Annotated in this window: 47 protein-coding genes (1 of these 47 running past the window's edge); 26 read left to right on the top strand and 21 right to left on the bottom strand. The window is 43.9% G+C overall.

Annotation, left to right across the window (positions count from 1 at the left end; all coding sequences use genetic code 11):
* From AC6RV6_RS02975 to AC6RV6_RS02965, 3 genes are all read right to left on the bottom strand, one after another.
* On the bottom strand, window positions 1-1,519 hold the 5' portion of the coding sequence (locus AC6RV6_RS02975) for an SBBP repeat-containing protein (protein WP_500238826.1). The gene continues 5,570 nt to the left of window position 1, outside the view; only the first 1,519 of its 7,089 coding nucleotides appear in the window; its start codon is at window positions 1,517-1,519; its stop codon lies beyond the left edge, outside the window.
* Between the two features lie 129 nt (window positions 1,520-1,648).
* Window positions 1,649-1,795 (bottom strand): hypothetical protein, encoded by a 147-nt coding sequence (locus AC6RV6_RS02970; protein ID WP_500238825.1) that lies wholly within the window; start codon window positions 1,793-1,795, stop codon window positions 1,649-1,651.
* Complete coding sequence (locus tag AC6RV6_RS02965) at window positions 1,792-3,756, bottom strand: ATP-binding protein (protein ID WP_500238824.1); 1,965 nt, start codon at window positions 3,754-3,756, stop codon at window positions 1,792-1,794. The genes AC6RV6_RS02970 and AC6RV6_RS02965 overlap by 4 nt, the downstream gene beginning before the upstream one ends.
* Before the next feature lie 140 nt (window positions 3,757-3,896).
* On the opposite strand from AC6RV6_RS02965, the gene AC6RV6_RS02960 reads away from it, so the two are divergent.
* The 5 genes from AC6RV6_RS02960 to AC6RV6_RS02940 are packed head-to-tail and all read left to right on the top strand — an operon-like array spanning window position 3,897 to window position 10,013.
* Window positions 3,897-6,632: an eCIS core domain-containing protein gene (locus AC6RV6_RS02960; RefSeq protein WP_500238823.1), complete on the top strand. Its 2,736-nt coding sequence runs from the start codon at window positions 3,897-3,899 to the stop codon at window positions 6,630-6,632.
* Window positions 6,633-6,672: 40 nt separating this feature from the next.
* Window positions 6,673-7,227, top strand: coding sequence for a type III secretion system chaperone family protein (locus AC6RV6_RS02955; RefSeq protein WP_500238822.1), 555 nt, complete (start codon window positions 6,673-6,675; stop codon window positions 7,225-7,227).
* Between the two features lie 20 nt (window positions 7,228-7,247).
* A complete protein-coding gene (locus AC6RV6_RS02950) occupies window positions 7,248-8,567 on the top strand; it encodes a type III secretion system chaperone family protein (RefSeq protein ID WP_500238821.1) in 1,320 nt (439 codons plus the stop codon).
* 37 nt (window positions 8,568-8,604) lie between these two features.
* On the top strand, window positions 8,605-9,138 hold the full coding sequence (locus tag AC6RV6_RS02945) for a YbjN domain-containing protein (protein ID WP_500238820.1): 534 nt from the start codon (window positions 8,605-8,607) through the stop codon (window positions 9,136-9,138).
* Complete coding sequence (locus tag AC6RV6_RS02940) at window positions 9,135-10,013, top strand: SDR family oxidoreductase (RefSeq protein ID WP_500238819.1); 879 nt, start codon at window positions 9,135-9,137, stop codon at window positions 10,011-10,013. Before AC6RV6_RS02945 ends, AC6RV6_RS02940 begins: the two co-directional genes overlap by 4 nt.
* Before the next feature lie 48 nt (window positions 10,014-10,061).
* Here AC6RV6_RS02940 and AC6RV6_RS02935 read toward each other — a convergent pair whose 3' ends face one another.
* The 4 genes from AC6RV6_RS02935 to AC6RV6_RS02920 all read right to left on the bottom strand — a co-directional run bounded on the left by AC6RV6_RS02935 (window position 10,062) and on the right by AC6RV6_RS02920 (window position 14,790).
* Complete coding sequence (locus tag AC6RV6_RS02935; RefSeq protein ID WP_500238818.1) at window positions 10,062-11,045, bottom strand: putative GTPase; 984 nt, start codon at window positions 11,043-11,045, stop codon at window positions 10,062-10,064.
* Between the two features lie 430 nt (window positions 11,046-11,475).
* Window positions 11,476-14,370 (bottom strand): DNA polymerase I, encoded by a 2,895-nt coding sequence (gene polA, locus AC6RV6_RS02930; RefSeq protein WP_500238817.1) that lies wholly within the window; start codon window positions 14,368-14,370, stop codon window positions 11,476-11,478.
* 63 nt (window positions 14,371-14,433) lie between these two features.
* On the bottom strand, window positions 14,434-14,628 hold the full coding sequence (locus AC6RV6_RS02925; RefSeq protein ID WP_500238816.1) for a hypothetical protein: 195 nt from the start codon (window positions 14,626-14,628) through the stop codon (window positions 14,434-14,436).
* A 12-nt stretch (window positions 14,629-14,640) separates the two neighbouring features.
* Entirely contained in the window at window positions 14,641-14,790 is a 150-nt protein-coding gene (locus tag AC6RV6_RS02920; RefSeq protein ID WP_500238815.1) for a hypothetical protein, read from the bottom strand.
* Between AC6RV6_RS02920 and AC6RV6_RS02915 the strand changes: the two genes are divergently transcribed.
* Window positions 14,789-15,598, top strand: a complete 810-nt coding sequence (locus AC6RV6_RS02915; protein WP_500238814.1) for a DUF3153 domain-containing protein — start codon at window positions 14,789-14,791, stop codon at window positions 15,596-15,598. The two genes, AC6RV6_RS02920 and AC6RV6_RS02915, sit on opposite strands and share 2 nt — an antisense overlap.
* Here the strand turns inward: AC6RV6_RS02915 and AC6RV6_RS02910 are convergent.
* On the bottom strand, window positions 15,595-15,795 hold the full coding sequence (locus tag AC6RV6_RS02910; protein ID WP_500238813.1) for a hypothetical protein: 201 nt from the start codon (window positions 15,793-15,795) through the stop codon (window positions 15,595-15,597). The two genes, AC6RV6_RS02915 and AC6RV6_RS02910, sit on opposite strands and share 4 nt — an antisense overlap.
* Window positions 15,796-16,042: 247 nt before the next feature.
* Here AC6RV6_RS02910 and AC6RV6_RS02905 point away from each other — a divergent pair, with 247 nt between their 5' ends.
* On the top strand, window positions 16,043-16,579 hold the full coding sequence (locus tag AC6RV6_RS02905) for a 3'-5' exonuclease (protein ID WP_500238812.1): 537 nt from the start codon (window positions 16,043-16,045) through the stop codon (window positions 16,577-16,579).
* Here the strand turns inward: AC6RV6_RS02905 and pyrR are convergent.
* Window positions 16,576-17,121: a bifunctional pyr operon transcriptional regulator/uracil phosphoribosyltransferase PyrR gene (pyrR, locus tag AC6RV6_RS02900; RefSeq protein WP_500238811.1), complete on the bottom strand. Its 546-nt coding sequence runs from the start codon at window positions 17,119-17,121 to the stop codon at window positions 16,576-16,578. The two genes, AC6RV6_RS02905 and pyrR, sit on opposite strands and share 4 nt — an antisense overlap.
* A 112-nt stretch (window positions 17,122-17,233) precedes the next feature.
* On the opposite strand from pyrR, the gene AC6RV6_RS02895 reads away from it, so the two are divergent.
* From AC6RV6_RS02895 to AC6RV6_RS02870, 6 genes are all read left to right on the top strand, one after another.
* Window positions 17,234-20,392, top strand: coding sequence for a WGR domain-containing protein (locus tag AC6RV6_RS02895; RefSeq protein ID WP_500238810.1), 3,159 nt, complete (start codon window positions 17,234-17,236; stop codon window positions 20,390-20,392).
* Between the two features lie 123 nt (window positions 20,393-20,515).
* Entirely contained in the window at window positions 20,516-21,553 is a 1,038-nt protein-coding gene (gene dusB / locus AC6RV6_RS02890) for a tRNA dihydrouridine synthase DusB (RefSeq protein ID WP_500238809.1), read from the top strand.
* Between the two features lie 171 nt (window positions 21,554-21,724).
* Window positions 21,725-25,522: a PAS domain-containing protein gene (locus AC6RV6_RS02885; RefSeq protein ID WP_500238808.1), complete on the top strand. Its 3,798-nt coding sequence runs from the start codon at window positions 21,725-21,727 to the stop codon at window positions 25,520-25,522.
* A gap of 240 nt (window positions 25,523-25,762) precedes the next feature.
* Window positions 25,763-27,355: a sensor histidine kinase gene (locus AC6RV6_RS02880; protein ID WP_500238807.1), complete on the top strand. Its 1,593-nt coding sequence runs from the start codon at window positions 25,763-25,765 to the stop codon at window positions 27,353-27,355.
* Window positions 27,336-29,333: a response regulator gene (locus AC6RV6_RS02875; RefSeq protein ID WP_500238806.1), complete on the top strand. Its 1,998-nt coding sequence runs from the start codon at window positions 27,336-27,338 to the stop codon at window positions 29,331-29,333. Before AC6RV6_RS02880 ends, AC6RV6_RS02875 begins: the two co-directional genes overlap by 20 nt.
* Before the next feature lie 133 nt (window positions 29,334-29,466).
* On the top strand, window positions 29,467-30,213 hold the full coding sequence (locus AC6RV6_RS02870) for a MinD/ParA family ATP-binding protein (RefSeq protein ID WP_500238805.1): 747 nt from the start codon (window positions 29,467-29,469) through the stop codon (window positions 30,211-30,213).
* Between the two features lie 28 nt (window positions 30,214-30,241).
* On the opposite strand, the gene AC6RV6_RS02865 is transcribed toward AC6RV6_RS02870, so the two are convergent.
* Together AC6RV6_RS02865 and bicA are read right to left on the bottom strand one after the other, a co-directional pair.
* Window positions 30,242-32,311, bottom strand: coding sequence for a cation:proton antiporter domain-containing protein (locus AC6RV6_RS02865; RefSeq protein ID WP_500238804.1), 2,070 nt, complete (start codon window positions 32,309-32,311; stop codon window positions 30,242-30,244).
* An 83-nt stretch (window positions 32,312-32,394) separates the two neighbouring features.
* Window positions 32,395-34,149, bottom strand: a complete 1,755-nt coding sequence (bicA, locus tag AC6RV6_RS02860) for a bicarbonate transporter BicA (protein ID WP_500238803.1) — start codon at window positions 34,147-34,149, stop codon at window positions 32,395-32,397.
* Window positions 34,150-34,301: 152 nt separating this feature from the next.
* Between bicA and AC6RV6_RS02855 the strand changes: the two genes are divergently transcribed.
* Window positions 34,302-35,195 (top strand): LysR family transcriptional regulator, encoded by an 894-nt coding sequence (locus AC6RV6_RS02855; protein WP_500238802.1) that lies wholly within the window; start codon window positions 34,302-34,304, stop codon window positions 35,193-35,195.
* Between the two features lie 204 nt (window positions 35,196-35,399).
* Here AC6RV6_RS02855 and AC6RV6_RS02850 read toward each other — a convergent pair whose 3' ends face one another.
* Window positions 35,400-36,485, bottom strand: coding sequence for a sodium-dependent bicarbonate transport family permease (locus tag AC6RV6_RS02850; protein WP_500238801.1), 1,086 nt, complete (start codon window positions 36,483-36,485; stop codon window positions 35,400-35,402).
* A 433-nt stretch (window positions 36,486-36,918) separates the two neighbouring features.
* Between AC6RV6_RS02850 and AC6RV6_RS02845 the strand changes: the two genes are divergently transcribed.
* Entirely contained in the window at window positions 36,919-37,236 is a 318-nt protein-coding gene (locus AC6RV6_RS02845; protein ID WP_500238800.1) for a P-II family nitrogen regulator, read from the top strand.
* A 153-nt stretch (window positions 37,237-37,389) separates the two neighbouring features.
* Here the strand turns inward: AC6RV6_RS02845 and AC6RV6_RS02840 are convergent, their stop codons facing one another.
* The 5 genes from AC6RV6_RS02840 to pdxA all read right to left on the bottom strand — a co-directional run bounded on the left by AC6RV6_RS02840 (window position 37,390) and on the right by pdxA (window position 42,383).
* On the bottom strand, window positions 37,390-38,334 hold the full coding sequence (locus AC6RV6_RS02840) for a S66 peptidase family protein (protein ID WP_500238799.1): 945 nt from the start codon (window positions 38,332-38,334) through the stop codon (window positions 37,390-37,392).
* 33 nt (window positions 38,335-38,367) lie between these two features.
* Window positions 38,368-39,186 (bottom strand): DUF4114 domain-containing protein, encoded by an 819-nt coding sequence (locus tag AC6RV6_RS02835; protein WP_500238798.1) that lies wholly within the window; start codon window positions 39,184-39,186, stop codon window positions 38,368-38,370.
* 482 nt (window positions 39,187-39,668) lie between these two features.
* Window positions 39,669-40,478 (bottom strand): COP23 domain-containing protein, encoded by an 810-nt coding sequence (locus AC6RV6_RS02830; protein WP_500238797.1) that lies wholly within the window; start codon window positions 40,476-40,478, stop codon window positions 39,669-39,671.
* A 215-nt stretch (window positions 40,479-40,693) separates the two neighbouring features.
* On the bottom strand, window positions 40,694-41,260 hold the full coding sequence (gene lepB / locus AC6RV6_RS02825; RefSeq protein WP_500238973.1) for a signal peptidase I: 567 nt from the start codon (window positions 41,258-41,260) through the stop codon (window positions 40,694-40,696).
* A 91-nt stretch (window positions 41,261-41,351) separates the two neighbouring features.
* A complete protein-coding gene (gene pdxA / locus AC6RV6_RS02820) occupies window positions 41,352-42,383 on the bottom strand; it encodes a 4-hydroxythreonine-4-phosphate dehydrogenase PdxA (RefSeq protein ID WP_500238796.1) in 1,032 nt (343 codons plus the stop codon).
* Window positions 42,384-42,468: 85 nt separating this feature from the next.
* Here pdxA and petM point away from each other — a divergent pair, with 85 nt between their 5' ends.
* From petM to AC6RV6_RS02785, 7 genes are all read left to right on the top strand, one after another.
* Complete coding sequence (gene petM / locus AC6RV6_RS02815; protein ID WP_500238795.1) at window positions 42,469-42,576, top strand: cytochrome b6-f complex subunit PetM; 108 nt, start codon at window positions 42,469-42,471, stop codon at window positions 42,574-42,576.
* Window positions 42,577-42,694: 118 nt separating this feature from the next.
* Window positions 42,695-43,069 carry a photosystem II reaction center protein Psb28 gene (psb28, locus tag AC6RV6_RS02810; protein WP_500238794.1) on the top strand — a complete coding sequence of 125 codons (375 nt, stop codon included), beginning with the start codon at window positions 42,695-42,697 and terminating at the stop codon, window positions 43,067-43,069.
* Window positions 43,070-43,102: 33 nt separating this feature from the next.
* Window positions 43,103-44,023 (top strand): thylakoid membrane protein ThyD, encoded by a 921-nt coding sequence (gene thyD, locus AC6RV6_RS02805; RefSeq protein WP_500238793.1) that lies wholly within the window; start codon window positions 43,103-43,105, stop codon window positions 44,021-44,023.
* A gap of 111 nt (window positions 44,024-44,134) precedes the next feature.
* Window positions 44,135-44,341 carry a glycogen debranching protein gene (locus AC6RV6_RS02800; RefSeq protein WP_500238792.1) on the top strand — a complete coding sequence of 69 codons (207 nt, stop codon included), beginning with the start codon at window positions 44,135-44,137 and terminating at the stop codon, window positions 44,339-44,341.
* A gap of 163 nt (window positions 44,342-44,504) precedes the next feature.
* The gene (locus tag AC6RV6_RS02795) at window positions 44,505-46,679 is read left to right on the top strand and encodes an APC family permease (protein WP_500238791.1); all 2,175 of its coding nucleotides are present in this window, start codon (window positions 44,505-44,507) and stop codon (window positions 46,677-46,679) included.
* A 139-nt stretch (window positions 46,680-46,818) separates the two neighbouring features.
* On the top strand, window positions 46,819-48,264 hold the full coding sequence (locus AC6RV6_RS02790) for a phosphoglucomutase/phosphomannomutase family protein (RefSeq protein WP_500238972.1): 1,446 nt from the start codon (window positions 46,819-46,821) through the stop codon (window positions 48,262-48,264).
* Between the two features lie 75 nt (window positions 48,265-48,339).
* Complete coding sequence (locus AC6RV6_RS02785) at window positions 48,340-49,119, top strand: class I SAM-dependent methyltransferase (protein WP_500238790.1); 780 nt, start codon at window positions 48,340-48,342, stop codon at window positions 49,117-49,119.
* 49 nt (window positions 49,120-49,168) lie between these two features.
* Here AC6RV6_RS02785 and AC6RV6_RS02780 read toward each other — a convergent pair whose 3' ends face one another.
* The gene (locus AC6RV6_RS02780; protein ID WP_500238789.1) at window positions 49,169-49,780 is read right to left on the bottom strand and encodes a CP12 domain-containing protein; all 612 of its coding nucleotides are present in this window, start codon (window positions 49,778-49,780) and stop codon (window positions 49,169-49,171) included.
* 37 nt (window positions 49,781-49,817) lie between these two features.
* Complete coding sequence (cbiB, locus tag AC6RV6_RS02775) at window positions 49,818-50,807, bottom strand: adenosylcobinamide-phosphate synthase CbiB (RefSeq protein ID WP_500238788.1); 990 nt, start codon at window positions 50,805-50,807, stop codon at window positions 49,818-49,820.
* A gap of 237 nt (window positions 50,808-51,044) precedes the next feature.
* Here cbiB and AC6RV6_RS02770 point away from each other — a divergent pair, with 237 nt between their 5' ends.
* Window positions 51,045-52,412 (top strand): AAA family ATPase, encoded by a 1,368-nt coding sequence (locus tag AC6RV6_RS02770; RefSeq protein ID WP_500238787.1) that lies wholly within the window; start codon window positions 51,045-51,047, stop codon window positions 52,410-52,412.
* Window positions 52,409-53,296, top strand: a complete 888-nt coding sequence (locus AC6RV6_RS02765) for a DUF4435 domain-containing protein (protein WP_500238786.1) — start codon at window positions 52,409-52,411, stop codon at window positions 53,294-53,296. The genes AC6RV6_RS02770 and AC6RV6_RS02765 overlap by 4 nt, the downstream gene beginning before the upstream one ends.
* 49 nt (window positions 53,297-53,345) lie before the next feature.
* On the opposite strand, the gene AC6RV6_RS02760 is transcribed toward AC6RV6_RS02765, so the two are convergent.
* A complete protein-coding gene (locus tag AC6RV6_RS02760; RefSeq protein ID WP_500238785.1) occupies window positions 53,346-54,581 on the bottom strand; it encodes an LL-diaminopimelate aminotransferase in 1,236 nt (411 codons plus the stop codon).
* A gap of 58 nt (window positions 54,582-54,639) precedes the next feature.
* Here AC6RV6_RS02760 and yddG point away from each other — a divergent pair, with 58 nt between their 5' ends.
* The gene (yddG, locus tag AC6RV6_RS02755; protein ID WP_500238784.1) at window positions 54,640-55,515 is read left to right on the top strand and encodes an aromatic amino acid exporter YddG; all 876 of its coding nucleotides are present in this window, start codon (window positions 54,640-54,642) and stop codon (window positions 55,513-55,515) included.
* A gap of 14 nt (window positions 55,516-55,529) precedes the next feature.
* On the opposite strand, the gene AC6RV6_RS02750 is transcribed toward yddG, so the two are convergent.
* Entirely contained in the window at window positions 55,530-56,207 is a 678-nt protein-coding gene (locus AC6RV6_RS02750) for a response regulator transcription factor (RefSeq protein WP_500238783.1), read from the bottom strand.
* 226 nt (window positions 56,208-56,433) lie between these two features.
* Between AC6RV6_RS02750 and AC6RV6_RS02745 the strand changes: the two genes are divergently transcribed.
* On the top strand, window positions 56,434-57,618 hold the full coding sequence (locus AC6RV6_RS02745; protein ID WP_500238782.1) for an NAD(P)H-quinone oxidoreductase subunit H: 1,185 nt from the start codon (window positions 56,434-56,436) through the stop codon (window positions 57,616-57,618).
* Window positions 57,619-57,671: the final 53 nt, after the last annotated feature.

Below are 57,671 nucleotides of genomic sequence, written 5' to 3'. Positions count from 1 at the left end.
CCGCCACGACATCGATAATTGCTGCCCCAGTTTCCGAATTCCGCGCCGTCGCCGTTTGTTCGAGAATTTCAATAACTTGAGTGTGGGAAAGTTCCGGATTCACCGCCCAAACCTGCGAAAACTGTCCCGCCAACTCCGCCGCCTCAATGTCTGCATTCTCCACCGCACCCACCGTCACGATATTATCGTATTCCGCGATCGCCTCTTCCCAACCCGCGCCCCATTCTTCACCCGCTCCCCCAATGACCACTAACATGCCATTGTCCCGAGTGTAAGTCAGTGCGGCTTTTTCAGTTTCTCCCAATGTTTCCCCCAAAAGATTATCGAGGGAAAGATGAGCGATCGCGTTATCCCGTCCCGATCCCCGAGCTTCCTCCACAAATTCAACCAAAGATTCTCCCCAAGTTTCCCCATCGGCGCGTCCTACCCATAACGGGACAGTTTCATTCTCGATCGCCCCAATAATATCCGTTTCTGCTTCTTCTCCCGCACTCAACAAGGGATCGTCATCGCCATCAATGCGATCGCGCCCCAAATTCAAGCGTTCGCGTAGCGTCTCGGTCAGAGAATCGCCCTCCTCCGCCGAAAATTCTCCCTCATCGATAACCCCGATAAGGGGTTGCTGCCCTTCAGAAACGTCCGGTAAAACGGGTTCGTCAGCGATCGCGTCACGGGCATAGTTCACGATTGCCTCTCCCCTATCCGTCTCTCGCCAATCCTCTCCCACGTCCACTAGATCGTCCAAATATACCGCCTCCCCCGTCGCCCCCCGAACTTGAAAAATGAGGTCGTTGTAATCCCCGTCAAACCACTTGTGACCCGGCTGCACGTCCTCCATTGCAAAAGTATTTCCTTCTCCCGTCACGTCGGCAATTTGCGTAAGATGTAGGGTATCGTCAGGATTGGCAGTTGCTAGGGAAAATAAGGGTGCTTTGGAGCCGCCTATATTCGGATTTTCGTAAACATCCTCGATCGTTCCGTTGGGAACGAGCATAATTCCAAACTGCTTCCCCGCTTCCATTTTGAAGGTTTTCACCCCCAAATAATCCCCGGTATTCCAGTCTTTTCCTTCTCCCAAATCTCCATCAAATCTTGCTCCCTCGAGGCGATCGCTAATAACCGTATAGCCTTCTGTTGTATTAGTTAGGGCGCGTCGTGCCGCCTCTCGTATGAATTCCTCGCTACCGGGAGTTTCGTCCAAGTCCTCCAAACTAAAAATTGCTAATTCAAATTGATATTTGCCACTATCGAAGAGAAAATCGATACCCACCTCGCCTCCTTCTCCTACGGTAAAGTAACCCGACTCGAAAGCAACAGATTGGGAAGGTGCAAAGGGAATGTCTTCGAGGTCGTCTCCGAGTGACGAAAAAATATCGCCATCGGGTACATCGCCATCGAATAAATCCTCAACTTCGACGATCGCGCTCGGGGTGAGGATGGGTTCGAGAATCAAGGCCTGGAATTTAGGCGGGTTTTGGTTTGCGGAAGGAAAGATGAATTTAAACAGGCGATCGAACATGGTCGTATTCCGATTGTAAAAGCACGATTGATAGCGAATAACAAACCCTCGCTTGAAGGCTCTATTGCTTCTTTGGCGAGGATGGCAATTATTATGCAAGCAAAAAAATTAATGTAACATTCCGTTACATTAGAAACTCTCGATGCGAAGCGATCGCTCTTTTATCTTTCCACTATCGACCAGTTGACCGGAAGGTTTTATTCTGCGATCTTCTAATAAAGTCGCAACGAGATGATAAATTTTTGTTATCAAAAGTAATAACCATTGAATTTTCATTTCAACCAACCTTGGGTTTCCGTATTGACCATCACACGGCCTAATTTTATATATTCGCTCTGAGTCGCCTGAAAAATGTGTTGCATCTGTACCGATTGTTCCGCATCGGCTGCGAGGACGGCAGCATTGAGAGCAATACTGCGAATATTTCCCCCTGCTATATTTAGTTGACCTAAATGTTCATAGTTTAACTGCTCCGTCGGTGTTTGCGAAGGAAATACTCGCCGCCAAATTTCAGCGCGAGCCTCTTTCTTAGGAAAGGGAAAGTTTAAAACAAAAGGGATACGCCGTAAAAATGCTTGATCGATGGAATCTTTCAGATTTGTCGTTAAAATAGCTAAACCTTGATATGTCTCCATGCGTTGTAACAAGTAACTAACTTCCAAATTAGCAAAGCGATCGCGGCTATCTTTGACTTGAGTCCGCTTGCCAAAAAGGGCATCAGCTTCATCAAATAATAAAATCGTACCGCCGGTTTCCGCCGCATCAAAAATACGTTGCAAGTTCTTTTCTGTTTCGCCAATATATTTACTGGTTACAGCACTGAGATCAATGCGAAATAAATCCAGTCGCAGTTCTTGTGCCAGCACTTCTGCTGCCATTGTTTTCCCTGTTCCACTCGCTCCGGCAAACAAGGCACTTAATCCCAAACCTCGGCTATTTTTTGCACCAAAACCCCACTCTTCTTGGATCTTAACTTTTTGTCGTAAATGGGCGGTAATTTGCCATAAAATCTCTTGCAAATTATCAGGTAAAACTAAATCTTGCCAAGTGGCTTTCGGTTGGATGTATTGAGCCAAATCCTGCAAAGAAGGGCGAGCCTGAAGCCGACAAATATGCCATAATTGTTGGGACATAATATCGGGTTCAGTCTGTCGAGTCGAGAGAAGTTGCTGGCTGGCAGTCTGAATTAAACTGGCATTGATGCGAAATTGACCCGCAATGCGATCGAGTTGTCCGTTTAAGTGAGGAATCGCAGAGCCAAGGTGTTTCTCCCAGAGATGCTTTCGTTCTTGATAAGTTAAAGAGGGTACAGAATGCGTTGCGATCGCTTTTCTCTGACTGGAATAGCGTTCTTCACTACAGAGAATAAGCGGGGTTGTGACTGACTCGAGCCACTGTTGAATCGCTCTCTGACGTGGTAGATTTTCCCCTCGCAATTCATGGGTATCTAGTAATAAAATGCGACCTCCCAAGATGGCTTCTCGCTCCCAAATCAACCGGAGATTATTTAATTCCCTCGTATCTTGGGGTAAAGCATCGGCCACCAATACTTGCAAATCAAAACCCATCTGTTGCGCGATCGCATCGGCAATTTGGTACATGGTTTGCACATCTGTACCACAGAGTTGCAAAATCGGCCAATCTTGCGTTGCGCGATCGCTTTGCCAAGATTGAGTGAGTTTCTCAGCCAAAACAGCATGAGATTTGACCAACGGAACTTGTGAGTTAAAAGTGAGTCCCGATTTGACGAATCCTTGCAATACCGGATCGATCGCTCCTTCCCCAAGGAGATAACAAAGAACGCGATGGTTGAGCTTGAGGGGGGCCTCGGTTAAGATGGGATGCGGCTCTAAGGCAATGAGTTGCCAGCTTAGCAAAGGCTTCTGCGGTGAAAGTACATTGAATTCTGCTCCCGGTAGAGCCGCTAAACCCAACATCAAATTAGGGAAATTAAGGTTAGGATTGCCTCGAATTTGCCCGCAGAGTTTGCCAACAGTCGGATCGATCGCCCGAGCCACACACAAAAGTATTAAATCTAAGGCAAAATCAGAAAGTCCAAATTGTTTTTGTAGAGAAGCAAGACTGGAATTCGGCGGCCAGCTTTGAGGTTCTGGAGATAGCGATCGCTGGTTTTCGTGGAAATACTCTAGGGCGCGTTTAATGCGATCGATTCCCTCCATTAAAACCTGTTGGTTCTGCTCGTACCAGCTAAGATTTTGCGAAGAAGCATTGGTCATTATCTTTATCTAGCAGTGTTATGACTTGGGAGGCGATCGCTACTCAATCCCACAAGCAAAATTAAACTTCCGTCTAGATGACTGGAGGAAAGTATTAATTATATAATGAACCAATAACCACACGCTTAAAGAATAAAATCATGGTTGGTCGTCATACTCATGCTCTGAAGCGTCAATCAATTCAGCCGAGCCGAACAGCAAAAAAAAAGGTTGCTTCCTCCTCTCCACAAACGCAATTTAACCGCGCTCAATTGGATAATGATGCGAATGACGAGCAGAGTAAGTCGTCGCCAACAGAGTCTTCTTCCTTAGAACAAGGAGGCAGTCTTTTACACAAAATTCAACCCGCAATGGATACAGGGCAGCCTTCCCCCTCCGCCCTCATGCCGCAACTGGGCATACAAGCCAAAATGACCATTGGTGAATCTAACGATAAATACGAGCAAGAAGCCGATCGCGTCTCCCGAGAAGTCGTGCAACGCCTTCAGACTTCGGCGGTAGGTTCGACGGGGAACTCGGGAGATTCTTCGGGAGATAATGAGAATGACTCGATTCAGCGTAAACCCCTCATAGCAGGAATGAGAGGAAACTCGTCCTTACAGATGCCCCCACCCATTTCTCGCCTTCAAGCCAAACCCGCAGCCCTGCAACGCCGAGAAGCTGTGGAGGTCGGCGATGCTTCCCCAAAATTAGAAACGGCAATTAACCGAGCGCAAAGTGGCGGACAACCCCTAGATACTGGAACGCAAACCTCTATGGGACAGGCAATGGGGGCAAATTTTAGTGGCGTGCGAGTCCATACGGATACTCAGTCCGATCGCCTCAATCGATCAATTCAAGCCCGCGCCTTTACCACGGGTTCTCATATTTTCTTTAAACAAGGAGAGTATAACCCCGGCAATCGCGGAGGACAGGAGTTAATTGCCCACGAACTGACCCACGTAGTGCAGCAAAATGGCAGTGGCATAGAATCTAACATTAACCGAGCGCCACAAAAGATTATTCAGCGAAATCGTCTCAGGTTTGCTGATGAAGATGGTATCTTTGCCGAAATTGTCGATGTTGCGGACACAGCCGCAGCCCACATGGGGACAGGAAGTACTGGCCCAACAGTGGGGCCTGTATCCGAATTTCTCGGTGGGGGAACTGTTAGCGATGATGTTAGCTCCGATATTTTGATGGGAAGCGGTAGCGCCAAGATAGGTGGAGATGTCTCTGTGGCTCATGTTGGTGGCAGTTTAGGTGCAGCCACCAATATATTTAACACTTGTAGGGCAATCAAGGATTTAATCTCCAATGTTAAAAGTGCGAAGAAAGCGAGTGCTGAAATTAAAGCTGCCGAAGCCCAAATGCAAGGCGGTGAGGCAGGACTGAAAACTTCTGTTTCCATTTTAAAGAAGAATATCGGCACGGCTAAGTTTAATATTGGCGAGGAAAGTAGCAATATTGTCTCGGGTCTCAATGGAATTACGAACGGGATCACGACATTGTGGGCGGCGTTTTCATCAGCTCCTGGAGCAGTTGCTGCAGTGAGTGGAGCGACTTTCTTAGCTGGAGCGGCTTTGGGCAGTGTCTTGGGTACAATCTCCGCCGTTCGCTTATTTACACAAGCCAGGCGCAAAGCAATACAAATCAAAGAAATTGAGAAAACAATTGGGGTTTATGAGGCTCTATCGATTAAATGTGAGAAGCAAATCGCAGCCGATAGCGCTCAATTGCTTGCATGGCAGGAGGAAGTCAACCAAAATTACAACGATCGAGGGGCATTGATGAAAAAAATAGAAACGTTGAAGAATGAGCGCGATGAGAAGATAGAGGAATATGAAGAGGTTGAGGAAGAGCAAAGAGCAGCATTTCAAGGCGCTATCATGAGTCCTACAAAACCGGATAGTCCGACAACAGGCGATCGCTTCACAAAATTACAAGAAAAACTTGCTGCAAAAGCAAAGGAAATTGAAGCAATTATAATCCATATTAAAGCCATCGATAGTACTTTGGCCAATATTACAGATCCCGATCCTTTAGTCGTTCAAGCAACTCACGAGAATATCTCCGCTAAAGGTCAGCAGATTCCCTTGATTGCAGAAATGGTTGCGGCTCTAACCACTTCAGCCGCCCAACACGAAAGAAGCAAAAAGTCCAAAATGACTGAAGGGACGATGAGTGCAGTGGGTGCAGTGGGTGCAGGAGCCATCACTCTTGCTTCAGCAGTGGCTTCAACAGCAGCATTAGCTACGCCGATTGGTTGGGGGATCGTGGGTGCTGTGGCGATCGGAGCATTGATTTATGGAATTGGCAAACACGTTCACAAGAAGATCAGAACAAGTAATGTTAAACGGATGAATCAGGAGAGAGGCCTACTGGATCTATATATCAATAACGGTACGATTCAGAACCAGGGGCCTGTTTCAGGATTTACTGGGGACGGCACGCCACTTCCCGGTACTCCCGCACCGTCTCCCGGTGGCTTGGAAGAAAGAAAACTACATAAATGGCATCGAAAAAACTTCCCAACCGAAGAGCAAAAAGGCTGGTTTAATAAACTCATTAGTAAGAAAAAAAGTGGAAAGCGAACGATTCAACAACGTCTTGAAGAAATTGATGCTTATATGACCAAACACGCAGTTACGAAAGCAAAGAGCGATGTTGTTTACTATGGTATTGTTGAAGCCTTAACAACTGCTAAAGGGGATGAGGAGGTGACGCTAGATATCGATGGAGATGAGCAAACTATAACCCTCAAAGAGGCGATTACTCAACTGCTGGCCAGTAAGAGTATTAGCGCTAGCGATGTAGTGGACGATGTCGGAAGCGGTAATGAAGATGTCCTTAAGACGAAGATAAGCGAAGCCATGAAACTGAATGAGATGATTTAATTCATTATAGTCTTAGTAACTTTAGCGATTAGTGCAAATTATGTTTTGGAATAAATCATCGACTAATACAAACCAAACGGAACAGCTTGCACTCCGCCTACAAAAAGCGGGTTTTAATGCCCAATTTAAACCCGCTAGTCTGGATGATTCTATTGAATCAGTGATTGTCGGTCTCCCCAGTGATGAGCAAAAATTCGTTACGTTTATTAAATTATCTTTTGCCTCCACTGCTTATCAAGCAATGAAAAATATGGGAGATCCTGACTTGGAATCGAATCAAGATATTTTCGGTGAGTTCGATCATCTACAATTTTATGCTCCGCTCAATATTAAACTAGATTCTAGCCATCTTCAAGATGTTGCTCAAATGAATGAAAAACTCAATGGTAATTTACCTTTGATTGGCTTTAATTTAGGTCAGTTTGAAGATGTAACTCTGGCTTTTCGATATCTAATGTTAATCGAGCAAAATAAAGTCAATTTGAAATTAGTGCAACGAACAATTGATTTGATTTACTTTCTCATTAACGAGTATGCCCCTAAAATCGAAGCTGTTGCAACGGGTCAAAAAAAGCCAGACGATCTTGATTTTTGATATTTCGAGAAGTAGATTCTATGACATTTAAGATCGGCAAAAAAACACTTAAAACAGACCTGATTTTATCTGACTCTTCGGGAGAAGCGATCGCGATCGCAACTCCGACTTTAAGACTGAAAAAGAAAGGAGATTCATTAGTTTCTTGTTCTTTGGAGTTTTCCACAAATCTTAAAATTTATCAGGATATCGATCGCAAAGCACTTTTTAATCTCAATCCTGACCTAAGAGGAAAGTTTCTTGGTCAATCCTTCGTATCTAACCAGAAAATCAAGATTAACTTACAGCTTAACCCTTTTTTGCTCGCTCAATTAGAACCTCATGCCCATAACATCCGAAAAGCTGCTACTTATTTAGAAACGTTAGGATCGCAGTCAACACAAGATGTTTTAGTCTTAACAGAGAGTTGGTTTGCAATATCAGTACAACAACAGCAGAAACAAATCACAACAGGATATCATACTTTTTGGAAATTCGTACAGTTAGGAGAAGCAACGGAAGATTTTCGCGTGGAAGACTTTTTAAATGGGATGTTGGACTTCCTACAAGAGACAACAGATTTTGATTTTGCAGAAATAGAAGAAGATATTGCAGAAGGTTTGGAATTATATCAAAAATTTAGTCAAATTAAGGCTTCTCATCCCGACCAAGATTTCCATCCTTTTCTTGAAAAAATTACTAAAAAATTACGAGAAGAAACAAATCTTATCGAAGGACAAGAATTGTCTCAAACGGTAGGAAATATTGAGAATAATAACCCTTTAATTGATTGGTCATCCTTATTTGAGCCAGTTACAAAACAGAGCAAAAATTTAACTTCTAGTCCAAGCGAAGATTTACAATCTCTATTTGAGGAGTTTACCGATAAGCTATCAGACCCTAATAAAAATCCGTTATTGCAAATTGTTGAATCTTTTTTCGTTCGAGAAGATTGGCAAATTTATTATACTGATGATTCTCCTCGTTTTCATGTCCAAGCCAAAGGATCTCATGGCGAATGGACTTGTTTAGTCCAGATTAATGAACCCTACGAACAATTTTTGTTTTATTCTTATTGTCCCTTATTTATCCCAGAGGATCGCAGACCAGAAGTTGCGGAATTTTTAGCCAGAGCAAATATGGAGATAGTGATGGGAAATTTTGAGTTAAATTACGATCGCGGCGATATTCGCTATAAAACCAGTATTGACGTTGAAGGGAGTCATTTAGCGCCGTCAATGGTCAAACAACTCGTATATACTAATGTTGAGATGATGGATCGCTATTTACCGACTCTCAAACAAGTTATCGATCAAAAGATCGCCCCTCTTGAAGCAATTCATCAAGTGACCCCAAATTAGTAATTCTAGCTTGAGAAAAAATAGCTTGAGAAAAAATATGGACAAACAAGCGATCGCAGCAATTCTTAACTCAAAAAAACAAAGTCTATTCGATCCTCGGGCGATCGCAGCGAGTCCTTTAAACGGATCTATCATTGATGCGGTTATTCACTACTTCACCCTCAATGACTGGAGTTGCGATCGCGAAGAAGTGAACCTCCTTCATAGTACCTTTCAAATTGATAGCGATCGCTGGGATTGCTACATTCAATCTTTTGAAGAACAAGGTCGACTTCTCATGTATTCAATTTTACCCGTTATTGCCGATCGGGATACACTGTCCGCAATTTCAGAATTAACAGCTAGAATTAACTATGAGACTGCGATCGGGAGTTTTGATTTAGATTATGATACAGGTTGTATTGCTTATAAAACCTGTATTGATATTAAAAATAGCCATCTCGACTTGGCCTTAATTAGGAACTTATTACAAGCTAACACTGAAACATTAGTTTACTATTTATCTGCTTTTAGGGCTGTTATTGAAGGCAAAAGTTCACCCCTCGAAGTTATTACACATTATCAGAAATGAAAAAACTTCTTGTCACTGGATCTAGCGGTTTTCTCGGCTGGAATTTATGTCAAATTGCGACAAAACAAGATTGGCAAGTTTTCGGGACTTATCGCACTCATGAAATTAATATTCCCGAAGTATTATCTCAAAAAATCAATTTAACCAATTTTCAAGCCTTAAAAACACTTTTTTCAGAAATTAAACCCGATGCAGTCATTCATACTGCTGCAGCAGCAAAACCCAATTATTGCCAAACCCATCCTGAAGAATCTTATCGCATTAATGTCACGGCTTCCTGCTATATTGCCGATTTATGTGCCGAGTTAGATATTCCTTGTGCTTTTACCTCCACTGACCTTGTATTTGATGGCTTAAATCCACCCTATACGGAAAGCGATCGCGTTTGTCCGGTCAGTATTTATGGCGAACAAAAAGTATTAGCAGAACAAGAAATGTTAGCACGCTATCCTAAAACTGCTGTTTGTCGAATGCCTTTAATGTTTGGCATTGCTGCCCCTCATTCTCCCAGTTTCATTCAATCATTTATCGCTCAGCTTCGTCAAGAACAAGAATTAACTTTATTTGTTGATGAGTACCGAATGCCAGCCAGTGCAGAAACCGCAACAAAGGGATTATTTTTGGCTCTCGAAAAAGCAAAAGGGATTTTACATTTAGGCGGAAAAGAACGCCTCTCTCGCTACGAATTTGGTTGTTTAATGGCAGAAGTTTTAGAATTACCTAAAACGGGTCTAAAAGCCTGCTCGCAAAAAGATATTATTATGGCCGCACCTCGACCCGCAGATCTTGCAATGGATAGCTCAAAAGCCTTTAAATTGGGTTACAATCCCCCAACTGTACGCGAAGAATTAGCGGACTTAAAAGGAAAAATATGATTGTTGCTATTAGTGATGAGTTGTCAAGTAATCATCCATTACTCATTCTTACTTTTTCTTCTCTTTATATCTAACATCTGCATATTTCTTCAGAACGCGATTAAAAGTTTTAGCCACTCCCGTTCCTTTGGCCGCACTGACTAACGCCACAGAAAAATCGATATGATGTTCGGGTTTCGCAATTTTATCGCAAGCATCGCGAATATTGTACTCAATACGCTTGAATAAATTCCGCGCATACTCTTCTACATTAGCTAAACTAACCCCCGGAATACATCCCATCGCCACAATCTGCTCGAGCAAATCCATCTTATTAATGATTAAAGTCACGCATAAAAGATTTTTGCTATAGACCGTTGCAAAAACAATTTCTAAAATTGCTGGGACAATATATTCAAGATGCTGTTCGACTCGCTTGCGGATTTTGGTTTCAGTATCGACGGCCAGCCATTCGACTAATTCATTAGTATCTAACGGCTTGCTATTTTTTTCGATTCGAGGAGCAATATCAACAATGAAAAAGACTCCATTCACCAAACGCTTATCGGGAGAACCAATTACTTGCGGGGCAGCATTCAGGGTATTTTGAGAAGGAGATTGACCCTGATAATCAGAAACAACAATCCGACAACGCCGTTTTGTTTCTAAATCCAAATATTTTTCAGCCGTATAAAAGGCAAAATATTTAGTCGCTTGTTCCGGTCTAACTTCCCCACCCAACCAACTTTTAATCAGGGTTGTTTTGCCACTCCCCCCGCGACCGTAAAGATAGAAACGACTTGAATGTTTTTTGAGGATGGAATCATTGTGAAGATTATGCACGATCTCTCGGTAGAGTTCTGTCGTCGCACCCACTGAAATCAGAGCAAATACAGCAACGAGCAAAAGACCGATCAAGATCGGCCCGGCTACTTGTTCCGAATCATTGAGCAAAATAACGACGAACGTGGCGCAAATCACCAAGAATATAAAAATTAATATCTTGCGTCCTCTCATTGTGTCATTCCGGTTGTGATGGGGTATGGGGGTCATTCTACGTTAGTATACGCTTTGATATACTCTGAGGAAAAGCTGAGTGTAAAAAGATGGTGCTTTCAACCCAGATTTTGGGTCAATATCTCTAGAGATATGGTCTTAAACTCTGTATGGATGGCGATCGCATTCGGCAGATCGCGGTACTTCATTCAACATTTTGCTTTTTCGAGGGCAATATTCATGGACATATACCCTTATCCGGCAAAATTGCAAAGAGCTTGATTGCACGACGATCCTTGGGAAAGGAGTAGATTTTTAATTTTCTACTCGGATACAAAAATAGGCGCATTTTGATACCGATCGCTTTTATTTTACTCGGCATGGGGAATTTCTCTATATTTCTCGAAAGTTTGAGTTTGATTTCCGGACAAAGATCTAAATTCCCGCTAGATAATGGAGCGATCGCAGTTCACTTTTGTTGTTTCTCTTATTTGGCTTGCATCCAATTTTCCCCTCCTCCTACGTCTACAACTAAAGGAATGCTTAATTTTACGGCATTTTCCATTGCATCTCGAATTTTCGGTTCTAATTCTTCCCTTTCTTCTGGGGGAATTTCAAAGACCAATTCATCGTGAACTTGCAATAGCAATTTGGCTTGATACGTTTGCAAGATTTTATGTAATTTAATCATGGCAATTTTAATAATATCTGCACTCGATCCTTGTATGGGAGCATTAGCGGCGGCTCTCAGGAGTTGTGCGTCTCCTTGAGAGAGCCGTTTCAGGTCTTCAAGTGCGATCGCTTCAGTATCTATCCCTTTGAGTTTCTGCATACTTTCTCCCGCGAAATTAAAATAACGACGGCGTTTGCACAAAGTTTCTACATAACCCCGTGCGATCGCTTCTTTTTTCATCCGTTCTAAATAAGCAAAGACCTTCGCATAACGCTCTCGATAGCGATCGATAAAAACTTTTCCTTCTTTGGAACTCACGCCAGCTTCCCGAGCAAAACGTTGCGCTCCCATGCCGTAAATTACCCCAAAATTGATCGTTTTTCCTAAACGGCGTTCGTCCGTGGTAATCTCTTCTTTTTCAAAGAGTAATTGTGCGGTGACGCGATGCACGTCTTGATGGTTGCGATATGCCTCTAAAAGAATGGGTTCTTGACTTAAATGAGTGAGGATTCGCAGTTCGATTTGTGAATAGTCGGCAGAGACTAATTGCCATCCTTCTCGGGGTAAAAAGGCTTGGCGAATTTGCCGTGAAAATTCGCTGCGAATGGGGATATTTTGTAAGTTGGGATTGGAGGAAGATAGGCGACCAGTTGATGTTACCGTTTGGTTGAAATTGGTGTGAATGCGTTGAGTTTTAGGATGGACGAGAGCAGGAATTGCATCGACATAGGTTGATTTGAGTTTGGAGAGAGTACGATATTCGAGAATGCGATCGATGACGGGATGATCTCCTTTTAATTTCTCTAAGGTTGCATGGTCAGTCGAGTATCCAGTCTTCGTTTTACGCGTCTTTTTGGTACTTAATCCTAAAGTTTCAAAGAATAATTTACTCAATTGTTTGGGAGACCCTAAATTAAATTCTTCGCCAGCTTCTTCGTAAGCATTTTTCTCGATATTTGTCAAGTCTTTTCCTAATTGTTCCGAGAGTTTTTTGAGATAGTCAGTATCAATGCGAATCCCGCGATCTTCCATTGTCGCGAGAACCGGTTCTAATGGTTGTTCGACTTCTAAAAGCAATGTTTCGAGTTCGGGGATTTTTGCCAATTCTTGCCACAATTTGGGTACGAGGCAAAAAGTCGCATAAACATCCATACCGCAATAGTTAGCAACTTTGGGAATAGAGAGAGCGGCGATATTTTTTCCCTTGGGAATTCCTAAATCTTTATAACTTTTTGCTACAATTCCCGATAAGTATTTGAGAGATAAGTCGGTTAAATTATGCAATCCGTCTGGACTGAGAACGTAACTGGCTAACAGGGTGTCGAAAACAACACCCTCTAATTGAATTCCTTGATAAAACAAGACAAGGCGATCGAATTTCGCGTTCTGGAAAGATTTGGGATAGCGATCGCTTTCTAGAATGGGTTTTAATGCTTCTAAAACAGCGACTTTTTCCAGTTGCTTTCCTTCCGCATGACTGAGGGGGATATAAGCCATCTCATTCGGATTTTCCCCCCAACAGCAGCCGAGTCCCACCAATTCCGTATCGCGAGGTTCGAGAGAACTGGTTTCCGTATCCCAAGCAATGGGAAATTTGGGATCGGTATAAGTTTTTAAGCGTTCGATTAATGCGAGTAATTTCTCTTCTGTATCAATGATTTCTGGTGCGATAATCGCTTCTTCTTCTCGGTCTGCATTGTCCGTATCTTCAGAACTAAAAAACCATGTATCTTCCCTTGCAGGTGCTTCTATTTCTAAAGCATTAGATTCTGTAAAATTGTCACCAAGTTGTTCTTGTAGCGTTTCAATTTGTTTAATGAGATTTTTCAGTTCTAACTTTTCGAGTAAAGGTTGAACCTTCTGGCGATCGAAACTGGGGAGTTGCAATTTATCGACTTCAATATTTAAAGTAACATCAAGTTTAATGGTTGTCATAAATTGGGAATGTTTGGCATCTTCTTGTCCTGTTTTGAGTTTCTTCTGATTTGCCCCTTTAATCTGCTCGATATTTTCATAAACTTTCTCTAATGTTCCGTATTCTTTGAGGAGCTTAACTGCTGTTTTATCGCCAATTCCTCTGATTCCGGGGATATTATCAGATTTATCGCCGCACAGGGCTTTATAATCGATGACTTGGGAAGGAGTGATGCCTAATTTTTCTTCAACTTCTGCGGCTTTAAATTCAGGCGATCGCGATCGCGCACTTTTAATCGCTTTCGGATCTAAATAAAGGACGCTAATCTGTTTTTCATCATCCACAACTTGGAACAAATCCCGATCGCCCGTCACAATTTTAACTTGATATCCTGCTTGACTTCCTTGCACGGCTAAGGTACCGAGAATATCATCTGCTTCGTATCCGGGTTGAACGATTATCGTGACATTGAGTGCCTGTAACAGTTCTTGTAAATTCTTCATATCCGGAATAAAATCATCCGGCGTTTCCTTGCGATCGGCTTTGTAGGTGGGATCGGCTTGGTGACGAAAAGTTGGTGCATCCGTATCGAAAGCGATCGCAAGGAATTTTGGTTGTTCTCTTTGGATAACTTGCAGAAGAGATTTAAGAAAACCAAAACAAATATTGGTCGGAATACCGGTCGAAGTCCGCAAACCGCCATCTCGTCCTTTCGCAAAAGCATAATAAGACCGAAAGGCAAGGGAGTGACCGTCAATAAGAAGCAAAATCTGGGGGGATGTTGAAGCGTTCAAAGGTTTCTAAAACTCTAACGTCCCCCCATTGTACAAACCAATTCCCCGAATTGCGAATTGAGACTACCATTGTGCTTGGTCGATCATATTCTTGCATTTTTGCCAGATTTCCAACTCAGAGCGCCATTTTTCCAGTTCGGTTTTCAGTCGGGTCGGATCGCCGACATAGGTGGACAAAATCAATTCTCTTCGGTCGATTTTATCTTTGAGAGTACTGGTTTCTCGAGAGATTGTGTTTTGAATTTCCAAGATTTTCATGACTTGCGATCGCTATCCTAAAAAAGGGTACTGTTTGCGGGTGTTAAAACTTTGTAACAAAATATAACCAATTTTGTCATCAAGGGCAACAGGGGTGGAACAGTCCCCATTTCCTGTAGTATCGAGGGAAGTAGGTGCAATTGTGGAGGAGGTTTGCCCCATGCGTTTGGGATATAAGCAACGACGCTTAAACGTTCGACTGTCTCGCGGGCTGCTTATCGCCTTTTTGGTGGTTTCAGCACTCTTTTTATCGGGCTGCATTCGCTACGATGTGGGAGTGACGGTGCGAGGTCAAAATGGGGGGACGATTTCTCAGCACGTTCAATTAGGGGAACAACTCACCCGCTTTAATCCTTCCGAAGCCTCTCGCTGGCTGAAAACGATTGAAGATCGAGCCAAAAAGTTAAAAGGGAAAAGCAAGCAGCTTGCGGATGACGAACTCCTCGTGACGATTCCTTTCACTAATGGCAAAGATTTAGTCGCCAAGTTTAACCAATTTTTTAATCCCGCAGGACAAGAGATCGCCACCTCAGAAACCAGTACTCTTGATGCCGTACAACTCGTTTCGGAGATGAAGATCGATCAAAGCAATCTCATTTTACTCGAACGCGATCGCCTCAGTTTGGCGGTGGATTTACGCGGGTTGGAAGTTTTAAGCGATCGCTCTCCCATTTCCCTCGAGTCTGGTTTTCCCATTGATATCGAGTTTACTCTCTCAACTCCTTGGGGGGCAAGATATTTGGTTCGCACTCCCGATGGGATCTCTCCTCCCGTGCGACGGAAAGGCGATCTCTCGATCTGGACGCTACAACCCGGGGAAATCAATCATATTGAGGTAATTTATTGGCTTCCGAGTTATTTAGGAATGGGATTTATCGCGATTGTTTTGTTAACGATCGGCGGGATTTATTTGAAGGATAAGTATTTTTCTGCGGCGAATGTTCCGACGAGTTCAACCTTTTCCTCTTAAACACTTAACGTTCGCTCGAGGTTCAACTTATTCGCACCCCATTCAGAAGAAACAAAAGGATGAGCCGCTAAGCTGCATGCTTTCCAACAGCTTTGCACGGGAACATTCAATTGCTGGCATTTTCCTCCTCGTCGTCCTTCCGGGGAATAAAAAATGCAATGGCGACAGGTCGAAGTTAACGCTTTTGTTGAATTCATGAACTTTATTTAGAGTATTTTTGTCAAATCCGATCGTTTTTATATCTCCCTATCGTCTCAATTTTTCAGTTCTGGTGCAGCGATCTCGGGTTTGCTTATCAGTGCGTTCGTGCAAGCATGGAAGTGATAGAGATAACTCAATTCTTGCGATCGCGATCGGTTGTGCCTCGATAGGACGAGGCGATCGCCGTTCTCTTCTTTTGTACTACGGTATAATACGAACTATCCTCCATCTCCCACCCTTCCTATGGTTAAACTCGATCGCCTCCTTGTCATCGATATTGAAGCCACTTGCTGGAAAAAAAGTCCTCCACCCGAGCAGGAAAACGAAATTATTGAAGTGGGTATTGCACCGATCGATTTAACGACCAAGACAGTTGCCGAAAAAGTAAGTATTTTAGTGAAACCACAATGTTCTACTATCAGTAAATTCTGTACGGAATTAACGACCCTAACACAAGAACAGGTCGATACAGGAGTTTCTTTTTCCGATGCTTGTTTGCGCTTAAGAAAAGAATACTTATCTGAGAAAAGAGTGTGGGCGAGTTACGGGGACTACGATCGCCGGATGTTTGAAAAACAGTGTATAGCACGAGGGATTCGCTATCCTTTTGGGGTGCGTCATCTTAATGTGAAAACCTTGTTTGCGATCGCTCGGGGTTTACCGAAAGAAGTGGGTATGGCAAGAGCCTTAGAAATGCTGGCTCTCCCTTTGGAAGGCACGCATCATCGCGGCCATGACGATGCGGGGAATATTGCCAGAATTTTACTCAAGTTAATCTAAGGAGTACGACTGCGAATTAATTCTACCGCATCTCTTCCATCCATGTTTTGCAAGTAAACTTTAACATTTTCTTCTGAAGAAGTCGGTAAATATTTGCCCGTAAAATCGGGATGAATGGGAAGCTGGCGATGTCCGCGATCGACTAAAACAGCCAAATAAATACTCTCGGTTCTTCCGTATTCGGGGATCGCACTTAAAGCCGCTCGAATTGTCCTCCCTTTATAAATAACATCATCGACTAAAATAATATTTTTATGGGTGAGATCGAAAGGGATTTTTGTTTTTGCTGGAGTTCGCATTCCCACGCGATCGAGATCGTCTCGATAAAAGGTAATATCTAATGCACCAACCGGCATTTTAATTCCCTCTAACATTTCAATTTGACTCGCCAATATTTCTGCTAGAGGAACCCCTCGAGTGTAAATTCCGACAAGAATAGTATTGGCAAGATCGCTCGTTTTTTCTACAATTTCAGAAGCAAGGCGATTAATTGTGCGACGCATTTCGTCGGCGGAGAGAATTTCAACGATCGCATCTGACATAAGCTATTATTCATCACGGCTATCGATCTACTCTAAACAAAAATTTACCATTCTCGCCAACTTAACTCGTGCTATAGTATAAAAGTATTAAAAAAATAACCAAGAACTCAATATGGAACTGGTTAATCGTAAAACTTTATTGTATCAAGCGGGGCGATCGCAAAAAATTTACCAAGTCGATCTCTATCAAGTCGAAGGCGATCGCTATTTGGTCAACTTCCGCTACGGACGGCAAGGAAAGAAACTTAAAGAAGGCTCAAAAACCGTCGATTCTGTTTCCTTACAAAAAGCAGAACAAATTTTCAATCAATTAGTTTCTTCTAAACTCGCTAGTGGCTATTGCGATGCGAGAGAGGACAGTAATATTGAAGATAGTCCCTCGACTTTTACGCCTGTACCAACCTCAATACCACAATCTGATAATAGTCGAGATCTACGTCATCAAGCCATTATAAATCGTTTGGCAGCCAGAAGCGATCGCAATTGGCAATTAGATCGGGTTATTTGGCGATCGGGTGAGTTAAAAATCCTAGCAGCCACCCCTTATTTAATTTCTCTTTTAGGGACGGGAACTGAATTGCGGGATTATAGTATTATCTGGTCGTTGGGATGGTGCGGTGATGAGAATGCGATCGCAGAAATCAGAAAATTAATGAATTCCACTTCTGCACCAGAGTTTGTGCGGCGTATTGCTTGGGAAGCCTTGTTTAAACTCTCTGATGAAAGAGAACGAGAGAGAATGCAGTCAGCGAAATTAACAGAACTCCCGCCAGAATTGAGAGAAGTTGCAGCAGGGAATGATGCGGAAAGATTTGCGCGATCGCTACATACCTATCTCGAAAGCAGCGATTATCGACGTTTTACAATCCTAGACACAATTTATCAAATTAATAACAATACTGTCCGTCCCGCCTTGTTAGAAAAAATCAAACTTGCCCCTTTAGCCCCTAATTACTTTAAACCTCTACGACATATTTTTAAAATGGCAGAATATCGCCATGATGGGGAAATATTTGGCATTTTAGCGCATCGATTTGATAAAGAAGAAGGTACATTTAATAACTATCGCAGAAGTTGGGAATGGGATGCGGTAAAACGCCAATATCGCCGCACGGGAAAGCGCCGTTACGAACAAGAATTAAAAAAAGATCGTTCCCGACGCGCTTATAGTCAACAAACTCGGGATTATTTACGGAAGCGAGTTTGGCGAACTTTAAAAACGTTAGGAGAAGAAAGGGATCGCGCTTATATTGACCTTGCTACTGTCACGCTTTTACAATATTCTGATACAGAAAGTCGTCCCATTCAGTTCAGACCCATTCGGCGATATAATCCTACGACTCAAAGCTACGATCGCGTGAATATTCATTACGATCGCTTTGCTCATTTGCAAATTTTAAACCATATTCTCTATGAAAACAGTCCTCGCTATATTCCTGATTTTAAAGCATGGCAACTTCGCGAAGATTATCAACCCGATACATTCCTACCCGATATCCGCGAAGAAGCATTTCCTCAATTATGGCAACAGCATCCCGATGCAGTCTTAAAACTATTAATTGAAAGCGTTTGTCATCCCGTACATCAATTTGCGATTAAAGTAATGCGAGATTGTCAGCATTATTGGCAGCAATTAACAGAAGACAATCTCATAAAATTATTAAAGCAATCCTATACAGAAACCGTACAATTTGCCTTTGAATTAACCCGCGATCGCTATAACTCGAATAACCCTCAATTTAACCTCATTCTGGCTTTAGCTAATTGTATGTTACCAACAGCGCGATCGCAGGCTTATCAATGGATTGAACAACAGAGGAATATTTTCTTGCGATCGAGTGAGTTTGTTGTGGGATTAATTGTCAGTTCCCAAAGTGAAACTCGTGCTTTTATTCGTCGCTTGTTGAGTTCTTCGTTTTTAAATGCCGAAACAGTACAGCTTTTAATTGGACAAATCATTACAGTCTTATTAGCCTGCGATCGCGAAACAGCCGATCCCAATTTAATCCAAGAAATTAGCGAAATTTTGTTGGTTAATTTTTCCGCCCAATTAAGAACAATTGGTTTAACAATTATCCTCGATTTGCTCCAACATCCAATGGCAGAAGTACAAGCGATCGGCGCAAGAATTTTGTTCAATCATCAAACTCCCGTTACCGAACTTCCAGCAGATTTAATTGAATCTTTATTAACTTCTCCTCACGAATTTATCCGAGGAATTGGTATGCAAATTTTTGCACAGTTACCCGACGCAACATTAATGAACGATCGCCTCCTCCTGTTAGCAATGGCAGTGAGTTCGAGTTCGGATCTACGAGTTTCCATTCGTCCGGTCATTCATCGTTTAGCCACTCGCGATCGCCAATTTGGCCTCGAACTTGCGATCGATTTTATCGATCTATTACTCGAACCCCAACGACACGATGGCGTACATCAAAATTTAGTGACCTTACTGCGAGAATATATCCCCAATTGGATGTCTTCAATTACCAAAGAAGAAGCATTACAATTATTGCGGGCAAAATCTCCCAATGCTAAAGAATTAGGAGGATTGGTATTACAAGAAAATTGCGATCGCTTCTATCCTAATTTTACCACAAAAGAGCTAGTTAAACTCGCAAACCATGAAATATTAACCGTTAGAGAAGCTTCGCAACAAATGTTTGCTCAACGATTGAGAACAATTGGGGATAATACAGAAGAAAAGCTCTCAGCCGTGCGCTTATTAGAGGCAAAATGGGAAGATTCGCGAGGGTTTGCTTGGCAAACATTTCAAGATTTACCGCGAGAATATTGGTCGCCAGAAGTCATTATTACAGTATGCGATAGTATTCGCGAAGACGTGCGGCGCTTCGGACGGGATTTAGTGACGCGCTATTTCCAAAGCAGTAACGGACAAGAATATTTAATTAAATTTAGCGAACACCCCAGTACGGATATGCAGATGTTTGCCACGAATTATTTACAGAATTATGCGGCAGGAAATTGCGATCGCCTTGCTGAGCTTAAACCCTATTTTATCACGGTTTTATCGGGTGTAAATCGCGGACGAATTGCCAAACAGCGTATTTTTAGCTTCCTCCAAGAAGAAGCGCAAAAGAGCGAAACTGCTGCCGAGATCGTCGCAGAAATTCTCACTCGCCAATCTTTAACTATTGCGATCGGCGATAAAGCGAATGCAATTCAAACGATGCTACAAATCCAGAAAACTTATCCAGAAATTGAATTACCTTTGCAAATCAAAGAAGTCTCACTCCGATCGCATCGCTAATTCTACCTAGAAAAGTTCATCACGGTTGACCGATATTTTTCTTCTAGTCGTATTAGCGATCGCAACCCCAATATTCCCAAAACTCGATAAAGTAGAGAAAGAATGTTGCATTTTATTTCATTGATGCTATCCCTTTCTCGCGATATCGAGGCCAAACTGGCGACTCCTTTAAAAATTGGGTCAGTAACCGTAAAAAGCCGCGTTTTACAATCTCCTCTTTCAGGAGTCACCGATATGGTTTTTCGGCGTTTGGTACGGCGATATGCCCCCGAGTCGATGATGTACACAGAGATGGTCAGTGCTAGCGAATTAAATCATTTACGTCAATTACCAAAAGTGATGGAAGTCGATCCCGACGAACACCCGATCGGGATTCAACTATTTGACTGTCGCCCGGATTTTATGGGAGAAGCAGCACAAAAAGCAGTTGCAGAAGGAGCAGATACCATCGACATTAATATGGGGTGTCCGGTCAACAAAATTACCCGCAAAGGCGGTGGCTCCTCCCTATTGCGCCAACCCAATATTGCCGTAGAAATTGTTCGCGCTGTTGTGAATGCTGTTGATGTTCCGGTGACGGTGAAAACGCGCATCGGTTGGAATGATGAGGAAATTAATATTCTTGACTTTGCCCAACAAATGGAAAATGCAGGGGCAAAAATGCTCACGCTTCACGGTCGCACTCGCGCCCAAGGTTACAAAGGTAAGGCACGCTGGGAATGGATTCGGCGAGTAAAAGAAATCCTCTCTATTCCCGTTATTGCCAATGGCGATATTTTCTCCGTGGAAGCGGCGATCCAGTGTTTGCAGTCCACAAAAGCCGATGGGGTCATGTGTTCTCGCGGAACCTTGGGTTATCCATTTTTGGCCGGAGAAATCGATTATTTCTTAAAAACAGGAAAAGTATTACCGCCACCGGCGATCGCAGACCGATTGCAATGCGCCAAAGAGCATTTGTTAGGTTTATGGGAATACAAAGGCCAGCGCGGAATCTATCAATCGCGCAAGCATCTCGCATGGTATGCCAAAGGATTTCCCGGTGCGGGAGAATTGCGCGATCGCCTCTCTCGCATTGAAAGTGTAGAGGAAGGGTGTCAATTATTGGATGAAGCGATCGCAATGCAGCAACTTTCAGGCCAAGAGACAACCTTGTCCCCATAACAAAAAACCGATCGCGTTAATGAATTAATTCTTAAATTTTTGGCCAATGAAAGCCCGATCGCGGGATAAAAGATGAAGGCTCGATCCTTCAGTTACACTGGAGAAAAATGCTTGCAATTGAGAAAACAAGTGCATCTGAAGGAATGAGATCAGTCGCTGAGAGGGAGCAAAATGGAGTTAAGCAAGCCAGTCTCACAAAATTTAGAATTATTGACAGGCATCATTAATACTTCTCTCGATGGAATCGCTGTTATCGAGGCCGTGCGAAATTCAGACGGGGACATTCTTGATTTTTGCTGGCTGATGCTCAATCCAACGGCAACTCGCTTGTTAAACTGTTCCTCAGAACAATTGCTGGGAAATCATTTCCAAGAAAGTCCGCAAAAACTCCCCCTAGTATGCGCTTTGACCGATCGCTTTCTCGACTGCAAAGGCGTACTTGAAACCGGACAACCCCTAGAAACAGAAATTACCGTCCCGCAATTCTCCGATGGGTCGCCGCAAAAATCCTCGATCTCCAAATGGTTTCGCCTGACTATTGTTAAATTAGAAGATCGTTGCCTTTTAACGTTTCGGGAGATTACAACGGCGATCGCCGATCGCTTTTTCGCTGAAACCCAATTACGACAAATTAATGAGCGCCTCAATACCCTCTTTACCTCCAGTGCGACGATTCTTTATAGTTGCAAACCCCAACAATCAATCCCTCATCAATCGTCACCCGTTCTCAAGCCCCAATACCCATATCATACATGGGTGAGTGAAAATGTTGCCGAGATTTTGGGTTATGATGCGAAAGATTATGTCAGCGATCGCGATTTTTGGCTGCATCGTATTCATCCCCTCGACTGCGATCGCGTCCTGCAAGAATTATCTCGCCTTCTCTCTACCGGTCGCAGTGCTTGCGAATACCGCTTTCGTCACCAAGATGGTACCTATCGCTGGATTTATGATGAGTTGCGCCTCCTCGATAACAATGTCCTCGAAACCTCAGAAGCTGTAGGCTATTGGCTCGACATTACCCAACGCAAACGAACCGAATTACAACTCGCAGCTTCAGAAAATTCCCTGACTCACTTATTGAGAAAAGAAAAAGAATATACCCAAAAACTCGATCGCCAAAACCAACAATTACAAGCAGAAATTCGCGAGCGAGTTCGTGCGAAAGAGTGCTTGCAAAACTCCCAGCAACGCCTCTCATTTCTCTTTCAACAAATGCCCCTCGCCGCCATCGAATGGAATCGCGATCGCCAAATTATCGCTTGGAATCCCGGAGCAGAAAACATCTTTGGTTACTCGGCTGAGGAAATTATCGGACAAATGTTCGACTTTATTGTTCCCGATTGTGCCAAAGCGAGAGTGAGAAAAATCTTTGAGAACCTTTTAGCCAATCGCGGCGGTCGTTACAGTATTAATAACAATATTACCAAAGCCGGTAGAAATATCGTTTGTGAATGGTACAATATTTCTCTCATTGATGAGAATGGGACAGTTATCGGCATCGCATCTATTGCAACAGATATCACCGAACGCCAACAGCGAGAACTCCTAGAAAGCACGCAAAATACAGTTTTAAGAATGCTGGCTCGCGGTCAAAGTTTAGTGGATGTTTTAACCACATTCGTGACTCAGATCGATCGCCTCATGCCCTATTTAACGACCTCTATCATGTTCCTCTCGGAAGATGGCACCTATTTACATTCCTGTATAGCCTCCCGACTGCCCCCAGAATACTTACAAGAAATCGATCCTTTTCCCATCGGTCCCAATTCCGGCGGTTGCGGGACGGCGGCCTACTTTAACAAACGCGTAATTGTTGAGGATATCGAAACCCATCCCTTTTGGCAACCCTTCAAACAACTCATTCTCCCTCACGGTTATCGCGCTTGTTGGTCGGAACCGATTGTCTCCGATACGGGGAAAATGTTGGGAACTTTCGCTTTCTATTTTACCGAAACGCGATCGCCGAATCCTCAAGAAATTACAATTGTAGAATCGATTGGGCGTTTGGCTGCTCTCATTATCGTTCGCAAGCGATCGGAAGTTGCCTTACAAAAGAGTGAAGATCGGTACGAACGCGCCACCCGAGCCGCAGGAGTGGGCGTTTGGGAATGCAACCTCCAAAATGGGGATTTATATATCGATCCAACGATTAAAGCTGTATTGGGTTATCGCGATGAAGAATTTGCCAACGATCCCAAAGTCTGGATCGAACATATTCATCCCGACGATCGCGCCAGTTCTAAAGCGGCAATGACGGCCTATTTTGCCGGAGAAAATCCCGAATATATCGACGAGTATCGAATGTTACATAAAGATGGTTCCTTGCGCTGGATTCTTTGTTATGGGAGAACCATCGGGGATGAGCAAGGAAATGCGTGGCAAATGGTAGGAACTCATACAGATATTAGCGATCGCAAACAAACGGAAATGGCACTGCAACAAGCTAAAGAAGAAGCAGAACAGGCCAATCGAGCAAAAAGCGATTTTTTGGCTTCCATGAGTCATGAATTACGAACTCCTTTAAATGCCGTTCTGGGTTTTACGCAAGTTCTCGCCCAAGGTGATTCGTTAACCTCTCAACAACAAGAATATCTCGATATTATCAATCGCAGTGGCGCACATTTGCTCACATTGATTAACGATATTTTATCGATGTCAAAAATTGAAGCCGGTCGAGTCAGTTTAAATGAAGAACGTTGCGATCTTCATTACCTCCTTGAATCTATTCGCGATATGTTAGCTATTAAAGCACAAACGAAAAATGTAGAACTCAGAATTGAATGTGCGGCTAATGTTCCTCAATACGTGCAAATTGATGAAGGAAAATTGCGCCAAATTCTCATCAATCTTGTGGGTAATGGCATTAAATTTACCAACTCCGGATTCGTTACTTTAAGGGTCAATATTCCTCACCAGTTAGTCAGTCACCCGTCACTAATTAGTCAGTCACCAGTTCGTCAGTCACCCGTCACCCGTCACCCGTCACCAGTTTGTCAACAACAAATACACTTTGAAGTTAAAGATACGGGATGCGGAATTTCCCCAGAAGATTTGGAGTTACTTTTTAATCCTTTTGAACAAGCAAAAACTCAACGCAGCAAAATTGAAGGGACGGGGTTAGGATTGTCCATTAGTCGGGAATTCGTGCGCTTGATGGGGGGTGATATTACAGTGAGTAGCGATCGCGATCGCGGTTCCACTTTTGCTTTTGATATTCCTGTTAGCCCGATCGAAGACAATCCGGTTATTCGACAATCTCAAAGCCAAGAAGCGATCGCCGAACTGCGAGATTCTTTATCGACTATCCTGCACGACTCGGAACCCTATCGGATTTTAGTGGTAGAAGATATTACGGAAAGCTCTCAATTACTCCTGCAACTATTGCAAAATGTAGGATTTCTCACTCGTACCGCCGACAATGGTTCGGATGCCGTAAAACTTTGGCAAACATGGCAACCCCATTTAATTTTGATGGATATTCGGATGCCGATTATGGATGGTTGCGAAGCCACTCAACAAATTCGCGATCGCGAAAAAGAAATTGAGAATACCTCTATCCCCATCATTGCCATTACAGCGAGCGTATTTGATGAAGATCGAACGGCAATTTTTGCAGCCGGATGCGATGATATTATCAACAAACCTCTCGAAGAGAAAATTTTCTGGGAAAAACTAGCATTGTATTTACATTTACCCGATCTGCACCGCCCAATAGAGCCGAATTCTGACGAAAGTTCAGACTCCTCCGCGCTGAGTTTAAATCGAGAACAATTACAAATCATGCCGATAGATTGGCAAGAAAAACTCGATCTCGCTTGTCTGGAAATCAATTACGAGAACATGAGATCGCTGATCGCACAAATCCCCGCCACAGAAACTATTTTGCGCGATCGCCTCAGTCAGTTAATTGAGGACTATCGCGTTGATATTATTCTCGATTGGCTGCACCTCAACCAAACAGCGTGAAAAAGTGTTAATAGCAATACTTTTTTGCATTTCCGTTACATTTGAAATGCCCTCACTGACCCGATCTGTTAAGGAAAAACAACTTAAGTTAAGTTTCATTTTGAGATCGGTACTTTCACAAGATTTTCACAATTACAATTCATAATAAGTGCATAACATTAAAACAAGTATTCTGCACCTCGCAGAATTTTTAGAGAAGTTGAGGACGATTTAAAAATGCTGGCATTTATAAATTCTGTAATGCTCTCCAATTGTTTCCCGACCCATTTAGGAATACTCTCAACTAATTTTAGCACAAGCTTGCAAGGGACTGCCGATTTTACTCTCGCGATCGCTTATTATATTCTGCCTTTAATTCTTGTTTATTTTGTTACCAAGCGCCGCTCCGTTCCTTGCAATATCCTAACTTTTCTATTATTAGCATTTGCGATCGCCAACGGAACGTCCTATCTGCTAACGGGAATGAAAGTCTTCTCCACCTCAACATCATCGGGACTTTTAATCGCCAGCCACGGGATAACAGCAATTTTAAGTGTCATCGTTTTGTCTAGACTCCTCCCTCTCTTCCCCAAACTTCTCACCCTTCCCAGCAGCGATCGCCTCGCCCTGATCAATCAAGTCCTGCAAAATGAAGTCAACGAGCGCAAACAAGCCCAAATTGCCCTAAAAAAACTCAACGAAGAATTAGAAAATCGCATCGAAGAACGAACGGCTCAATTACAAAACACCCTACAACAATTACAAGCAGAAATTCGCGATCGCAAAGAAGTTGAAATGGCCCTGCGGCGATCGAAAATGCAGCTAATCGAGCAGAATCAACAACTCGAAGCCACCCTTAAAGAACTTAGATCGACCCAGGCACAACTAATTCAGAGCGAAAAAATGGCGGGTTTAGGGCAGATGGTGGCCGGGATAGCCCACGAAATTAACAATCCTGTGAATTTTATTCATGGCAATCTCGAATACTTGCAACCCTCCATCAAGAATTTACTGAATATCATCGCACTTTACCAAGAGGGCAATCTCAAAAACTCCAGTTCTTTGCAAGAAGCCATTGAAGAAGCCGATCTGGAATTTCTCCAAGAAGATTTACCGAGAATTGTCACGTCCATGACCGTCGGAACCGATCGCATTCGCAAGATCGTTAAATCTTTGCGTAATTTCTCGCGCTTGGACGAAGCTGAAATGAAAGCCGCCAACCTCCATGAAGGCATTGACTCCACCTTAATGATTTTACACAATCGCTTCAAAGCCAACGGACGGCGACCGGAAATCAAAATCAACAAACAGTACGGCCAACTGCCCAAAATAGAATGCCATCCCGGTCAACTCAATCAAGTCTTTATGAACCTTTTCGCCAATGCGATCGATGCCATTGAGGAAAAATTGCAAACAACCCCGAATCTGACCCCCGAAATTCAGATTCAGACGCACCTGAAAACAAAACCGAACGCTTCCCAGCCCAATTCAGTAGAAATCCGCATCCTCGACAACGGCTGCGGCATGAGTGAAAAAACCCGCACTCAACTATTCAATCCCTTCTTTACAACCAAACCCGTCGGGAAAGGGACGGGTTTGGGGAGTTCGATTAGCTATCAAATTATCGTTGACAAACATCACGGTAGCCTTAAATGTCACTCTCAAAGCGATCGCGGTACGGAATTTATTATTGAGATTCCTCTGCCTCGGGTTGCTCATCGCGCTACAATAGAAAAGCCGCAAATGGCTGAAAAGCATCCAGATCGAGATCCTTTAAGGAATCATCCTTCGTCAGTCGGCGAATGTAGCACTTTTATTCCCCATCCTGCTGCCAATGCGATTTCTCCTTGTTGAAGATGACGAAATCCTCGCTCAAACCCTCAGTACGGCTTTAGTCGAACACAACTACGTCGTTGATGTGGCCAAGGATGGCGAAGAAGGATGGGATTATGCGCGATCGTTTACTTACGATCTCATGCTGCTCGACGTGAGTTTGCCCAAATTGGATGGCATTTCCTTATGTCGGCGCTTGCGAAGTGAAAATTACCACAATCCAATTTTGTTACTCACGGCTAAAAATGCGAGTGAGGATAAAGTCGCAGGATTAGATGCGGGAGCCGATGATTATGTGGTTAAACCCTGCACCGTCCAAGAGCTTTTTGCCCGCATTCGCGCCCTATTACGTCGCTTGAACAGTTCTGGCGCACCCATCTTGGAATGGGGAGAGTTATGTTTGGATCCGAGCAGTTGCGAAGCGAGTTGGCAAAATGGACTTTTACCGTTGTCTCCGAAAGAATACGGGTTATTAGAATTATTTTTACGCAATCCCAAGCGGATTTTTAGTAAAAGTTCGATTCTCGAGCATCTCTGGTCCTTTGAAGATCCTCCGGGGGAAGAAACCGTGCGAGCGCATATTAAAGGACTGCGCCGCAAACTGAAAATGGCTCACGCCCTCGATCCCATTGAAACCGTCTATGGTATGGGATATCGCCTCAGAGAAATTGAGACAGAAGAAGAAAAAAAGAGCGGTGAGACTGCAATTTCTCTAGAAGGGATGCAGAAGAAGGGTATAAATGACCACCAAGAGAGGCAAAGAAGAGAAGAAGAGAAAGTGAAACAAGAACAACACAAAACAGAAACCACTTTAGATGCTGTCGCCCAGATTTGGGAACAATTTAAAGGTTCATTTTTAGAACGAATTGAGGAGATAGAAACAGCGATCGCGGCACTTTCTGCCAAAACTCTCAGCGAAACTTCGCGAATCAATGCCGAGAGACAGGCACACAAGCTCATTGGCTCTTTAGGAATGTACGGGTTATCCCAAGGATCGGATTGGGCACGAGAATTAGAAGTGGCATTTATCGAAATTGGTAAAACCCAAGAGAGAACGGTAAATCGAGTTAAAGTCCAACAATTGCAAACCCTCATCCATCAATTACGCCGAGAAATTGAATCTAATACTCAAACATCTCACTCCCCACTCCCCATTCCCCACTCCCCACTCCCCACTCCTCACTCCCCACTCCCCACTCCCCACTCCCTCAAACAACTCGTTTTGCTGATAGATGACGATCCGTTTTTAACGCAAGACTTGCAACAAGAAGCCTTAAAATGGAACATTCGCATGGAAGTTGCTGGAGATGTCCCTCGAGGCCGAGAAGCGATCGCTAAAACGCAACCGGATTTAGTCTTGTTGGATTTGGGCTTTCCCGAATCCCCCCGAGAAGGGTTAGTTTTATTAAAAGAATTAAATGAATGTCATCCCGATCTGCCCGTATTGGTTTTAACCGGACGCGAAGGTTTCAACGAAAGAGTTGCTGTTGCTCGTTTGGGTGGGAAAGGCTTTTTGACCAAACCTCTCTCTTCCACCCGCGTCTTAGAAAAAGTAACAGAAGTCCTCGAACGTCAATCTTTTGCTCAAACAACTATTCTCGCCGTCGATGACGATCCCCTGCTCTTAGCAAGACTAGAACAGTTTCTCGCCTCGGGACATTATAATTTTCATACCCTTGCCGATCCTCGTTTATTCTGGGAAACCTTAAACGCGATCGCGCCGGATTTATTGATTTTAGATGTAGAAATGCCCTACATCAACGGCATCGAACTCTGTCAAGTCATTCGCAACGATCCGAAATGGAAGGGGATTCCCATTTTATTTCTCTCCGCCAATCGCGATCGCGAAACCATTCATCGCATCTATCAAGTCGGGGGAGATGACTATATCTGCAAGCCTGTCACGGAACCAGAATTAATCGCCCGCATCGTCAATCGTTTGGATCGCTTGCGCTTGCTCGATAATTTAACGAGATCGGGGCATTTCAATGAGCAATGAATAATACCGACCGCTTCAGAGGAAGGCTTGAGACCGCTTCTTTTTGGTCAAACTTGAATTAACACTAAGTGGGTTTGCTTATTTCTTTTGCTTGTTTGCTAGTTTACAATCAATTTAAATTGAGTGTGAGTTCATGAGCAAGATCGTTACTATTCATTCTTATCGCGGCGGTACGGGAAAATCAAACATTGCAGTTAATATTGCAGCAAATTTAGCCTGTCAAGGGAAACGCGTGGGTTTAATCGATACCGATCTCAACAGTCCTGGCGCTCATATTCTTTTCGAGCTATCGACCGAGGCGATCGCCCCGACTCTGAACGATTATCTCAGAGGAGAATGCGCGATAGTGGATACCATTAAAACCAGTTCGGTAGAAAATCTTTATTTCGTACCGGCATCGCCGCGAGAAATCGATGTCATTACAATTGCTAAAGAGGGATTTTCTATAGAAAAATTAGTGGATGGGTGTTATCAATTTATCGAAGCCTTCGATCTGGACTATTTATTTATTGATACCCATCCCGGACTGCATGAAGAAACTCTACTACTCATTTCCATTACCGATCTGCTGTTGATTGTTTTGCGTCCAGACGAACAAGATTTTCAAGGCACCGCCGTCATGCTCGATATTACGCGCGATCGCCTCGGAGTAGAGAGCATTCTCCTGCTCAATCTCATTCCCAGTTTTATTGCCATTAATACCCTCAAAGAAAACTGCGAGAAAACTTATAAAGCCGATGTTTTGGGCGCATTGCCCCATTCTGAAGAATTCTTTGGCAGTCAGGGGATTTTTTCCATTCAGCATCCCGATCGCGAAATTTCCCAAAAATTTCAAGCATTTGCCGAACAGTTAGCTTTATTATTGCCAATAACAGAATAATCGAGAGAATTTTCGCTGATTAATTTATCTAACTATTCGCCGAAGCAGGTTCGCCGATTAAAACAAGAGAACAATTCAACTTGGAAATTACCCGCGTTGTCGTATCGCTGACCGCTAAGCCTCCAGCCGTGCGACGGCGAAGCGATCGCAGAATTACCAAATCGAACGATCGCGATGTTTTCAAAATCAGTTCGGCAATATTGTCATTCCGAGAGGTTTGAATTGTAAAAGGAACTTTAGGTTCGGTTTGTTCTAAAAATTCAGACAACAACGATTTAAATAAATCGATTTGTTCTAAAGGCATTTGGCGATCGCAAACATGTAAAAAGGTAATCTGGCCTTGATTACTATCGGCAAACAAACGGGCAAAGCGCACGGCTTGTAAAGTTTGAGGCAAAAGATCTTTGATCGGAATTAGAATGCGATGAATATCTACAGGTTCGTCAAGCAAGCGGATCGCCGCCACCGGGCAATGTGCCGACCACAAAACACTATCGAGAAAATTACCAAATAGTCGCGCTCGCAGCCCAGTTGTTTGACCCCACCCCATAATAATGATACTGGCATTTTGCTCCCTCGCACTGCGAGCAATGCCTTCAGGAATATCATCATCAATGCGAACTTTTGGCACGGCTTCCACCTCAAACATTTTACTAATTTCTATGGCTTGAGATAAAAGGCGATCGCAACGTTCGATAGATCGGGATACCTCGGGATCGTCTAAGCGAGCGTGTGCCTTAGCGATCGAGAGAGCGACGAGTTTCCCTTCCTCGTGACGAGCCAGTAAAGCGCCCATCTCGATTAAATACCCTCTTGTAAAAGGATTGGCAATAGGAACTAAAACCGTAAAAGGATAGCGCATATCCAACCATACGGGTAATTTAGACTCTGTTTCGGGTTCTTCTTCGATCGTTAACTCGGGTAAGGGCAAATTGGGAGCAAACCGCGATGTTAAAACCGGTCCGAGAATCGCCGTGACTAACATTAAAACGATGACGGCATTAAAAATCGAATCAGAAATTAATCCCACCTGTAACCCGACTAAAGCTGCCGCTAAAGTTGCCGCAACTTGGGGCAAAGATAAAGACCACATCGTGAAGCTTTCATCCCAACTATAGCGATAGAGCCATTTTGCAACCAAAGCAGCGAGAAATTTGCCCGCGATCGTTCCAACGACGATCGCCAAAGTGATTCCCAATTGCGTCGTGAGAGTCTTGACAAAAGCCTGCATATCTAAAAGCAGCCCCATATCAACAAAGAAAAAGGGAATAAATAAGGTTGCTCCCACAAATTCTACTCTTTCTTTAACAGGACTGTGACCCACCACGTCATTAACGGCTAAACCCACTAAAAACGCGCCCACAATTTTATCGATATTAATAATTTGTGCGCCGACAGCAGCCAAAAAAACAGCGAGTAAAATGAAGAGAAATTGATTATTGCGATCGTCTCCCGTGCGGCGAAAAAATTCTTTTCCTGCCCAACCAAACCCCAATAAAACGATAAGTGAATAAATTGCTAATGCTCCTAATTGTAAAAACAGAGAAGTCGGAGAAAATTCTCCTTGGTGTATAGAAACGCAAATGGCCAACACTAAAAGTGCAGCAATATCTGTAAAAATTGTTGCCCCAATGGTGACGGTGACAGCTTGATTGCGAATCACTCCCAAGCGATCGACAATGGGATAGCCCAAAAGAGTATGAGACGCGAACAAAGAACCGATAAGAATCGACGCATTCCAACCCATCCCAAAAGTACGACCCACGAGTGTACCGATAATCAGAGGGAATAAAAAAGTTGCTAAGCCAAATCCTAGCGATCGGTTCTTCGTTTTACGAAATTCATTGAGATCGATTTCTAATCCGGCGACAAACATGAGATAAATTTTGCCTGCATCCGAAAGCAATTGCATGATCTCTTGATCGGGATCGAGAAAGTTTAATCCACTCGGTCCGATCGCGATGCCCGCAACCAAAAGTCCCACTAATCCGGGTAATCTCAAACGCTCAAAAATTGGCGGAATGGTTAAAATAATTAACAATAAAACGGTATAGGCAACAATAGGTGTATCGGGAACGAGAGCGAGGAAGTTTTCCATAGTTGTAACGATAAGTAAAAATGAGCATATAACGTTATATGCTCATTTTTAGATTTTAGCGATCGCTGATTTTGTGAAATGAGTTATTCTTTGCCTATTTTAGCGATCGCAGGATCTTCAGATTCTTCAGAATCTAAAGGGTCAATTTCTGAGGTGTGAATTTGGTTGGCAAGATCGGGATGATTGGCCTCCAGTTTTGCCAAGGCGATTCGCAAGGCTTCGACTCGCGTAGCCACGTGGTTTTCCCGAGGAATGCGGTCTAAAATATTGAATCGTTGCAAGCGTTTCTGAACCTTTCCTTCTGCCCCAACCACAAAAACATCCAGGGCTTTATCGTAAGCAGCATCAACGGTTTTTTCTAAGGCAAGGGTTGCCGTTACCCCCAACAAAGGAACATCGATTAAATCAATCAACAGCACTTCATAATTATCGAGAATAGACTGCCGTTGAGTAATTGCTTTGGCTGCCCCAAAACTCATCGGACCACCGAGGTGCATTAACAAAATTTTGCCTTTTGCAGCTCGAAATAGCTGTTTGGCTTCGGGATCGGCGAGAACTTCTCCGGTAGGTGCATCAATTGATTTAACCCGGTCGGCTTGAATATCTGCCAAGCGCTTAATCGTGAGCATATTGGCAACGAAAACTCCCAAACCCACTGCCATAATTAAGTCCACAAAGACAGTTAATAACATGACGGCATACATGATTGCAGCAGCACGTATGGAGAGTTTGTGGGCGCGGCGGAGGAATTTCCAATCAATAATATCGATGCCCACTTTTAAGGCAATTCCTGCCAAAACAGCGAGAGGAATTTGGCGAGTTAAAGTACCGGCTCCCATGACAGCGATAAATAAAATTCCCGCACGAGTCAGTCCCGATAATGCCGAGCGTCCACCAGTTTGAATATTAACAACAGTTCCCATTGTCGCCCCGGCACCGGGTAAACCACCGCATAAACCCGAAACAATATTACCAATTCCTTGACCGATTAATTCTTTATCAGAATTGTGTTGAGTTTGGGTCAAACTATCAGCAATTACCGACGTTAAAAGAGAGTCAATACAACCCAACATCCCCAAAACGACACCATCGACAATCATGATATTGATCTGGTCAATGCTAAAAGTTGGGAGTTGCAGTTGAGGCAGTCCCATCGCAATTTCCCCAATGCGACGAATTTCTACATCATTGAAGAAAACAAGAGAAACAACTGTTCCCAAGACTAAGGCCAGTAATTGCGGCGGACAGATTTTTTTTAAGCGAGAAGGCGTGAAGAAAATTAGTGCAACCGTCAAAACCCCTAAAATAGTTTCGATCGGATTGAAATTGGCTAATAAGTCTGGAAGCCCAGTTATGGCACCCAAAACCCCACCTTTTGGACCTGCCTGTCCGAGAAAAGGAGCGATTTGCAAAATGATGAGGATTAACCCGATCCCGGACATAAACCCGGAAATGACGGTATAAGGCATGAGGGTGACATATTTCCCCAACCGCAATGCCCCGAAAATAATTTGAAAAAGTCCCGCCAGCATCACGACGGTAAAGGCCATGGCTAGGCCGTTTTCGGGATTATTGGCTTGCATGGTGGCAACTACGGCAGTCATCACCACGGTCATGGGTCCGGTGGGTTCGGAAATGAGAGTGGGAGTGCCGCCAAACAAGGCAGCAAAGAAGCCCACGCAAACGGCTCCCCACAGTCCCGCCTCGGGACCTGCTCCAGAGGCAACCCCGAAGGCGAGAGCCATGGGCAGAGAGATAATGGCGGCGGTGAGTCCGCCGAAGAGGTCGCCTCGTATATTGCGAAAGTGAATCTGATTGGTAATGTTTAATGTGGACATCACATTGAGAAAAAATTATTGTTTTTTGAAAATTCATTGATTTAAGTCTATGATTAGCATAACAGCGATCGCTCAATAACACTCAAGTTTAAATTAAAAAAATTAGTCTAATTTTCAAGATTGACTTATAGATAAAGCGTTGGAGGTCATCCATGCAGGCAACACTACATCAATTAAAGGTTTTTGCTACGGTAGCACGGCACAGCAGTTTCACGCGGGCTGCGGATGAGTTGAATATCACGCAACCGACAGTATCGAGTCAGGTTAAGCATTTAGCGAAGGCAGTAGGGTTGCCTTTATTCGAGCAAATTGGCAAACAGTTGTATTTAACTGAAGCAGGGGAAGCGTTGGTGGAAACGTGCAAGGATGTGTTCGATCGCCTCGATAATTTTGAGATGCAGGTGGCGGATCTCAAGGGCATGAAGCGAGGAAAGTTGCGTTTGGCGGCCGTGACAACCACCAAATATTTTGTCCCGAGATTGTTGGGGGCATTCTGCGGCACTTATCCCGAAATTGATATTTCTTTGCAAGTCACAAACCATCAACATATTATTCAACGTATGGCGCATAACGAGGACGATCTCTACATCCTCAGCCATCCTCCGGAAGATATCGACTTACAAGTGCAAAAGTTTCTCCCCAATCCTTTAGTGGTGGTGGCAAAATTAGAGCATCCTCTTGCCAAAAAGCAGAATATTCCCATTGAGCAATTGAACGGAGAACCTTTTATTTCTCGCGAGGCGGGATCGGGTACGAGACGGGCAGTGCAGGAGTTATTTGGCAAGCATAAAGTTTCCGTGCGCGTGCGGTTGGAATTGGGCAGTAATGAGGCGATTAAACAGGCGATCGCAGGAGGATTGGGAATTTCTGTTCTTTCCCAACACTCTCTTTTTCCCGATGAGTTACAACGAGAATTAACCATCTTAGACGTTCGCGAATTTCCCATCGAACGCTATTGGTATGTCGCTTATCTCGGCAGCAAACAGCTTTCAGCGATCGCGCAAACATTTCTCGAGTATCTCCTCGAGCAATGTCAAAACTTATAACTAACGTTAGTTCGGATTAAGGCTATTTTTTGACCAAGACAAACGCATCGAGAGAGATGCCCTCTTGGTTGGGGAAACCCTGTTGGCTAACGGCGACTCGTCGAACGATGAATCCTCCTGCCTACAGGCGGAGGAGAACGTCAAATAGCCACCGCGTTGGTTGCCGGGCCAGGGGAGTACCGGCAGATCGCGACCTGTCTGGGATCATCTGCCCATCAGCGCCTGGGCGAGGCCGATGAAGAGCGGTATTCCGATGGCAAGTGCAACCGGCGTGCCGACGGCTGTGGATGAGCCGATGTAGGCGGAAGGATTGGCCGACGGGATACCAGCTCGTAAAGTGGGCGGCCCTGAGATATCTGAACTGGAGGCGGCGATGACGGCTAGGAGCACAACGCCGCCAGGGCTGAATCCCGTGGTGACGTGGGCAATCATGCCGAAACCGAAGGCTATAAGCCCATGCAGCAGTGGCCCCACCGCAGCATATAGAGCGTACCACTGACCCACCTTGCGCAGCTCGCCAAGCCTTGCGGTGGCTTCCATACCCATTACCAGCATCAGTATTGAAAGCAGGCCACGGAAGAGGGGATTGAAGAAGCTCTCATAGACACTTTCCGGCCGGGTCAGCACGCCTAGAGCGAGGCCGAGCAGCAGTGCCGATAGGGCAGATCCTTGGAGGCTTTCCTTCACAATGGGCCATATTTTGACCCGCTTGCCTGCGGTATCGCGCTTGGGATACCCGCGTGCGGTAATACCCTGCTCGCCGAAATACTCCTGCTTGCTGAGATCCTCGTCTGCGGTATCGCGTTGCTTGCTGATATAAACACTGGCCAAGACGATCGCCGTCACGAGGGCTGGGATGTCCATGAAGGGATAGAGTGCGGCGGCCCAGGCTTCGTATTCAACGCCTTCCGTTTCCAGTAGCGTCAGGGCGGCGGCGAGGGTAGAACCACTCACGGCACCAAACAAGCCCGCAGTCGCAATGGCATCCACTGTTTTGACTTTCGGCAGCTTGGCCAACGTGTAGCGCCCGATGAACACGATCAGAATCCCCGTTATCATGGCGAACACCGCAGGCAACAGCATCTCTGCCAGATTAGCATTGCGGATCGCAATGCCGCCGCTCAGGCCAACTTTTAAGAGCAGCATGAAGACGATGAACTTATAGATCGCATCTGGAATTGCCAGTCTGCTATTGACGGCAGCAACGACCATACCACCAATCAGAAAGCCGAGTGTCGGGGATTGCAACTTCGCGAGGAAGAGTGTCAAGAAATCGGACAAAAAATCCACGTAGTAAATCCTCCTTGATTAGATATTAGGGGTCAGGACGACAGGCAAGCATGGCCTCGAATCTTGGATGGCTGGCTGCACGTATCCGGGTGAGCAGCGAGTCAACCCGTCAATCCATAGACAAAAATCTATGCTTTTGCCCTGAACGATATTCTTAAGTTTATACTTAAATTTGCTATAGCTCTAAAGTTCATCATCATATATTATCTAAACCGATTGATAAGCTGAGCTTTTGATAACTGGCGCGGAGATAACGGCTGAGCAAAGATAAGTTTTTTTTATGAAACACTTCCGTTAATCTGAGTCAATCTTTCTCAACAGAGGGTAGTGGATTCGCCGATCTTTGGCATAAACTTAAAGATGTGATTCAAGGGCAAAACTATAGAGTCTTGCCTTGAATTGTCGTAACAAAACGCATCAAGAGGTAATCCATATGACCCAGCAAGCCAGCAAGCTCGTCATCGTCACAGAAAAGTTGCTGCTGAAAAAGATCGCCAAGATCATCGACGAAGCCGGGGCTACCGGTTATACGGTGGTGGATGCTGGTGGTAAAGGTAGTCGTAACGTTCGCTCGTCGGGACAACCCACCGTTTCCGAAACCTACGCAAATATAAAGTTCGAGGTGCTTACTCCCAATCGGGAGATGGCCGTGAAGATTTCGGATGAGGTCGCAGCGCAGTTTTTCGACAATTATTCGGGCATCGCCTATCTCTGTGACGTGATGGAGGTACTGCACGCGCACAAGTTCTGACCAAAAAACCCAGCAATCTCATTTTGGCAATAAGATTTCAAACACTGGGAATCTCGTTTTTGTGATGACATTTGAGAGATTCAAGAGAGCTAGATTTAAGCAATCCAAGCTGCTTTTGTTATTTGGCTTAACTGATGCACGCTCTAATAACTGTTAACTGATAATTGTAAGCATGCCGCGATCGCCGTCTAATTCTGCCATTACTCCCACGGGGAGAGCAGCATTAACACCATCGTGACCGAAAGGCAAATCGGAAACAATCGGAATGCCCAAATCTGCAAGGCGATCGCGCAACATCTCTTCTACGGTCCAATCTCCCGGATTGCCTTCACACTGAGAGAAACGACCCAAAGCAATGCCGACAACCCCTTGAAATACACCGAGAAGTCGCCATTGAGTGAGCATGCGATCGAGACGATAGGGGGATTCTGCCACATCTTCTAAAGCCAAAATTACATTCTCTAACACGGGTTGGCAATTTGTTCCCAATAAATGCGTCGCGACGGTTAGATTAGCGGGTAACAATATCCCGCGAGTTTTTCCACCTCCCCACCCTTGTCCTGCGATCGGGTCAATGGGGCGACCTTCCAAAAGATCGAAGAGTCTTTTTTGCGACCAATCCGGCTCTGCGGCTAAAGTCGTTAATACAGGAGCATGAACCCCACCGCCCATCTGTTCTCGCATTAAACTCCACAATAGTCCGGTAATATCCGAAAACCCAATTAACCACTTGCTAACTGGTGACTGGTGACTGGTGACTGGTGACTGATAATGATGCCAATTCCAGTGTTCTAATAAGCGCATGCTCCCATAACCTCCACGAGAACAGAGAATTCCCTTGCATTCTGGATCGAACCATGACTCGGCAAGGCTGTGACGGCGTTGTTCGTCTGTTCCAGCAAGATAACCGTAGCAATGATTCCAATGTTTGGTATATTCCAGACGATAGCCGCGATCGCGCCAAATATCCACGCCGAGTTGAAAGCGATCGCGCTCTTTCAAATTTCCACTGGGAGAGACAATCCTCAGTAAATCTCCCGGTTGTAAGCATGGTGGTAACGAGATTTTGACATTCGCATTGTGACAGTTAACTTGCATCGATTTGTCTTTTTTACCTATACCTTATTGATATTAAGACATTGAATCGAGCAACTCATCCATTGTCGGGGCTTTTCCCATTGCCCCGCACACTTTAAAAATTAAATCTCCCTCCAATTCGCCCTCGAGTTGCAAGTTTTGCAGCATAAACGTATCTCCCTCTCCCGTCAGATCGATGATTTGGCCCCAGTGCAGATTCTCCGTTGCGAGGGAGAATAAGGGACGCGATGTGTTTTCCAGTTGAGGATCGGTGAGAATATCTTCGACTGTCCCCTTGGGAACGAACATGAGACCAAAGCGATCGCCGGGTTGCAGGGTTAAAGTTTGCGTGCCCCTCTCGATATCTTCCGAGGCAGTTTTCAAGCGATCGTGAGTCAGAGTATAGCCAAATTGCGATTGACTCGCACCACGCAAGGCCGCTGCTTGAATAAAGGCTTGAGATCCCAAAATAAACTCATCCATCCCATCCAAACTAAAGAGCGCCACTTCTCCTTGGTAGGTGCCGCCATCAAAAAGAAAATCGATCTTGATTTCCCCAGTATCGTCCACCGTGAAGAACCCCGCTAAAAACTCGGAAGTGGCAGCTTCGCTCTTATCGAATTCCGTCCCTAACATCGGATATTCAGCAAAATCGCAGTCTTCGAGATCGCGATTATCGAGATAGTCTCTCTCGATTTCTCCTTGAAAATGGCGATCGCGTCCAAAATCGCTATCGCTGCCAAAATCCAAGCCGAATAGATAACTGGGGGTTAAAATGGGTTCGAGAATCAAGATTTTAAACTTTCGAGCTTGTTGGGACTGACTGAAAAATTGTTGCTGTAGGTTTTGCCAAATACGCTGCAAGAAATTCATGACGGAGATCTGATAGGAGGACAAAAGCAAAAGCGATCGGGTTCATCAAGACAGCACAGTCTTGACCGTCAAACGATTTCGTCCGACTGTCAAAAGGCAATTTTAATGACCTCATCGACAAATGCTAAAGATGCTTCTGCAACGCGAGATTCATAAGTTGAGATGCGCTGCATTCATTTCTTAACTCTGATTATCAGCTTGCCAGATATTTCACGACTTTTAAGATCGTTTGAGATCGGTATCTATACCGATCTCAAACGATCTTGACAATAAATATTCTTACGGATAGTAGCGAGTTTGCGCTCCATTCAGATGGGTATATTTTCTCTGGGGTGGATTGTGTGGAGATTATGCACTTTTTGGGAAAAACTTTTTTGCGATCTTGGCAAAGCGAGACACAGTGGGGATCTCAGACCTCAAAAAAAATGTAGGGGTATTTTCGCAATACCCCTACGGTTCAAATTTTTAATTTTCCTCTGCTTTTAACGGAAGCGATCGGGATTGAGCGATCGCCCGGGGCGATGATTGCCCAAACGATGCAAACTCGAACCCGTCCCCCCATCAGAAGGGGCGAGAAAAGGTTTTAAATTAATTGCCCCAGGAGAAGTCAAGCGAATATTGCCACTAGAAGATGTATTTCCCGTGTTCAAAATATTTCCCAGTTGCCCCAATTGTTCGAGAATATCGTTGGGAGAATTGCCTTCTGCAAATGTGGCCACTCCTTGAGTCGATTCTCCACCATCGGCAAGGGTAAGATTTTCAAAAACGCGATCGCGCACGATCTCGGAACTTTGTCCGGGAGGTACGGTTAAGACAATGCGACAGGAGGGATCTTTTTCTGTGGTGACGCAAACAACATCATAGTTATTTTCCGTGGAGTTTTGCAATTCCACCAACCCATCGGGGCGATATTGTTCGAGACGTTGGGCAATAACCTCGCACCGTTTTTGCGGAGTCCATCCCCCTCCCAAAGCTTGAGGAACTGCCCAAGGATAAGAATCTTCTTGCTCTTTGGGGGAGTACATGACTGTCGGTGCGCCTTCATTCATTTCACAAGCAAACCGAGGGGAGTTATCCGTGCTAACCGCTTCTTCTTCCGTATCTGAGGAAGAATCTTCTGCGGTTTCTTCGGAGTCGGTTTCTGCGGAGTCGAGTTCAGCAATTTGCAGAAAGGGAACTTCTGGGGATTCTCCGACGACAGAAGAAAAAGCGAAGGCGTTGCCACTCATTAACAGAGCAAGAGTCGTGAGGGAAAAGCCGATTCCTTTGAGAATTGAAGTTGAATTGCTCATGGGTTTAAGATCGTGAGTTTGGGAATAAAAAATAATGAGTCATTGCAATGAACAACGAACAATGAACTCGGGTTCGGGTAGAGGCTGGAAAACCCTTTTTTAAGTCAAAAGTAGAAAGACACTTTTGAGATTAAGAGATTCGTGATATTGGTAGAGCAAGTCCCAAAAACACGACGATTTTCTCCTTGTCCGTGTTCCCATCCTCGGTATTCCCGTCATAATAAACCGATGCGATCGGGCGGCCAAAACCGGAATACAGCACGACCGATCTCGTTATTTTCTGGCAAAAAGCCCCAAATGTGGGAATCATTGCTATTGTTGCGGTTGTCTCCCATCATAAATAGGGCGCGATCGGGAACTTGTGCGGGTAGTAGGCGATAATGAGGGGGAGCGGCAATGTAATCTTCTTGTAAGGGGCGATCGTCGATGTAGACGAGGCCGTCGTGAATTTCGACTTTTTCTTGGGGTGTGGCGATCGTTCGTTTAATAAAGGCTTGATCGACGGTATACCCTTGTTTTTGTAGGAAAGCGGGAGGGCTAAACACGAGAATATCTCCCCGTTGAATGGGGCGAAAATAATGCGAGAGCTTTTCTACCACGACGCGATCGCCGACGTGCAGGGTCGGATACATGGAATCTGAGGGAATGTAGCGGGGTTCGGCGATAAAGGTGCGAATGATTACAACGAGGATTAAGGCGATCGCGATAACTTGCAGGTTTTCCCAAAGCAATTTGCGCCAATGGGTCGGTTGTGAGGGGCTGGATTCTTCTTTTTCGTCTATATTCTTTTCGGGAGAAGTCATTTCAATGAACAATGAGCAATGAATAGAACCTCCCTGCGCTTTAAGGGGGAGGGTTGAAGTTAGAATATCATTATCTCTGGGCATTCTTTCTTTGGGTTGCTAGTTCTGCCGCTAGGGCGATCGCGGCTTTCATACTGGTTGCATCGGCGATCCCTTTGCCAGCAATATCAAAGGCGGTGCCGTGATCGGGAGAGGTACGAATAAAGGGTAAGCCAATGGTTGTATTAATGGCGCGATCGAAGGCCATTAATTTCACGGGGATGAGTCCTTGATCGTGATACAACGCCAGATAAGCATCAATTGAACTCGTGGCACCGCTATACCACGATCGCCCGGGTTGCACCCAAAGGGTATCGGGAGGAACTGGTCCGATTAGTTGAATTTGAGGGCGATCGCGTCGCTCTTTTTCCAGCCAAGGGATGAGCCAATCTTGCTCTTCTGTTCCCAATTGTCCGGATTCGCCACTATGAGGATTTAATCCAGAGATGGCAATACAAGGATTGTCAATACCAAAGTCAATTTTAAGACAATCAATTAATAAATCTAACTTCCAGTGCAGTAACTCTGAGTTCAAGGCTGTGGGGACTTGGCACAAAGGAATGTGAGTGGTGGCTAAAAGTACGATTAATGAATAATGGCTGTGGGGCGATCGTGCTGCAAATAACATCCCGTAGCGATCGCATCCGGCTTTTGCTGCCAGTACTTCAGTTTGCCCCGGATAATTATATCCTGCTGCTTGCCAAAGAGATTTGGCAATGGGAGCCGTGACAATGCCTTGAAATTCTCCGGCAAGAGTGCGATCGATGGCGGTTTCTAAATAGGCAAAACTGGCGGCACCGCTTGCAACATTGCCTTGACCCCATTTGATGAGAGCGCGATCGCAAGGCACTTCAAGGAGCGGAAATCCTTCCGGATCGGCTAACTCTTCCACGCCTACTGCCCGCAAATGTCGATAAGTAGAGTTTAATAGCGTCTTTGTCCCAATCAGACAAATTTGATATTTTTCATAAATTGCAGGGTCTGCTAAGGCTTTCAGCACGACCTCCGTGCCAATTCCGGCAGGGTCTCCTAGGGTAATAGCGAGAGAGGGTTTGAATTCCACGGTTTAATTTGGTTTTGAGACTTCCGTGTTTTACAATACTCTTTGATTGATTAAAAATTTTGCGATCGCTTAAGGAGAATCACGAATGACTGCTAACGATCTAATGATCAATGCTGGTTTACTATCATTTTCTCTCATTCTTGTGGGTTTGGTTTTAGGATTTTTTATCCTTAAACTCCAAGGTGGAGAATAAAATTAAACTGTTGCCAATGGGAACGGAAGAGCGAAAAATATATTTCTGAAATATATTATCGATCGTTCCTTCCCTTTCTCAATATTTATTCCCATATTATCAACCTATATTATCAACCATGTCTGACATAAAACCATCCATAGAATTTTTCCAAGGGATTTCTGAAGAATTAACGAATGTTAGATTACGACAAGGCAAAGAAACAGGTATTCGTAATGTTTTAATGTTTTTTCGTCAATTGCAGGCTTTAGATGTATTAAATAGTTATACCAAAAAAGCGACTGGAACATTAAGATTGGTGGATTCTGAAGGCGAAATTAATGTGACTCCCAGTTCGGTTAAAATTCGCTACGGTGGCGATGATGGCGACGATCTCATGGGGGTAGAATGTCAAATCGACATCGATCGCGACGATCATTGGGAACGATTAATGCGCTTTCTCAATCGCTATGCTGAAGCAAATGATATGGGTTATCAGGACAGCGAACAGTAAACAGTAAACACGAACAATTAATAATTCTTAATTATGAAAATTGCAATTACAGGTGGAACGGGATTTGTGGGCAGTCGTTTGGTAGAAAAACTAAAGGAGAAAAAGGAAAATATTCTGATTTTGACGCGCAATGAAGAACGTGCAAAGAAAATGTTTCCTACTGCTGTTTTTCCTAATCTCGAAGTTGTGACTTATACGCCCAAACAATCGGGAGATTGGCAAGAGAAAATTGCTGGCTGCGATGCGGTCGTCAATTTAGCGGGAGAATCTCTTGCGGAAGGGCGATGGACGAGCGATCGCAAGCGAGAAATGTTAGAAAGTCGCCAGATCGGGACGCAAAAAATTGTCGAAGCGATCGCGAAAGCTAATCCCAAGCCTCAAGTTTTAATTAATGCTTCAGCAATTGGGTATTATGGGACCAGCGAAACTGAAAAATTTGACGAAAATAGCCCATCGGGAGATGATTTTCTCTCCGAAATTTGCCAAAAATGGGAAGCGGAAGCCGAAAAAGTTAAGGAAAATAATGTCCGTTTGGTTATCCTGAGATTGGGAATTGTTTTAGGCAATGGTGGCGCGATCGCTAAAATGTTAACCCCTTTTAAACTCTTTATGGGGGGCCCCATTGGCACAGGCAAACAGTGGTTTTCTTGGATTCATCGAGAAGATGTGGTTAATCTCATTGTAGAAGCGATCTCGCAGCCTGAAATTGTCGGCGTTTATAATGCCACAGCCCCAAATCCCGTTCGCATGGAAGAATTTTGCCAAACATTCGGAGAAGTCTTGAACCGTCCTTCTTGGCTTCCCGTTCCCAGTTTTGCCATTGAAACGCTCTTAGGAGACGGCGCGATCGTCGTTTTGGAAGGTCAGCAAGTCCAACCGAAAGCCGTGGAAGCCTTAGAATTTAACTATCAATATTCTACGGTTAAATCTGCCCTACAAGAAATTCTAATTTAGATATCTTATTCACTGTTCGCTGTTCGCTGAAATGACAAAAATAATAAGGTCTCAAGCCTCCCGCTTTAGCGGTCGGAACTGATAACTGATAACTGATAACTGATAACTGCAATGACAATTTGGGTAAACGAACAAATCGATCCATCAGGTATGATTCATGCTTGTATTGCTTGTTGCAATGAAGAGCAAGCAAAAGCCTGTCACGAATCTTTTGCCAGCAATCTTTCTCAACAACAAAAATCAGAAGGCTGGCTGGCCCGCTTGCGAACAGTAGAATCTTGGGATGATGTTCCCGTTAATGCCCTAAAATTAAGCTAGATTGCTCATTGCTCATCAATAATTGCTTATCCTGAAGCTCTGCTGAAAGGTTTATTTTTCGTTGCTATAAATTACCCATTAATGCCCTAAAATTCAATGAGATGGGTAATCGAGAATGAATAATTACTGATTGCTCATTGTTCATTGCTCATTGTTCATTGAAATGACCGAAGCAAAACAGACAGGCTTGGGAACTTTTGGAGGAGTCTATACCCCCTCCATCTTGACCATTTTAGGGGTGATCATGTACCTGCGCTTCGGCTGGGTCGTGGGCAATGTGGGGTTATTAGGAACTCTCGCGATCGTCACGCTTTCGACCTCAATTACTTTGCTCACCGCCCTTTCCGTGAGCGCGATCGCCACCGATCGCGTGGTCAGAGTGGGAGGGGCTTATTACATGATCAGTCGATCGCTAGGCATTGAAACAGGTGGTGCGGTGGGCATTCCCCTTTATTTTGCCCAAGCCTTATCCGTCGCCCTTTATACCATCGGCTTTGCCGAAAGTATCGTCAAAACCTTTCCCGCCCTCAATCAAACCTACGTCGCCCTGATCACGACGATTTTCGTCGCCTTTTTAGCGTTTACCTCCGCCAGTCTCGCCATTCGCGCCCAATATTTCATCATGGCGGCGATCGTCCTCTCTCTCATCTCGCTTTTCTTCGGCCAACCCGTAGAACCCACGGCGATCGAATGGTGGAATGGAGAGGGGGAATCATTCTGGGTCGTGTTTGCCGTCTTTTTCCCCGCCGTTACGGGCATTATGGCAGGAGTTTCTTTATCGGGAGATTTGCGAGATCCCACCAAATCTATTCCCATCGGCACCTTAGCCGCCGTAGGTACGGGTTATCTCATTTATATGGGCTTACCTCTCATCCTCGCAACCCGTGCCGATGCCGCCACTCTGATTGCAGATTCCTTGATTATGAAACAGATGGCATTTTGGAGTCCGACGATTTTATGGGGAGTTTGGGGGGCAACGTTGAGTAGCGCCCTCGGCAGTATTTTAGGTGCGCCGCGAGTATTGCAGGCTTTGGCACGAGATGGGGTTTTGCCTCCTTGGATGAACATTTTGGGACAAGGAAGCGGCAAAGAAGACGAACCGCGCATCGGTACCGCCGTGACTCTCGGGGTGGCGATCGCGGCAGTTTGTCTCGGGGATCTCAATTTAATTGCCCCGATATTAACCATGTTTTTTCTCACCACTTACCTAGTCTTAAATGTTTCTGCCGGCATCGAAGGACTCTTGCAAAGCCCTTCTTTTCGCCCTACCTTCCGCGTCCATTGGAGCCTTTCTCTCCTCGGGGCGGCGGGGTGTTTAGCCGTCATGTTTCTCATTAATGCCGTGGCAACGGTTATCGCTGCTGCGATCGTCTTGAGCATCTATTTTTGGCTACAACAGCGAGAATTGGTAACAACATGGGGAGATGTGCGGCGAGGGCTGTGGATGGAGTTGCTGAGGATCGGGATTTTGCAAATTCGCCACGAAGAAGATACGAAAAACTGGCGACCTCACATTCTCGTGCTTTCCGGCATTCCACGCAAGCGTTGGTCGTTGATCGAACTCGCCGACGGATTTACCCACAACCGAGGATTAATAACCGTTTCCAGCGTTCTACCTAGCGGATCGCGAGATCTCGCACAACAAACAGAATTAGAGCGCACGTTAGTTGATTATCTCGAACGTCGTGGGGTACAGGCATTAGTCCGGGTGGTCACTGCAGCCAATACATTTGAAGGGGCGTATCGCTTGGTCGAGACTTATGGGCTGGGTGCCATCGTTCCTAATACAATTGTTTTGGGAGATAGTGAAAATGCGGACATTCGCGATCGCTACTGTCAGATGATTCGCGATATTCACAGAGCCAAACGCAGTATTGTCATTTTACGAGAAAATGGCGATCGCGGATTTGGCGAGCGATCGCGCATCGATATTTGGTGGGGAGGATTGCAGGCTAATGGGAGTTTAATGCTTTTACTGGCTTATTTATTATGTAAAAATATTAGTTGGCGCAAAGCGAAAATTTATTTGAATTTAGTCGTTCCCGATCGCGCCGCCGCCGAAGCCGCACAAACTAATTTAGAAGAGTTAATTGCTAAATTACGCATTGCGGCTTTACCCCAAGTTCTGATTGCGGAAGGGCGCTCTTTTAACGAAATTCTTCACAGTTCTTCTATTAATGCCGATCTCGTCTTGTTAGGCATGGCAACCCCAAAAGATAATTCTTTTACCACTTATTATGAGAAATTACAAGCTGGCGTTACCGGACTCCCGACCACTCTATTCGTTCTCGCCGCCCCAGATTTTGCCTTTGAGGAAGTATTAGGAGAATCAACCTGATGAGAAAGAATTTTCACGGAATAGAGTTTTAGCGTTTCATCCGCCAGAAATTCGTCCTCATACGGAATTTACCGTGAGTTCACTCCCGGTTTGGGTTACAATCGAGGGCAGAAAAAATAGCTGCGATCGCAAAATTCCCATGCCTTTTACCCCCAAACCCATTACCTTTGGAACCGACGGCTGGCGCGGTTTAATTGCTGCCGATTTCACTTTTGAGCGAGTCACTTTAGTCGCTCCAATTGCGGCGGAAGTTTTGGCTGAAAATTTCGGCAAGACAACGGGCAGTAACTTAATTGCTGTGGGCTACGATCGCCGTTTTATGGCAGAATCTTTTGCTAAAGCTGTAGCAGAAGCAGTACGAGAAGCGGGTTTTGATGTCCTCCTCGCCGATAATTACGCTCCTACCCCCGCGTTATCATGGGCAGCGAAACAACAAAATGCTTTAGGCGCATTAGTTCTCACGGCCAGTCACAATCCGGCGGGCTATTTGGGATTAAAAGTAAAAGGAGCATTTGGGGGCTCGGTTACAAAAGAGATCACTCAAAAAATTGAGGATTTAATTCCTCGCGGTTTTGTAGTGGGGAAAACATCGGGAAAATTGACATATTTCGATCCGTGGGAGAGTTATTGTACGGAATTACGCGCCAAGGTCAATATTGCTAAAATCGCGAATGCCATCGCTTCCGGCAAAATCCGCGTTTTTGCCGATGTCATGCACGGTGCGGCAGCGACAGGATTGAAGCGGTTGTTAGGGGTAGAAATTGAGGAAATTAATGGCGATCGCGATCCCCTCTTTGCGGGGGGCGCACCGGAACCTCTCCCCAAATATATCCCGAAACTCTTCGGTGTTATTCGCGAGGCAGCACGGGAAGGAAAAGACGAGATTCGCGTGGGATTTGTCTTTGATGGGGATAGCGATCGCATTGCCGCAGTCGATGGGGCGGGCAATTTTCACAGTTCGCAAATTCTCATTCCCATTCTCATCGAACACTTATCCCAGCGCAAAGGATTTAAAGGAGAGATCGTTAAAACGATTAGCGGTTCCGATCTGATTCCTCGCTTAGCAGAATCTTATAATATTCCCTTGTACGAGACTGCGATCGGGTATAAATATATTGCCGATCGAATGCTATCGGCCGAAGTTCTCCTCGGAGGGGAAGAGTCGGGAGGAATCGGTTACGGCACCCACATTCCCGAACGAGATGCTTTACTATCGGCGCTTTACGTCCTTGAAGCAGTGGTGGAATCCGGGCGGGACATTGAGAATATATATGCAGACTTACAGGCACGGGCGAATTTTAACTCGACATACGATCGCATCGATCTCCCCCTCGCCAGTATGGAAGAACGCGGAAAACTCATCGCACTCCTGCAAACTGATACCCCCAAAGAAGTTGCCGGACAAGCAGTAACCGATTGTTTGACCATTGATGGCTACAAATTCCGTTTAGCGGATGGAAGTTGGTTACTGGTACGATTTAGCGGCACAGAACCGGTTTTGCGGCTTTATTGCGAAGCAGCAGATGATGCGAGAGTCAAGAAAACTTTAAATTGGGCAAAAGATTGGGCAAATTCAGCAATTTAGAGCAGCAATTAACATTTTTTCTAAAAATCAGAGGTATGTTAATTGTTAATTATTAATTGTTAATTGCTCTTTGAAATGCCTGCTCATTACGATCGCATTGCTAAATTGTACGTGAAAACCCAAGCTAATCCCTACCGTTTTCATATTGAAGAATATAACTTTTTACAAATCCTTGGGGATATTACTGGGCGATCGGTGCTCGATCTGGCTTGTGGGGATGGGCTGTATACCCGACAATTTAAAGCAAGAGGAGCTTATCGGGTAATCGGAGTAGATATTTCCGCCAAAATGATCGAACTGGCACGAGAACGGGAAAAAGAGCATCCTTTGGGGATTGAGTATCTCGTTAAGGATGCGCTTAAACTGGGTAAAATTGGAGAATTCGATCGCGTTGTTTCTTCCTATTTATTAGCCTACGCACAAACGCGATCGCAACTATTACAAATGTGTCAGACAATATTTATCAATCTCAAACCGGATGGGCGTTTTGTTAGTATCAATACCAACGATCGTTTTATTCGCGAAGGGTGTTCGCGCTTAAAAAAGTACGGATTGTCTTGGCGATGTCCTCTTTTCCTGCATGAAGGAGATGCGATCGCTTTTACTTTAAAAACGGCTGATGATGGCAAAAATGTTCACTTTGATAATTACTATTTCAGTCGTGCAACTTACGAAGAAGTTTTACAAGAAGTGGGGTTTGCGGAAATTCAATGGCATCAAATTATCGTCTCTCCAGAAGGAATTGAGGAAAAAGGAAGAGAATTTTGGCAAGATTTTCTCGATTACCCGATTTTAATTGGTATTGAATGTTTAAAAGCGAAAGAAGAAGTCATTTCAATGAACAATGAACAATAAAAGCGATCGCTTTAAGAAAAAGAGGAGAAGCGATCGCTCAATATTGAATTTAAGTATCGTAAACTCGGGCTTCGAAGGCTTCGGGATTTTCTTCGCAATACTCTTCAAAATAGGTTTGTTCTGGCTTTTTAGCACGTTGATGAGCCAATTCTGCTTGTAATTCTTCCACAATATCCCAAGCAGAGGCGCATTCTGGAGAAGTCGCACCCTTTTCAGCACAAACCGATCGCGCGGCATCTCGTGCCTTGGTAATTTCCTCTTCTAAGGTTAATTCTTTGGGTTGTTCGACAAAATTACTTTTGGTAATAATATCTGTAATCGAGACAATGCCCAGTAACTTTTCTTTGATGACGGGAGCGCGACGTATTCCCGTATTGGCGAATAAGCGAGCAACGTATTCCACCCCGAGATCGGGATTGACGGAGATACAGGGTTTCGTCATGATTTCATAAACCCGAATATTTTTGGGATCTTTGCCATAGGCTGCAACCTTATAGGCAATATCGGTTTCCGTTACCATCCCATAAGCATCCTCGTCAGTGCGACGGGAGACTATTAGCGATCGCAACCCTTTTTCTTTCATAATTTTCACGGCTTCTGCGACGGTAGCAGAGCCGCGAATGGTGGCAACCTCTGTTGTCATAATATCCGATGCTTTCATTTTCGTCTGTCCTCAAAATAGGCCAAGTGTTATTGTTCTAGGAATGGGCAGAAAGAACAAGCCCCAAAGTATAGAAAGCGATCGCAACTCCTAAACCTAACAAAAAGCAGGTTCGCATCACGTTTAAAGCCGCCAAGATTATTTCCGGGGATATTTCGCGATCGCTTTCTCCCAATAAAGGTTTATTTTTCACGATTCCTTGATAAATATTGTCTCCTCCCAATTGCACTCCCAAAGCTGCCGCATAAGCGCATTCACTCCAGCCAGAATTGGGGCTGGGATCTTGAGGTGCATCCCGACGACAGAGGGCTAAAACTCGCCTCGGTTTGCCAGACAAAAGAGCGATCGTCAGCACGGTGAAACGACAGGGCAGCCATGTTAAAATATCTTCTAATTTGGCGCTAAACCAGCCGATATCGGTGTAAGGTTCTCGGAGATAACCAATCATTGAATCGAGAGTACTGGCAGCTTTATAAGCCAAGCAGAGAGGAACGCTACCGAAGGGAAAGAATAGCCCGACAATGGCATAAAATAGAGGAGCGGTTACGCCATCAGTGGCATTTTCAGCAATAGTTTCTAATATAGCGCGGAGAATTTCGACTACAGATAAATTAGCGGTTTCTCGTCCCACATACAGGCTTAATTTTTCTCGGGCAAGGTCTATATTTCCTGCCCTTAAAGGCTCTAAAACATCCATTGCGGCATCGCGCAAACTGCGCCCGGCAAAACAACTACCGAGGAGAATACTCGCGATCGCAATTCCGAAAAGCGGCTGAATTAAATTAGCCGTGAAAACAATTGCCCAACCTGCGATCGCGCTTCCAAAAATCAACCCGCTTCCTAAGAAAATACCTAAAACCCGTTTAACGCTTTTGCTGGGATTAAGTTTAAAAATAAATTGCGTTGCAAATTGAATAATTGCCCCCATCACTTGGACAGGATGAGGGAAATTCCACGGATCTCCGATGAGGCGATCGAGTAGCGCGGCAAAAAGTAGAATGAATAATGAAGAATCTCGAACTAACACCAGTATAATGAGAAAATGGGAGTGAAATTAAATTTTAGTAGAATTGCGAGCGATCGAATCCTCAATCCATTTCAATGGATTTCTTGTATGAGACGAGGATTTTCAATCCTCGGCGGATCGCAAGCTACTAAGAGGCTCTCATTATCAAAATAACCTTTTAATTTCCATAAATAACGAAAATAGAAAATTTTCTATGCTAATTAGATCAAAATCCTAACACATTAGGACTCAAATGTTATGAGAATCAAAGAAATTTCTGTCACTGGCTTATTTGGTATTTTTGATCGTACAATCCCATTGAACATGGATGAGCGAATTACAATTATTCATGCTCCTAATGGTTTTGGGAAAACAATAATTCTCAAAATGATCGGCGGACTATTCAATTCTCAATATTCAATTTTCTGGCGTACTCCCTTTAAAAGTTTTCAAATTAAATTTGACAATGGAAGTTACGTTGAAATAATAAAGAAAAATGAAATCTTAGATACGAAACAATCCAAAATAGATATGATTTTTGAGTTTTACCCTATCGATCAATCCAATCCTAAAATTTTTAAGCCTAAAAAAAGAAATTATTTTCCCACGAGAGACTTTGACGATGATATTATAGATTCTATTCCTGGTCTTGAACCTTTTACTTACAAAAAATCTAGAGCTTTCAGAGGCTGGCGTTATATTCCTACAGGAGAAATTCTTGATTTAGAAGATGTTTTAGAACGTTTTGAACATTTGTTTTCATCAAATATAATGAGATCGCAAAAAGATGCAGATTGGTTAATTAGATTACGAAATTGTGTTCCTGTTCATTTTATAGACTCACAACGTTTAGTCAATGTTTCTTTAGAGCAATCTCTTTTGACATTGCCGAGTATCTTTGCTTGTTCTAACGATCTTGCCAATCGAATGCAGAATAATTTAACAAACTATGCGAAGCTTTCTCAATCTCTCGATCGCACATTTCCTGCAAGAGTAATCGATAGACAAAAATCGCTTGATTTACCAAGTTTAACCGAAGAACAAGTTTTTCAAAAACTAGATAAACTTGAACAAACTCGTTCTCATCTTGTTGAAATTGGTCTATTAGATAAAGACAACGATTTAGATATTGAAATTCATCCTCATACGATAGATGAGGGTGTCAAAAATACATTATTAGTTTATATTCAAGACATGGAACAGAAACTAAGTGTTTTCAATGAAATACGGCAGAAAATAAATGTATTTAGAAAAATTACTAACAGCAAACTGATGGATTCTTATAAACAAATAGTTTTTGATAAAAATAAAGGATTTACATTTACAACACATAGCAATTCTTTATTAACTAATACAGAGAAAATTTTTCCAACCGATCTCTCATCTGGTGAACAACATGAAATTGTTTTACTTTATGAACTACTTTTCAAAGTTAAACCTAATACTTTAGTCTTAATCGATGAACCTGAAATCTCTCTTCATGTAGGATGGCAAGTAGATTTTTTAAAAGACTTACAAGAAATTACTAAACTGGTAGATATAGATATTTTAATTGCAACCCATTCACCCGATATCATTCACGATCGCTGGGATTTAACCGTTGAATTGAAAGGAGTCAAAGCGTGAGAGAGTTTATAAACAGCGATCGTGAAGCGAATTCAATTCAAATGCAGCGCAGCAGTTTTTCAGGTACATTTCTCTTAGTTGAATCCGGTTCGGATAAAAAGTTCTACAATCGCTTTATTGACAAATCGGCTTGTGAAATACGTTGTTTTCAGGGAAAAGAACAAGTTATTGCAATTTTAAACATTCTAGAAATAAGACAAGTAACGGGAATTTTAGCCATTGTCGATGCAGACTTCGATCGCATTGCTCCTTCCTACCATAATAGCCCCAATTTACTCCGAACCGACAGCCACGATCTCGAAACCATGCTGATTGAATCTCCCGCACTAAATAAAGTTGTTGCTGAATTTGGATCTGAGGAGAAAATTGCCAAATGCGATCGCGATGTGAGAACAATATTGCTTGAAGCAGGAATAGCGATCGGTTATTTGCGTTGGATTTCTCAATGCGATCGCTTAAACTTAACTTTTAGAGGAATCACTTTTAGTAAATTTATCAAAAAAGATTTGAGAGTTAACGAAATTGAATTAATTGAAGAAGTAAAAAAGAAATCTCAAAATTTTGCCCTAAAAAATGAAGATTTACAGAACCGAATTATTGAAGAGAAAGGCAATGATTACGATCCTTGGCAAATTTGCTGCGGTCACGATCTTATGGCAGTTTTATTTTATAGTCTGAAAGAAGTAATTGGTTCTCAAAAGGCTCAGCTTTTGACCTCTAAAAAGGCTTCTAGAGAAACTCAAAAAATTGTAGAAACGAGTCTCGATCCAATTTTACGGCTTTCTTACGAAGAGATCTACTTTCTAAAAACGCAACTGTATGCCAATATTCGTACATGGGAAACAAACAATCAGCCTTTTCAAATTTTGCAGCATTCTGCTTAATTAAAATAGCAAGTAGGACAAGCCAAAACTCATCCTACCTACCCAATATTTAAACCTTTAATTTCTCCGCAATGCGCTGCATGGCAACTTCCACATTTTCCCGACTATTAAAGGCAGAAATGCGGAAATAACCTTCCCCCGCAGCCCCAAAACCAGAACCCGGAGTTCCTACCACATAAGCCTCTTTTAACAACTTATCGAAGAAATCCCAACTGGTGACACCTGAAGGAGTTTGTACCCAAACATAAGGGGCATTAATACCTCCATAAACCTGTAAACCCATTGCTGTCAATTTCTCCCGGATAATAGCAGCATTTTCTAAATAGAAACTGACTAAACCTTTGATTTGTGCCTGCCCTTCTGAGGAATAAACTGCCTCGGCTCCTCGTTGTACGATATAGGAAACCCCGTTAAACTTCGTAGACTGACGGCGATTCCAGAGCTTGTGCAACTCTACATCAGACCCATCGGATGCCTTAGCCGTGAGAGATTTTGGCACTACAGTAAAAGCACAGCGAGTCCCTGTAAAACCGGCATTTTTTGAGAAAGAACGAAACTCGATCGCGCAGTCTTTTGCCCCTTCAATTTCATAAATAGAATGCGGTAATTCTGCATCGGTAATGAAGGCTTCATAGGCAGCATCAAAGAAAATAATCACGTTATTTTCTTTAGCATAATCTACCCATTTTTTCAAGGTTTCTTTACTTGCCGTTGCTCCCGTAGGATTATTAGGAAAACACAGATAAATTAAGTCTACTTTTTCTGTGGGAAGATCGGGGGTAAAATTATTTTCCGCCGTCATAGGCAGATAAAGTAAACCCTCATATTTCCCTGCATCATTGGCCGGTCCCGTATTCCCTACCATTACATTTGTATCGACATAAACGGGATAAACCGGATCCGTAACCGCGATCGCATTGTCTTTACCAAAAATATCGAGAATATTCCCCGTATCGCATTTCGCCCCATCAGAAACGAAAATTTCCGACCCATCAATATCGCATCCTCGGGCTTGGAAGTCGTGGGAGGCGATTTTATCCCGCAACCAAGCGTAACCTTGTTCGGGGCCGTATCCTTTGAATGTAGCGCGATCGCTCATATCTTCCACTGCTTTTATCATGGCAGTGCGACAGGCTGCGGGTAAAGGTTCCGTGACATCGCCGATCCCCAATTTAATAATCGGTGCGTCGGGGTTAGCTGCAGCAAAGGCTTTCACCCGTCGGGCAATTTCCGGGAAGAGATAGCCGGCTTTGAGTTTGAGATAGTTATCGTTAACAGTTACCATTGCAGTTCGATCGTGACAAAGAATTTTTTAAATTGTCTCACAGGCTACCCGTAAAACCATGTCTAAGCAACAAAGCGATCGCGATCGAGCCACTTTCATCGGTTGTACTGCGATTTTAATGTGGTCAACGCTTGCCCTTTTAACGGCTTTAAGCGGCGATATACCGCCTTTTCAACTCACTGCGATGTCCTTTACCGTTGCCTTTGCGATCGCCTTGGCATTTTGGCTCAAACAAGGGATTAATATTATTGCTGCCTTAAAACTGCCCTTAAAAGTTTGGATTTTGGGGATTTTTGGCTTATTTGGCTATCATTTCTTCTATTTCCTTGCTCTACAAAATGCTCCCGTTGTTGATGCAAACTTAATTAATTATTTATGGCCGTTACTGATTGTTTTATTTTCAGCATTATTACCGGGAGAGAAATTAAAATGGTTTCATATTGTCGGTGCGATCGCGGGATTTATTGGAGCAGGATTGTTAGTCACGAAAGGTAAGTCTTTCTCTTTTGATTCTCAATATGCGATCGGTTATTTGGCGGCGTTAACTTGTGCCTTTACTTGGTCAATTTATTCGGTATTATCGCGATTATTTGGTTCGATTCCGACTCATAGTGTCGGCGGATTTTGCGGCGCAACAGCAATTCTAGCATGGATCTGTCACGGTTTGTTTGAAATCACAATTTTACCAGTTCGAGGACAGTGGTTAGCAATTCTCGCCTTGGGCTTAGGTCCCGTAGGATTGGCATTTTTTACATGGGATTATGGCGTAAAAAAAGGGAATATCAAACTATTAGGAGCATTGTCTTATAGCGTTCCTTTATTTTCAACCTTATTATTAATTTTGTTTAATTTAGCAGAACCTAGCGTATCGGTTATTTTTGCTTGTGTATTGATTTTTGGTGGTGCAGTTCTGGCAGCAAAAGATTATTTTTGAATTATGAATTGTTATTATTCATCTTTTCCTAAACGATAGCCGACACCATAAACTGTATTAATGATTTTCCGATTGCCACCAGTTGATTCAATTTTTTGACGCAAATTATTGATATGAGTTTTAATTGTTCCTTCCCCAGAAAGACTATCAATTTCCCATAGTTTTTCCAATAATTTTCTTCTCGTAAAAACTTGTTTGGGATATTCTAAAAAGCATCGTAATAACAAAAATTCTTTCGGAGTTAAAGTTAAATCCTGTCCGGCATAAGTGGCAAGATGAAGATGGGGATCGAGTTCGAGTTTTCCATAAGATAAAGCCGGCGATCGCATTTCTGGAGGACGACGCAAAAGAGCGCGAATGCGTGCCGCCAATTCTTCTAATTCAAAAGGTTTAATCAGGTAATCGTCGGCACCAGCATCCAAGCCGATAATTTTATCACTGACCGTATCCCGAGCAGTCAGCATGAGAATAAAACCTTTATAACTAACATTTCGCAACCGCTTGCACAAACTAATCCCATCGAGGCGAGGCAGCATTAAATCCAATAAAATTAGGTCGTATTCCACCATTTGAGTACATTCCCAACCCTCCATTCCATCATCAGCCAAATCGACAACATAGCCTTGATGGTGGAGTTCTTCCGCTAAGGGTTTGGCGATGCGATTGTCATCTTCTACAAGTAGGATTTTCACGGGTCTTTAGTCTGGCAATAAATCTAGATTAACTTAATTTTTAGACGGATTTGCAGGACGCGATCGCAATAAATCTCAAATCCCCCTCCAACTCATTCCCCCCATTCCCCTATAATCAGGAAAGCTGTAAAAAAACGTTAGAAGCGGTGCGCGATCGGGCAACCTCAACCCCATCCCAACCGCCACTGCACCCATTCACTGAAAATAGAGGGAAGATTGCCGATCTATGCCACAGATAGAAACTAGAACCGAACCCATGGTCTTGAACATGGGACCTCACCATCCCTCGACCCACGGCGTTTTGCGCTTGATCGTCACCCTAGATGGCGAAGACGTACTCGACTGCGAACCCGTGATCGGCTACCTCCATCGAGGGATGGAAAAAATCGCTGAGAGTCGAACCACTGTCATGTACGTTCCTTATGTGAGTCGCTGGGACTATGCAGCCGGAATGTTCAACGAAGCCATTACCGTCAATGCTCCCGAAAAACTTGCGGATATTGAAGTTCCCAAACGCGCCCAATACATCCGCGTAATTATGCTGGAACTCAACCGTATTGCCAACCATTTACTCTGGTTGGGACCCTTTCTCGCGGATGTGGGGGCGCAAACTCCCTTCTTTTATATCTTCCGAGAACGAGAATTAATTTACGATCTTTGGGAAGCAGCTTCAGGATCGCGCTTAATTAATAACAATTATTTCCGCGTTGGTGGGGTTGCTGTCGATCTTCCTTATGGGTGGATTGATAAGTGCCTAGATTTCTGTGACTACCTCGATCCTACGATTGATGAATATGAAAAATTAATCACAAATAACCCAATTTTCCGCCGTCGTGTGGAAGGTGTGGGAACAATTACTCGCGAAGAGGCTATTAATTGGAGTTTGTCAGGACCGATGCTACGTGCCTCGGGGGTCAAGTGGGACTTACGAAAAGTTGACCATTATGAATGCTATGATGACTTTGATTGGGATGTACAGTGGGAAACAGGGGGCGATTGTTTTGCACGATATCTCGTCCGCGTTCGAGAAATGCGCGAATCTTTGAAAATTATCCGTCAAGCCTGTACGGGAATCCCCGGCGGTCCTTACGAAAATTTGGAAGCTAAGCGGATGGCGGAAGGGAAAAAATCAAAATGGAATGATTTTGACTATCAGTATATTGCCAAAAAAGTTGCCCCGACTTTTAAAATTCCCGAGGGAGAACATTATGTTCGCCTAGAAACGGGTAAAGGGGAAATGGGCGTTTTTATTATTGGTAATAATAATATTTTCCCGTGGCGATTTAAGATTCGCGCCCCGGATTTTAACAATTTACAAATTTTGCCTCGCTTGTTGAAAGGGGTAAAAGTTGCCGATATTGTGGTCATTCTCGGTAGTATTGACGTGATTCTAGGATCTGTCGATCGCTAGTCACCAGTCACCAGTCACCAGTCACCAGTCACCAGTCACCAGTCACCAGTCAC

Source organism: Spirulina sp. LEGE 11439 (assembly GCF_059821285.1).
This window is presented reverse-complemented; position numbering and strand designations above follow the sequence as displayed.

What these genes read in the sequence shown, in the direction of transcription:
- AC6RV6_RS02970 (WP_500238825.1), bottom strand. Translation starts at nt 1,795, where the DNA reads ATGAAAATTCAATGGTTATTACTTTTGATAACAAAAATTTATCATCTC.
- AC6RV6_RS02965 (WP_500238824.1), bottom strand. Translation starts at nt 3,756, where the DNA reads ATGACCAATGCTTCTTCGCAAAATCTTAGCTGGTACGAGCAGAACCAA.
- AC6RV6_RS02960 (WP_500238823.1), top strand. Translation starts at nt 3,897, where the DNA reads ATGGTTGGTCGTCATACTCATGCTCTGAAGCGTCAATCAATTCAGCCG.
- AC6RV6_RS02955 (WP_500238822.1), top strand. Translation starts at nt 6,673, where the DNA reads ATGTTTTGGAATAAATCATCGACTAATACAAACCAAACGGAACAGCTT.
- AC6RV6_RS02950 (WP_500238821.1), top strand. Translation starts at nt 7,248, where the DNA reads ATGACATTTAAGATCGGCAAAAAAACACTTAAAACAGACCTGATTTTA.
- AC6RV6_RS02945 (WP_500238820.1), top strand. Translation starts at nt 8,605, where the DNA reads ATGGACAAACAAGCGATCGCAGCAATTCTTAACTCAAAAAAACAAAGT.
- AC6RV6_RS02940 (WP_500238819.1), top strand. Translation starts at nt 9,135, where the DNA reads ATGAAAAAACTTCTTGTCACTGGATCTAGCGGTTTTCTCGGCTGGAAT.
- AC6RV6_RS02935 (WP_500238818.1), bottom strand. Translation starts at nt 11,045, where the DNA reads ATGACCCCCATACCCCATCACAACCGGAATGACACAATGAGAGGACGC.
- AC6RV6_RS02925 (WP_500238816.1), bottom strand. Translation starts at nt 14,628, where the DNA reads ATGAAAATCTTGGAAATTCAAAACACAATCTCTCGAGAAACCAGTACT.
- AC6RV6_RS02915 (WP_500238814.1), top strand. Translation starts at nt 14,789, where the DNA reads ATGCGTTTGGGATATAAGCAACGACGCTTAAACGTTCGACTGTCTCGC.
- AC6RV6_RS02920 (WP_500238815.1), bottom strand. Translation starts at nt 14,790, where the DNA reads ATGGGGCAAACCTCCTCCACAATTGCACCTACTTCCCTCGATACTACA.
- AC6RV6_RS02910 (WP_500238813.1), bottom strand. Translation starts at nt 15,795, where the DNA reads ATGAATTCAACAAAAGCGTTAACTTCGACCTGTCGCCATTGCATTTTT.
- AC6RV6_RS02905 (WP_500238812.1), top strand. Translation starts at nt 16,043, where the DNA reads ATGGTTAAACTCGATCGCCTCCTTGTCATCGATATTGAAGCCACTTGC.
- pyrR (WP_500238811.1), bottom strand. Translation starts at nt 17,121, where the DNA reads ATGTCAGATGCGATCGTTGAAATTCTCTCCGCCGACGAAATGCGTCGC.
- AC6RV6_RS02895 (WP_500238810.1), top strand. Translation starts at nt 17,234, where the DNA reads ATGGAACTGGTTAATCGTAAAACTTTATTGTATCAAGCGGGGCGATCG.
- dusB (WP_500238809.1), top strand. Translation starts at nt 20,516, where the DNA reads ATGCTATCCCTTTCTCGCGATATCGAGGCCAAACTGGCGACTCCTTTA.
- AC6RV6_RS02885 (WP_500238808.1), top strand. Translation starts at nt 21,725, where the DNA reads ATGGAGTTAAGCAAGCCAGTCTCACAAAATTTAGAATTATTGACAGGC.
- AC6RV6_RS02880 (WP_500238807.1), top strand. Translation starts at nt 25,763, where the DNA reads ATGCTCTCCAATTGTTTCCCGACCCATTTAGGAATACTCTCAACTAAT.
- AC6RV6_RS02875 (WP_500238806.1), top strand. Translation starts at nt 27,336, where the DNA reads ATGCGATTTCTCCTTGTTGAAGATGACGAAATCCTCGCTCAAACCCTC.
- AC6RV6_RS02870 (WP_500238805.1), top strand. Translation starts at nt 29,467, where the DNA reads ATGAGCAAGATCGTTACTATTCATTCTTATCGCGGCGGTACGGGAAAA.
- AC6RV6_RS02865 (WP_500238804.1), bottom strand. Translation starts at nt 32,311, where the DNA reads ATGGAAAACTTCCTCGCTCTCGTTCCCGATACACCTATTGTTGCCTAT.
- bicA (WP_500238803.1), bottom strand. Translation starts at nt 34,149, where the DNA reads ATGTCCACATTAAACATTACCAATCAGATTCACTTTCGCAATATACGA.
- AC6RV6_RS02855 (WP_500238802.1), top strand. Translation starts at nt 34,302, where the DNA reads ATGCAGGCAACACTACATCAATTAAAGGTTTTTGCTACGGTAGCACGG.
- AC6RV6_RS02845 (WP_500238800.1), top strand. Translation starts at nt 36,919, where the DNA reads ATGACCCAGCAAGCCAGCAAGCTCGTCATCGTCACAGAAAAGTTGCTG.
- AC6RV6_RS02840 (WP_500238799.1), bottom strand. Translation starts at nt 38,334, where the DNA reads ATGCAAGTTAACTGTCACAATGCGAATGTCAAAATCTCGTTACCACCA.
- AC6RV6_RS02835 (WP_500238798.1), bottom strand. Translation starts at nt 39,186, where the DNA reads ATGAATTTCTTGCAGCGTATTTGGCAAAACCTACAGCAACAATTTTTC.
- AC6RV6_RS02830 (WP_500238797.1), bottom strand. Translation starts at nt 40,478, where the DNA reads ATGAGCAATTCAACTTCAATTCTCAAAGGAATCGGCTTTTCCCTCACG.
- petM (WP_500238795.1), top strand. Translation starts at nt 42,469, where the DNA reads ATGACTGCTAACGATCTAATGATCAATGCTGGTTTACTATCATTTTCT.
- psb28 (WP_500238794.1), top strand. Translation starts at nt 42,695, where the DNA reads ATGTCTGACATAAAACCATCCATAGAATTTTTCCAAGGGATTTCTGAA.
- thyD (WP_500238793.1), top strand. Translation starts at nt 43,103, where the DNA reads ATGAAAATTGCAATTACAGGTGGAACGGGATTTGTGGGCAGTCGTTTG.
- AC6RV6_RS02800 (WP_500238792.1), top strand. Translation starts at nt 44,135, where the DNA reads ATGACAATTTGGGTAAACGAACAAATCGATCCATCAGGTATGATTCAT.
- AC6RV6_RS02795 (WP_500238791.1), top strand. Translation starts at nt 44,505, where the DNA reads ATGACCGAAGCAAAACAGACAGGCTTGGGAACTTTTGGAGGAGTCTAT.
- AC6RV6_RS02790 (WP_500238972.1), top strand. Translation starts at nt 46,819, where the DNA reads ATGCCTTTTACCCCCAAACCCATTACCTTTGGAACCGACGGCTGGCGC.
- AC6RV6_RS02785 (WP_500238790.1), top strand. Translation starts at nt 48,340, where the DNA reads ATGCCTGCTCATTACGATCGCATTGCTAAATTGTACGTGAAAACCCAA.
- AC6RV6_RS02780 (WP_500238789.1), bottom strand. Translation starts at nt 49,780, where the DNA reads ATGAAAGCATCGGATATTATGACAACAGAGGTTGCCACCATTCGCGGC.
- AC6RV6_RS02770 (WP_500238787.1), top strand. Translation starts at nt 51,045, where the DNA reads ATGAGAATCAAAGAAATTTCTGTCACTGGCTTATTTGGTATTTTTGAT.
- AC6RV6_RS02760 (WP_500238785.1), bottom strand. Translation starts at nt 54,581, where the DNA reads ATGGTAACTGTTAACGATAACTATCTCAAACTCAAAGCCGGCTATCTC.
- yddG (WP_500238784.1), top strand. Translation starts at nt 54,640, where the DNA reads ATGTCTAAGCAACAAAGCGATCGCGATCGAGCCACTTTCATCGGTTGT.
- AC6RV6_RS02745 (WP_500238782.1), top strand. Translation starts at nt 56,434, where the DNA reads ATGCCACAGATAGAAACTAGAACCGAACCCATGGTCTTGAACATGGGA.